General features: G+C 62.3%; 57 protein-coding genes and 2 tRNA genes (1 of these 59 only partly in view). 18 read left to right on the top strand and 41 right to left on the bottom strand.

Translation table 11 applies throughout. The features are described from left to right. Positions 1–449, bottom strand: partial view of a DUF2214 family protein gene (locus VES88_07665; protein HYN81361.1) — the 5' portion only. The gene continues 85 nt to the left of window position 1, outside the view; only the first 449 of its 534 coding nucleotides appear in the window; it begins with the start codon at positions 447–449; its stop codon lies off the left edge, out of view. A gap of 65 nt (positions 450–514) precedes the next feature. Here VES88_07665 and VES88_07660 point away from each other — a divergent pair, with 65 nt between their 5' ends. Next, a complete protein-coding gene (locus VES88_07660) occupies positions 515–1723 on the top strand; it encodes a P1 family peptidase (protein HYN81360.1) in 1209 nt (402 codons plus the stop codon). A gap of 497 nt (positions 1724–2220) precedes the next feature. Here VES88_07660 and VES88_07655 read toward each other — a convergent pair whose 3' ends face one another. From VES88_07655 to VES88_07640, 4 genes are all read right to left on the bottom strand, one after another. After that, a complete protein-coding gene (locus VES88_07655; protein HYN81359.1) occupies positions 2221–2856 on the bottom strand; it encodes a haloacid dehalogenase-like hydrolase in 636 nt (211 codons plus the stop codon). A gap of 29 nt (positions 2857–2885) precedes the next feature. Next, positions 2886–4304 carry an FAD-binding oxidoreductase gene (locus VES88_07650; GenBank protein ID HYN81358.1) on the bottom strand — a complete coding sequence of 473 codons (1419 nt, stop codon included), beginning with the start codon at positions 4302–4304 and terminating at the stop codon, positions 2886–2888. Then, positions 4301–5950 carry a phosphoglycerate dehydrogenase gene (gene serA, locus VES88_07645; protein HYN81357.1) on the bottom strand — a complete coding sequence of 550 codons (1650 nt, stop codon included), beginning with the start codon at positions 5948–5950 and terminating at the stop codon, positions 4301–4303. The genes VES88_07650 and serA overlap by 4 nt, the downstream gene beginning before the upstream one ends. 150 nt (positions 5951–6100) lie before the next feature. Further along, positions 6101–6304: a hypothetical protein gene (locus VES88_07640; GenBank protein ID HYN81356.1), complete on the bottom strand. Its 204-nt coding sequence runs from the start codon at positions 6302–6304 to the stop codon at positions 6101–6103. 97 nt (positions 6305–6401) lie between these two features. Between VES88_07640 and VES88_07635 the strand changes: the two genes are divergently transcribed. Continuing rightward, on the top strand, positions 6402–6788 hold the full coding sequence (locus VES88_07635) for a hypothetical protein (protein HYN81355.1): 387 nt from the start codon (positions 6402–6404) through the stop codon (positions 6786–6788). Positions 6789–6837: 49 nt separating this feature from the next. Here the strand turns inward: VES88_07635 and VES88_07630 are convergent, their stop codons facing one another. After that, entirely contained in the window at positions 6838–7419 is a 582-nt protein-coding gene (locus tag VES88_07630) for a PadR family transcriptional regulator (GenBank protein HYN81354.1), read from the bottom strand. 382 nt (positions 7420–7801) lie between these two features. Here VES88_07630 and VES88_07625 point away from each other — a divergent pair, with 382 nt between their 5' ends. After that, positions 7802–9244, top strand: coding sequence for an AAA family ATPase (locus tag VES88_07625; protein HYN81353.1), 1443 nt, complete (start codon positions 7802–7804; stop codon positions 9242–9244). 115 nt (positions 9245–9359) lie between these two features. Then, positions 9360–10052 (top strand): hypothetical protein, encoded by a 693-nt coding sequence (locus VES88_07620; protein ID HYN81352.1) that lies wholly within the window; start codon positions 9360–9362, stop codon positions 10050–10052. Positions 10053–10118: 66 nt separating this feature from the next. Here the strand turns inward: VES88_07620 and VES88_07615 are convergent, their stop codons facing one another. The 3 genes from VES88_07615 to VES88_07605 all read right to left on the bottom strand — a co-directional run bounded on the left by VES88_07615 (position 10119) and on the right by VES88_07605 (position 11145). Continuing rightward, positions 10119–10625, bottom strand: coding sequence for an SRPBCC family protein (locus VES88_07615; protein HYN81351.1), 507 nt, complete (start codon positions 10623–10625; stop codon positions 10119–10121). Then, positions 10622–10945 (bottom strand): ArsR family transcriptional regulator, encoded by a 324-nt coding sequence (locus VES88_07610; GenBank protein HYN81350.1) that lies wholly within the window; start codon positions 10943–10945, stop codon positions 10622–10624. The genes VES88_07615 and VES88_07610 overlap by 4 nt, the downstream gene beginning before the upstream one ends. A gap of 127 nt (positions 10946–11072) precedes the next feature. Continuing rightward, positions 11073–11145 (bottom strand) — tRNA-Gln (locus VES88_07605). Between the two features lie 112 nt (positions 11146–11257). Between VES88_07605 and VES88_07600 the strand changes: the two genes are divergently transcribed. Further along, positions 11258–12547, top strand: a complete 1290-nt coding sequence (locus tag VES88_07600; protein HYN81349.1) for a hypothetical protein — start codon at positions 11258–11260, stop codon at positions 12545–12547. A 482-nt stretch (positions 12548–13029) separates the two neighbouring features. Here the strand turns inward: VES88_07600 and VES88_07595 are convergent. Beyond that, positions 13030–13102, bottom strand: a tRNA-Ala gene (locus VES88_07595). Positions 13103–13352: 250 nt separating this feature from the next. After that, the gene (locus VES88_07590) at positions 13353–13679 is read right to left on the bottom strand and encodes a hypothetical protein (GenBank protein ID HYN81348.1); all 327 of its coding nucleotides are present in this window, start codon (positions 13677–13679) and stop codon (positions 13353–13355) included. Positions 13680–13779: 100 nt separating this feature from the next. Between VES88_07590 and rnz the strand changes: the two genes are divergently transcribed. Beyond that, positions 13780–14721, top strand: a complete 942-nt coding sequence (gene rnz, locus VES88_07585) for a ribonuclease Z (GenBank protein ID HYN81347.1) — start codon at positions 13780–13782, stop codon at positions 14719–14721. Between the two features lie 46 nt (positions 14722–14767). After that, positions 14768–15532, top strand: coding sequence for a sugar phosphate nucleotidyltransferase (locus VES88_07580; protein HYN81346.1), 765 nt, complete (start codon positions 14768–14770; stop codon positions 15530–15532). 116 nt (positions 15533–15648) lie between these two features. On the opposite strand, the gene VES88_07575 is transcribed toward VES88_07580, so the two are convergent. From VES88_07575 to VES88_07560, 4 genes are all read right to left on the bottom strand, one after another. Further along, entirely contained in the window at positions 15649–15939 is a 291-nt protein-coding gene (locus VES88_07575; GenBank protein ID HYN81345.1) for a hypothetical protein, read from the bottom strand. After that, positions 15940–16344 (bottom strand): DUF2203 domain-containing protein, encoded by a 405-nt coding sequence (locus tag VES88_07570; GenBank protein HYN81344.1) that lies wholly within the window; start codon positions 16342–16344, stop codon positions 15940–15942. A 154-nt stretch (positions 16345–16498) separates the two neighbouring features. Further along, the gene (locus VES88_07565; GenBank protein ID HYN81343.1) at positions 16499–17011 is read right to left on the bottom strand and encodes an acyl-CoA thioesterase; all 513 of its coding nucleotides are present in this window, start codon (positions 17009–17011) and stop codon (positions 16499–16501) included. Next, positions 17008–17949: a hypothetical protein gene (locus VES88_07560; GenBank protein HYN81342.1), complete on the bottom strand. Its 942-nt coding sequence runs from the start codon at positions 17947–17949 to the stop codon at positions 17008–17010. The genes VES88_07565 and VES88_07560 overlap by 4 nt, the downstream gene beginning before the upstream one ends. 37 nt (positions 17950–17986) lie before the next feature. Here VES88_07560 and VES88_07555 point away from each other — a divergent pair, with 37 nt between their 5' ends. Beyond that, entirely contained in the window at positions 17987–19321 is a 1335-nt protein-coding gene (locus VES88_07555; protein HYN81341.1) for a putative glycoside hydrolase, read from the top strand. Here VES88_07555 and VES88_07550 read toward each other — a convergent pair. Continuing rightward, positions 19318–19713 carry a hypothetical protein gene (locus VES88_07550; GenBank protein HYN81340.1) on the bottom strand — a complete coding sequence of 132 codons (396 nt, stop codon included), beginning with the start codon at positions 19711–19713 and terminating at the stop codon, positions 19318–19320. The two genes, VES88_07555 and VES88_07550, sit on opposite strands and share 4 nt — an antisense overlap. Positions 19714–19836: 123 nt before the next feature. Between VES88_07550 and VES88_07545 the strand changes: the two genes are divergently transcribed. Both VES88_07545 and mgtE read left to right on the top strand, forming a co-directional pair. Then, positions 19837–20067 (top strand): heavy metal-associated domain-containing protein, encoded by a 231-nt coding sequence (locus VES88_07545; protein HYN81339.1) that lies wholly within the window; start codon positions 19837–19839, stop codon positions 20065–20067. Continuing rightward, positions 20067–21509, top strand: a complete 1443-nt coding sequence (mgtE, locus tag VES88_07540; GenBank protein HYN81338.1) for a magnesium transporter — start codon at positions 20067–20069, stop codon at positions 21507–21509. The genes VES88_07545 and mgtE overlap by 1 nt, the downstream gene beginning before the upstream one ends. Before the next feature lie 19 nt (positions 21510–21528). On the opposite strand, the gene VES88_07535 is transcribed toward mgtE, so the two are convergent. The 4 genes from VES88_07535 to VES88_07520 form a co-directional block, all read right to left on the bottom strand. After that, positions 21529–22035 (bottom strand): hypothetical protein, encoded by a 507-nt coding sequence (locus VES88_07535; protein ID HYN81337.1) that lies wholly within the window; start codon positions 22033–22035, stop codon positions 21529–21531. 76 nt (positions 22036–22111) lie between these two features. Beyond that, on the bottom strand, positions 22112–24046 hold the full coding sequence (locus VES88_07530) for an acyl-CoA dehydrogenase family protein (GenBank protein ID HYN81336.1): 1935 nt from the start codon (positions 24044–24046) through the stop codon (positions 22112–22114). Further along, positions 24043–24738 (bottom strand): SURF1 family protein, encoded by a 696-nt coding sequence (locus VES88_07525; protein HYN81335.1) that lies wholly within the window; start codon positions 24736–24738, stop codon positions 24043–24045. The genes VES88_07530 and VES88_07525 overlap by 4 nt, the downstream gene beginning before the upstream one ends. Positions 24739–24753: 15 nt before the next feature. After that, positions 24754–25599 (bottom strand): DUF72 domain-containing protein, encoded by an 846-nt coding sequence (locus VES88_07520; protein ID HYN81334.1) that lies wholly within the window; start codon positions 25597–25599, stop codon positions 24754–24756. Positions 25600–25679: 80 nt separating this feature from the next. On the opposite strand from VES88_07520, the gene VES88_07515 reads away from it, so the two are divergent. Further along, a complete protein-coding gene (locus tag VES88_07515) occupies positions 25680–26351 on the top strand; it encodes a hypothetical protein (GenBank protein HYN81333.1) in 672 nt (223 codons plus the stop codon). A 94-nt stretch (positions 26352–26445) separates the two neighbouring features. On the opposite strand, the gene VES88_07510 is transcribed toward VES88_07515, so the two are convergent. Genes VES88_07510 through VES88_07495 form a run of 4 tightly spaced genes read right to left on the bottom strand, consistent with a single transcriptional unit; the run spans position 26446 to position 30697 of the window. Continuing rightward, the gene (locus tag VES88_07510) at positions 26446–27981 is read right to left on the bottom strand and encodes a hypothetical protein (protein ID HYN81332.1); all 1536 of its coding nucleotides are present in this window, start codon (positions 27979–27981) and stop codon (positions 26446–26448) included. Positions 27982–27984: 3 nt separating this feature from the next. Continuing rightward, positions 27985–28710 carry an ABC transporter ATP-binding protein gene (locus VES88_07505; GenBank protein HYN81331.1) on the bottom strand — a complete coding sequence of 242 codons (726 nt, stop codon included), beginning with the start codon at positions 28708–28710 and terminating at the stop codon, positions 27985–27987. Continuing rightward, positions 28707–29891: an FtsX-like permease family protein gene (locus VES88_07500; GenBank protein HYN81330.1), complete on the bottom strand. Its 1185-nt coding sequence runs from the start codon at positions 29889–29891 to the stop codon at positions 28707–28709. The genes VES88_07505 and VES88_07500 overlap by 4 nt, the downstream gene beginning before the upstream one ends. Continuing rightward, positions 29891–30697: an ABC transporter permease gene (locus VES88_07495; protein ID HYN81329.1), complete on the bottom strand. Its 807-nt coding sequence runs from the start codon at positions 30695–30697 to the stop codon at positions 29891–29893. The genes VES88_07500 and VES88_07495 overlap by 1 nt, the downstream gene beginning before the upstream one ends. 68 nt (positions 30698–30765) lie before the next feature. Between VES88_07495 and VES88_07490 the strand changes: the two genes are divergently transcribed. Beyond that, on the top strand, positions 30766–31071 hold the full coding sequence (locus tag VES88_07490; protein ID HYN81328.1) for a hypothetical protein: 306 nt from the start codon (positions 30766–30768) through the stop codon (positions 31069–31071). 33 nt (positions 31072–31104) lie between these two features. Here VES88_07490 and VES88_07485 read toward each other — a convergent pair whose 3' ends face one another. The 8 genes from VES88_07485 to VES88_07450 all read right to left on the bottom strand — a co-directional run bounded on the left by VES88_07485 (position 31105) and on the right by VES88_07450 (position 38407). After that, positions 31105–33744: an LpqB family beta-propeller domain-containing protein gene (locus VES88_07485; protein HYN81327.1), complete on the bottom strand. Its 2640-nt coding sequence runs from the start codon at positions 33742–33744 to the stop codon at positions 31105–31107. Positions 33745–33810: 66 nt separating this feature from the next. Then, positions 33811–34197 (bottom strand): PIN domain-containing protein, encoded by a 387-nt coding sequence (locus VES88_07480; GenBank protein HYN81326.1) that lies wholly within the window; start codon positions 34195–34197, stop codon positions 33811–33813. Beyond that, positions 34194–34463, bottom strand: a complete 270-nt coding sequence (locus VES88_07475; GenBank protein HYN81325.1) for a type II toxin-antitoxin system prevent-host-death family antitoxin — start codon at positions 34461–34463, stop codon at positions 34194–34196. Before VES88_07475 ends, VES88_07480 begins: the two co-directional genes overlap by 4 nt. Positions 34464–34505: 42 nt before the next feature. Further along, positions 34506–35234: a metal-dependent transcriptional regulator gene (locus tag VES88_07470; protein HYN81324.1), complete on the bottom strand. Its 729-nt coding sequence runs from the start codon at positions 35232–35234 to the stop codon at positions 34506–34508. A gap of 109 nt (positions 35235–35343) precedes the next feature. After that, on the bottom strand, positions 35344–35949 hold the full coding sequence (locus tag VES88_07465) for a CoA pyrophosphatase (GenBank protein ID HYN81323.1): 606 nt from the start codon (positions 35947–35949) through the stop codon (positions 35344–35346). Further along, complete coding sequence (locus VES88_07460) at positions 35946–36803, bottom strand: alpha/beta hydrolase (GenBank protein HYN81322.1); 858 nt, start codon at positions 36801–36803, stop codon at positions 35946–35948. Before VES88_07460 ends, VES88_07465 begins: the two co-directional genes overlap by 4 nt. After that, positions 36800–37162 (bottom strand): rhodanese-like domain-containing protein, encoded by a 363-nt coding sequence (locus VES88_07455; protein HYN81321.1) that lies wholly within the window; start codon positions 37160–37162, stop codon positions 36800–36802. Before VES88_07455 ends, VES88_07460 begins: the two co-directional genes overlap by 4 nt. A gap of 303 nt (positions 37163–37465) precedes the next feature. After that, entirely contained in the window at positions 37466–38407 is a 942-nt protein-coding gene (locus tag VES88_07450; GenBank protein HYN81320.1) for an LD-carboxypeptidase, read from the bottom strand. 78 nt (positions 38408–38485) lie between these two features. Here VES88_07450 and VES88_07445 point away from each other — a divergent pair, with 78 nt between their 5' ends. From VES88_07445 to VES88_07430, 4 genes are all read left to right on the top strand, one after another. After that, positions 38486–38704: a hypothetical protein gene (locus VES88_07445; GenBank protein HYN81319.1), complete on the top strand. Its 219-nt coding sequence runs from the start codon at positions 38486–38488 to the stop codon at positions 38702–38704. A 192-nt stretch (positions 38705–38896) separates the two neighbouring features. After that, positions 38897–42121 (top strand): N-6 DNA methylase, encoded by a 3225-nt coding sequence (locus tag VES88_07440; protein ID HYN81318.1) that lies wholly within the window; start codon positions 38897–38899, stop codon positions 42119–42121. Between the two features lie 20 nt (positions 42122–42141). Beyond that, a complete protein-coding gene (locus VES88_07435) occupies positions 42142–44436 on the top strand; it encodes a DEAD/DEAH box helicase (GenBank protein ID HYN81317.1) in 2295 nt (764 codons plus the stop codon). A gap of 95 nt (positions 44437–44531) precedes the next feature. Further along, positions 44532–46151, top strand: a complete 1620-nt coding sequence (locus tag VES88_07430) for a M28 family peptidase (GenBank protein HYN81316.1) — start codon at positions 44532–44534, stop codon at positions 46149–46151. Between the two features lie 51 nt (positions 46152–46202). Here VES88_07430 and VES88_07425 read toward each other — a convergent pair whose 3' ends face one another. The 9 genes from VES88_07425 to VES88_07385 all read right to left on the bottom strand — a co-directional run bounded on the left by VES88_07425 (position 46203) and on the right by VES88_07385 (position 54622). Then, positions 46203–48851 carry a protein kinase gene (locus VES88_07425; protein HYN81315.1) on the bottom strand — a complete coding sequence of 883 codons (2649 nt, stop codon included), beginning with the start codon at positions 48849–48851 and terminating at the stop codon, positions 46203–46205. 168 nt (positions 48852–49019) lie between these two features. After that, positions 49020–49550: an SgcJ/EcaC family oxidoreductase gene (locus VES88_07420; protein HYN81314.1), complete on the bottom strand. Its 531-nt coding sequence runs from the start codon at positions 49548–49550 to the stop codon at positions 49020–49022. Positions 49551–49646: 96 nt separating this feature from the next. Then, positions 49647–50573, bottom strand: coding sequence for a glycosyltransferase (locus VES88_07415; protein HYN81313.1), 927 nt, complete (start codon positions 50571–50573; stop codon positions 49647–49649). Beyond that, positions 50570–51526 (bottom strand): glycosyltransferase, encoded by a 957-nt coding sequence (locus VES88_07410; GenBank protein ID HYN81312.1) that lies wholly within the window; start codon positions 51524–51526, stop codon positions 50570–50572. Before VES88_07410 ends, VES88_07415 begins: the two co-directional genes overlap by 4 nt. Positions 51527–51561: 35 nt before the next feature. Continuing rightward, complete coding sequence (locus VES88_07405; GenBank protein HYN81311.1) at positions 51562–51948, bottom strand: type II toxin-antitoxin system VapC family toxin; 387 nt, start codon at positions 51946–51948, stop codon at positions 51562–51564. Further along, entirely contained in the window at positions 51945–52184 is a 240-nt protein-coding gene (locus tag VES88_07400) for a type II toxin-antitoxin system prevent-host-death family antitoxin (protein ID HYN81310.1), read from the bottom strand. Before VES88_07400 ends, VES88_07405 begins: the two co-directional genes overlap by 4 nt. A 349-nt stretch (positions 52185–52533) precedes the next feature. Beyond that, complete coding sequence (locus VES88_07395) at positions 52534–53199, bottom strand: GSU2403 family nucleotidyltransferase fold protein (GenBank protein HYN81309.1); 666 nt, start codon at positions 53197–53199, stop codon at positions 52534–52536. Then, positions 53183–53977 carry a hypothetical protein gene (locus VES88_07390; protein HYN81308.1) on the bottom strand — a complete coding sequence of 265 codons (795 nt, stop codon included), beginning with the start codon at positions 53975–53977 and terminating at the stop codon, positions 53183–53185. Before VES88_07390 ends, VES88_07395 begins: the two co-directional genes overlap by 17 nt. A 345-nt stretch (positions 53978–54322) precedes the next feature. Continuing rightward, positions 54323–54622: a HigA family addiction module antitoxin gene (locus VES88_07385; protein ID HYN81307.1), complete on the bottom strand. Its 300-nt coding sequence runs from the start codon at positions 54620–54622 to the stop codon at positions 54323–54325. Positions 54623–54785: 163 nt separating this feature from the next. Here VES88_07385 and VES88_07380 point away from each other — a divergent pair, with 163 nt between their 5' ends. Together VES88_07380 and VES88_07375 are read left to right on the top strand one after the other, a co-directional pair. Continuing rightward, on the top strand, positions 54786–55133 hold the full coding sequence (locus tag VES88_07380; protein ID HYN81306.1) for a hypothetical protein: 348 nt from the start codon (positions 54786–54788) through the stop codon (positions 55131–55133). 540 nt (positions 55134–55673) lie between these two features. Further along, positions 55674–55847: a hypothetical protein gene (locus VES88_07375; protein HYN81305.1), complete on the top strand. Its 174-nt coding sequence runs from the start codon at positions 55674–55676 to the stop codon at positions 55845–55847. Positions 55848–57123: the final 1276 nt, after the last annotated feature.

Genomic DNA, 57123 nt, shown 5'->3' with positions numbered 1-57123 from the left:
GCGATGCGGCCGAGGGTGCTGCTCCGCGCAGATAGCTCGCCTGCTGCTCCGCGCGCCATCGCCGCTCTCAGTCGAATGAGAGTCATCATCGGCCATATCTCGAGTGCGAGAATTATCGCGAGCAGCCCCATCTTCGCGTAGAAAAGGTGATTGTGCAGGTAGTACTGCATCGACTTTTCGCTGGAGGCCAGAACCCGCCATAAACCGGTTCCGATCCAGAGCGCCGCGGCGATTCCCCATAGCGTGTCGGCACGGAACGCGCGAGCGAGCGAGCCCGCGGTCGGAGGTTCCCTCAGCGACTTGCCCCGGGTCAACACCGCGCCCAGACCGAGTCCGAGCGCCAGCAAGTGCAGTCCCGCAAGAGCGATCCTCAACATGCGGGCATAGTACGGTGCCCCGGTGCCACCGTCCAGAGTCGGAGCCTCGGCTCGGGCCTTTCGCTCAATCATGAGCGTGCTCACTTTCGTCACTACGCGAAACGACGCGATGTAGTCGCTACAACAAATGCGCCCGCATGAATGAGAAACTCCCGGTATTTGCTGTCATCGCTTTAATGACGCTTTCCAATCTGGGCCCCGCGCCGGCGTCCGCGCAGCAGTCGCGTCCTCGCGCGCGCGACATTGGCCTTGTCGTCGGCATTCTCGATCCGGGACCACAGAACGCGATCACCGATGTCACGGGCGTCCGTGTCGGCCAGGTTACGGTGGTCGAAGGTGATTCGGTCCGCACCGGAGTGACAGCGATCATTCCGCATCCGGGCAATCTGTTCCGCGAGCGCGTTCCTGCGGCGCTATATGTCGGCAACGGGTTCGGGAAACTCCTGGGCATCACTCAGCTTCGCGAGCTTGGCGAGCTCGAGACGCCGATTCTTCTCACCTGCACTCTCTGCGTCTGGAAAGCCGCCGATGCCATGGTGGACTGGATGCTGCACCAGCCCGGAATGCAGGGAGTCGGATCGATCAACCCCGTTGTGGGCGAGACCAATGACGGAGCGCTGAACTCTATTCGTTCGCGCCCAATCACAGCGGACCACGTCGTCCGCGCGCTCCAATCGGCGACGAGCGGACCGGTGGCTGAAGGATCCGTCGGCGCAGGCACGGGCACGGTTGCATTTGGATGGAAAGGCGGAATAGGAACCAGCAGCCGCCAGCTGCCGGCCACACTTGGCGGGCACACGGTTGGAGTTCTGGTTCAAAGCAACTTCGGCGGCGTCCTCACCATGAACGGCGCTCCGGTCGGCCGCGAGCTGGGGCGCTACTCGCTTCAGCGTGAGCTGGAGCGTACCGCCGAGGTCAACGACGACAAGGCGGACGGCAGTATCATGATCGTCGTCGCAACGGACGCGCCGCTCGACGCGAGGAATCTCGAGCGACTTGCGGCGAGAGCGATCGTAGGCCTGGGGCGGACGGGCTCGAGTTTCTCGAATGGCTCAGGCGACTACGTGATTGCGTTCTCGACCTCGTCCGATGTACGAATGAGGGCCGACAGCGTGGCTCACGCCGGCCGAACGCTGTCGAACAACGCCACGTCGCCCCTGTTCCAGGCGGTTGCCGAAGCAACTGAAGAAGCGATTTACAATTCACTTCTCCGCGCGACAACCGTAACCGGAAGCGCCCGCACGGTCGAAGCGCTGCCGATCGACCGGACGCTCGAGATTCTGAAAAAATACCGGGTGCTCGACTGGAACCGCTCCCTTCCGCCAGGCTCATTGCAAAAGCGCTAATCCGCTCCTTTCAGATCTGTGCGCTCGCCACAGAATCACAGAAACACAGAATATTCTTTTAAAAGGGATGCCCCCAAGACGTTCCACTGCCTTCACTTCAACGATCACTAGCTTCTCGACTAGCAAATCCAGACGATAGGCTGCTCCTAGAGGCTTGCCCTTGTACAGCAGCGGTACGAACACCTGCCTCGATACGGCGAGCTCTCGGTCTCGTAGCTCCTGGGCGAGGCATTCTTCATACGTCGATTCAAGCAGGCCAGGCCCGATCGACGTATGCACGTCAATCGCTGCACCGATAATCCGCTCAGTGAGTTCCCGGTGCAGCCCTCCGATGTAGACGCGTCTCACGCCGAAAGGAACCCGACCAAACCAACTTTCCACCATCGCAAAGCGTCAGCAGTAACCCGAAGCCCGCCGCGGTTAACAAAAGAAATGTTCTGTGTTTCTGTGTTTCTGTGGCAAGCGCACAGATGCGTTGATGTGCGTTTCCAGCCGACTCAGCCGAACACGATGCCGGGTAGCTCGTCGAACCTGCTGATGACGTAATCCGCACCTCGCACTACAGCGTCACGCGTGGCGACGCCCGTATATGCAGCAAAGGCGTCCACCGCCGGCGGATCTGCGGTGCGCGCCTCGAGGTCAGTGATGCCATCCCCCACGCCGAGGATTGGCCGCGCGAGGCCGAGCGCTCGCACCATCTCGACTTTGCCCCCGTTGCGCGTGAGCGGGGACTGTGCGTCGAATCCCAGGTAGTCACCCGGCTCGGTGAAGTAGAGGGAGACAGCATGTACGACGCTCGGAAGCAGCCCTACTGCCTCGGCAACCGGCACGATGGCGTCGCGGATTCCGGCGGTGACAAGGACTACATGTATACCGGCATTAGTTAGCTTTGCTAACGATTCTGCAACCCGCGGTTCGATACGCTCCATATAGGCGTCTGCCAGTTGGCGGACTTCCTCGCGTGACGGCCTTACAGCCTCGAGCCGCTCTGCGTATACATCGCCGAGCGGAATCTCTCCGCGCATCGCGCGCTCTGTGACTTCCGCGACGCGATCGCGCACCGCGGAACTGCGACGCGATGCCAGCCAGTCGATCCCCTCGATCGCGCACAACGTCGAATCCACGTCGAGCACGACGGATTTGAAGCGCGGGCCGGGTTCGGTCAGAAGATGTTCCCAGGCGCGAGGATTCCGAGAGGGTCCAGCTCCTGCTTCACCGCGCGCATCACGCGAAACGCAAGCGGCGACATCTGGAGCGGAAGCCAGTGCGTCTTGAGCTTGCCGATGCCGTGCTCGGCGGACACCGTGCCGCCCATCTTCACGACCATGCGGAGCGTCTGCTCGACAACCCGCTCGATGGCTTCGAGCTCTTCAGAGTCGCGCGCGACCCAATTCTGGTGAGGATGCCCGTTCCCCGCGTGACCGTACGTGACCGCCTGACTTACTCCGGCCTGTCGTGCCATCTCCCGCGAGGCCGAGAGCGCCTCGTTCAACCGGCGATACGGAACAGCCCAGTCAGTCGAAACCTTTCTTCCACCTGAGGCGCGCTGTCCGGCCCCTCGCTCGTTCATCGTCGCCGGCACTGCGTGCCGAATGCGGCGCGCAACCGCGAGCGCCTGCTCGCCGTCGAATACGCGGACGTCGTCGACTCTCGCCTGCCGCGATTCCGCCAGAGCAAGCCAACCATCGAGAGCAGCATCGTAGTCCGCACCGCTGCTCACTCCAGCGGCCGCCTCGGCGAGCTCCTGCTCGACATACACCATTGTTCCCGCGGCTGGAACGAGAGACGCCGAATGACCGCTCGAGCCACGCGAGGTCTCGGCACCCCGGGCGATGCCCACGGCGAGCTGGTCGAAATACTCGAGACACCTCGGCGCGACGGCTCGTGATTCTCTTGCTGCAACTACAAACGCGAGCGCCTCTGCTTCGTTCGCAAACGGGATCTCGAGACCGATCACACGCTCGGGCAGCGGCAGCAGCTCCAGCTCCGCTTCCACGACGACACCCAGCGTTCCTTCACTTCCCACGAACCAGTCGACCGGATCGTGAGCGAATGCGTACCCCGCCGTGTTCTTCTCGAGGCCCACGCGGCTGTAGCGCACCACCTCGCCCGAAGCGAGCACAACGGTCACCGCGCGAACGTGCTCGCGAGTTGCGCCGTACTTGAGCGTCCGCGCGCCCGACGCGTTGCAGGCGATTGCTCCACCGACAGTGCTCTCCTCCTCGCTGGTGGGGTCTGGCGCGAACAGCAGTCCCTCCGCTGCTACGGCCCGCTTGACCTCGCCGAGGATGGCGCCGGCGCTGGTGCGAACGGTTCGCGCATCGCGGTCGACATCTATCAGTGGGGTCAGGCCGCGGAGCGACAACAGAATTCCCCGTTCAGTGATGGAGGCGCCGGTGGTGCTGGTCTGCATTCCGGCGGGCGTCACAGGCGTGCGGGCGCTCGCAGCGCGCTTTACTACCTCCGTCACTTCTTCGACTGACTCCGGCCTGGCGACTCCGTCGGGCAGGTACCGCAGGCCCGACGCGTCCGCGGCGAACATTGCGCGTACGTCGGGGTCGGTCTCGACGAGCGCGCTCACTCTTTCCTGAAGCTGACGACCGTCACCGAGCGCACGTCGGGTAGCTCGAGCAGCCGCCGCTTAACCTCCTCGCCAACACCGCCGTCAACCGATACCGCCGCCAGCGCTTCCCCACCCTGCGCCAATCGCGCCTGATGATACTCGGCGATGTTGACACCCGCTTCGCCAAGCAGCGTCCCGACTCGTCCAATCACTCCGGGCACGTCGCGGTTGGTGAGAATCACAAGAGTGTCGCGCGGATAGACGTCCACCCGAAACGCCCCTATCCTGGTGATTCGAAAAGCACCGTCGCCGTTCTCGTCGCCGCCGTGACCGTAGGCGATGCCGCCGACCGTGATGTCGTTCATTCCTCCCGTGAGCCGCACTTCCACGGCGCGGCTCGCGATAGCGGTCTCCGGCTGGCTGCCATCGAGTGCCTCCGTGAATGAAAGCTCGATGCCGCGGCCTTCCGCGAGAGTGCGCGCGTTTATCAGGTTGAGCCGCTCCTGCTCGAGCACCGCTTCGAGAACCCCGAGCGCCGCTGATGCGACGAGAGTCTCACGTGCCGGCGCCAGAGCGTGGCTGCCGCGAACGTCGATGCGTCCGACGACGCTCGTTCCCTGCGCCGCCAGAATCGCGCGACCAATGGCGGCCGCTCGTCTCGTGAGCATACGCGCCGGCCGCAGCTCCTCCCACTTTCCGTGCTCACCCTCGGGCACGTTGATGGATCGCGAGTACTCGCCCGAAAGCAACGCGTCGCGAACCGCGGCGCATGCGTCCACCGCGACGTTACGCTGGGCCTCCGCGGTTGACGCCCCGATGTGTGGTGTGAGAAACACGTCAGGCAGCTTCGTCAGCGGATGATCGGCGCGCAGTGGCTCCTTTTCGAATGCGTCTACGGCAGCTCCTGCGAGCTTGCGCGCGGCCACGGCTTGGGCCAGAGCATCCTCGTCTACAATTCCACCGCGTGCCATGTTGACGACGATCGCCGAGGGCGCCAGTCGCGCGAGCTCGCGTTTTCCGATCATGCCGCGGGTCTCCTCCGTGAGCGGGGTGTGAACCGTGACGATATCGGAAGCGTCCAGCAGCTCATCCAGCGAGGCCGCGCGATGCACGCGCAGCGATTGAAACCGCGACTCCGTGATGTAGGGATCGTACGCAACGAGCGGCATGTCGAACGCGTGTGCGCGCGCCGCTATTTCCCCACCGATACGGCCAAGCCCGACAATGCCAAGCGTGCGACCGTTCAGCTCCGCTCCAAGCAGCGACGACCGCTCCCAGCGGCCGGCGTGCATCGATTCGTGTGCGCGCGGGAGATGCCGCAGCAGACTGAGCACCACACCAAAGAACAGCTCAGCCACCGCGATGGTGTTTCCGGCAGGCGCGTTGATGATCGCGATGCCCAGCTCGGTTGCGGTGTCGAGGGCAATGTTGTCGACGCCGACTCCCGCGCGTCCGATCACCTTGAGACGCGTTGCCGCTCGAAGAAGCTCGGCGGAGACTTTGGTTGCGCTGCGTCCGACGAGCGCATCGTAGGCGGGGATGCGCACCATGAGCTCCTGCGGGGGAAGCGTAGGAACCTCGTCCACGTCGAAGTCCGGCTCGCCGGCGAGAAGCGCTACACCTTCGGGGTCGATCTCATCCGTTACCAGGATTCTATAGCGCATTGAATGAATCTAGACTCACCAGGCGATGCCGTAATCCTCGCCGTGATTGCTGGATGCGCCCCACATCGTCGCGTACTTTCTGTCGAACATTATCGCGTTGATCGTGAATGTGGCCCCCGCCTGCTTCACTCGCCAGCCGCGATCTCGACGTCACTTCCCGGCGGAAAAAATCTGCAGCGCCGCGATCTGGCTCCAATGGACCATCAGCTCGTTTCCGGGAACGATGACGACGGTGTTGACTTCATCGGTCCGGGCAATGAGCACCTGCTTGAACTCCTCGGTGGCGGGCCCCGCAAGCGTCAGCTGGTGCCCTCCAATCAAATACAGCTTCCCACCAGTTATCTGCTTTGCCATCCGGGCTCCGTGTCGAGTTAGAGGTTTTGCCGCCGGCCAGGAACTATTTCGCCGCGCGACCTGAAACAAAGTAGCCCCCATTCTCCGTTGGGAGATTATGCCCTTCGATCCCCGGTTTATTCTCGCGCTGGCGATCCTCGTTGCCGTTTCCGGGATGGTCGTGCGAGGGTTGCTGAATACATGGCTCGGACGTCGCGAAGAGAGCGGGTCGGCCGGTGGAAGACTGGCCAGGCTGGAAGAGCGAATCACCAGAATAGAAGATGCGACCAGCGGTCTCGTAGGTGAATTCGCGGCGGTACGCGAGAGAGAGCGGTTCATGACTCAGCTCGTTGAATCACGCGCCCGCAAAGAAGCACGCGCTCTCGCCGAGAGCGTCCCCGCTGCTCCCGCCGTCGTCCCAGTGACCGGAAGCGAGCCATCTCCCTTCGTCGTTCAGACAGTCTCTGCCGTCCGACGCACTGCGCAGCCCGGGAATACCGGTTGAGCGCCCGCGCCTCCCTATCCGGGTGAGCGCGGAACTTTCAATCCGGTATTCACAGGGTGTCGATCTCGCCCGCAGCGCGATCGAGAATTTCCTTGATCTTCCTGATCTGCTCGGCTGACCTGGCCGAGCTTTTCGACGCGTAGACTGCGCGTCCGACATTCTTCATTGCGCGGTGAACATCCATCATCTGCTCGCCGAAGATGTTCTGCGCGAAGTCGGCGATGCGCGAGAAAATATCGTCGATGAGCGGCTGGTTTTCCGCTAGATGGGCGCGCCCCTCCTCGGTGATCTCGTAAATCTTTTTCCCGCCTTCCTCGGGTCGCGCACGCGCATAGCCCAGGTCCTCGAGCAGCGTCAGGGTCGGGTAGACGGTCCCCGGACTCGGCGAGTACATCCCGCCGAAGCGGTCCTCGATCTCCTTGATGATCTCGTAGCCGTGGCGCGGCTTCTCGTCGAGAAGCCGAAGAATCACGAACTTGAGGTGGCCCTGATCGAACATCCGGGCACCGCCGAAGGGTCCGCCCCTCGATTTGCCACGGCCCGCCCAGAAAGCCCCGGGGTCGAATCCAAAGTTCTCGGGTCTTACCGAAAACGCCCAGCCATAACCCGTCCCGCAGTGTCCGTGTCGCATTGACTCATCCCCGTCTGTTCTGGTTAACCAGCGACGTGAGCGTCTGATCGCTCTCCGATACTACTGGCGATATATCTTTGCGGCGGGAAGTTATATCTGGCGATATATCTTCGCAAGGCGCAGGTTAGCTGCCTCCAAAAAAACGTACAGGACCGCAAAGTGCAGCAGCAGAGCCCCCATAGGCGAACGGGTAGTGGACCGAAGTTGGGCATGCACCTGGCCGGAGTCGGTTGCGCAGCGGTTGCTCGACCGTCGAGCAAGGTCGACTTATGTCTAGTAAGGGAAAGGGTTGAGTGTCTCTGTGCCCCCCCCTGTAAAAGGGCGGGCGCTTTTACCTCTGTCCCACCTATGTTAAGATGCGTGAAACGGAGGAGTGCCTAGCGTGCCTCTTGGCGAAACGCTTGTAGCGGCCAAGCTGATAACCGAAGAAGATGTTGTCATGGCGCTCGCCCGCCAGCGTAAGCTGGGGGGAACGCTGGGCGACAATCTGGTCGGGCTCGGACGCATCGAGCGCGAGCAGCTTGAAGCATTTCTGGAGACCGGTCCTCCGAAGATCGCCACCGCTGCCGATACTGGCCTCGACGACACGTTCCTTCAGGGATTGGCCCTCCGGGTGATGTATGCCCATGGGCTGAAGACGCCTACGGAAGTCGCGAACGTAATTCGCCTGCCCGTGCCGATCGTGCGCGACATCCTCGAACGCTTGCGCTCGCGCGGCTTGCTCGAGCCTTTGGGAGCTGAATCCTCAGGCAGACAGCTCGACCTGCGGTACGCCATTTCGGCGGTCGGCCGCGAGTGGGTGCAGGAAGGACTCAAGCAGTCGGCGTACACCGGACCGGCGCCGGTGCCGCTTGCCGCCTGGCAGGCGCAGGTCGAGCGCCAGCACATCACCAACGACCGTGTGGATCAGGAGGCAATCGCCGAAAGCCTGTCTGGGCTGGTGATTTCGCCGGATCTCATCGCGCGCCTGGGGCCGGCCGTCAATGCGGGTCGTGGCATGCTGCTCTACGGCCCGCCTGGTGATGGCAAGACGTCCATCGCGACAGCCATCGCCAAGAGTTTCAGGCAATCGCTGTGGGTGCCATATGCGATCGAGGTCGAGCGCGAAGTGATCAAGATCTTCGATCCCGAGCTGCATCATGAAAAGGGCGTCAACGGGTTACCTGCGGAGGAGGCCCGGTCGCCTTTCGTCAAAACGAAGGCTTCGTCGGACGACCGGAGGTGGGTGCGGTGCTCCCGCCCGATCGTCGTGACCGGCGGCGAGCTGACGATGGACATGCTCGATCTGAAGTACGATCCAGTCGGCCTCTACTACGAAGCGCCGCTGCACACGAAGATGACCGGCGGTGTATTCGTGGTGGACGATTTCGGGCGGCAGATCGCGCGGCCCGAGCAGGTTCTCAACCGCTGGGTGCTCCCTCTGGAGAGCCGCATCGACTTCCTGACGCTGCACACCGGAAAGAAGTTTGCGGTGGCGTTCGATGGCCTCGTGATCTTCTCGACGAACCTTACGCCGACCAAGATTCTGGATGCGGCGATGATGCGGCGGATCCCCTACAACTTCCACATCGCGCCACCGACAGCCGACGAGTACGTCGAGATTTTCCGTCGCGTCTGCAAGGCCAATGAGATTCCGTTCGAGATCGACGTCGTGCGGACTGTGATGGCGCGTCTCTACAAAGGCGAGAAGCTGAAAATGGCGCGCTTCCACCCGCGATTCATCGTGGAGCACGTGCTGGCGCGATGCAGCTACGAGGGGCGCGACCCGAGACTGGACGAAGAGCTCGCGCTGGACGCGGCGCAGCATCTCTACACGAAGGAATAGCTCCCCTCGGCGGAACAGGTCCCCCGGCCCGAGGCGTCTGCGCCGCGGCCCTCCGGTTCCGTCATGCTGGCACCTTCCGTGCGCTCAGAAGCTTTGAACTGCACCGGAGGAATGCATGAGTCCCACCCTGATTTGGATCATCCTGCTGGTCGCCCTTGCGGCTGTCGTACTGATGATCGTCGCGCAGCGTCGTACGAGGGCGCTTCACGAGAAGTTCGGCCCCGAGTACGACCGGACTGTGAAATCGATGAAGGACCGCGGAAAAGCAGAGGCGGATCTCAACAAGCGCATCGAGCGCGTGGAAGAGCTTAGAATTCAGCCACTCAGTGCCGCTGATCGCAGTCGCTTTGAGCAGAGCTGGCAGACCGATCAGGCTCGCTTCGTTGACGACCCGCGCGCCGCTGTGAGAGAAGCTGACCATCTGGTCACCGAGCTGATGCAGGCGCGCGGCTATCCAATGGCCGACTTCGGGCAGCGCGCGTCGGACGTATCAGTGAATCATCCGCAGGTGGTAAGCGACTATCGCGCGGCTCACGATATCGCGGAGCGTGACGCGAAAGGCCAGGCAAACACGGAGGAGCTTCGAAAGGCGATGGTCCATTATCGCGCTCTGTTCCGTGAGCTTCTCATTACGGATGCTCCCACTGGAGAGTCTGAGCGGCCGATAACGAGTCGAGACAGGGTGCTGGCGGACAGCCCGGAACCCCCGGACGATTCGGAGAGAATCATTCCCGATCAGCCTCAGCGCTCGATCGTGGGGGACAGGATCATTCCTGATCGGGAAGACGCAAGGCCCGACGCACGCTGAAGGCTCTAGGACAGACCCATCCAGTTTGCGCTCGCAAACTGGATGGGTCGCAGGACGCCCGTCCACTCACCCGACCGTGTGCCTCGAGGCAAGCACCTCATTGAGCTTGTCGTAGCTCTCCCCAACTCCCGTAGCCATCGGCGACTTCAGGACACCGTCGCGAGCTTCCTTCGAGTCGTAAAGCACGGTAGTCGTGAGCGTGGTCTTCCCGTTTTCTTCGACGAGGACCATCGTGTCCACCGCTTCGCCTTCGTACCACTTGTCATCGAATACTTCTGTGCAGACGATCCGCTCCGGCCGGACGATCTCGCGATAGACGCCGCTCATTCCCATCTCGGTTCCGTTGTCCTTGCGCCACACATAGCGGTATTCGCCGCCGACCCTGAGATCGATCTCGCAGACGGCGAGCGTCCACCTGTTGCGTACTCCGAGCCATCGCTTCAGCAGGTCCGGTTTGGTCCAGGCGTCGAAAACCATGCTGCGCGGAGCATCGAACACGCGCGTCATGGCGATCTCCCTGTCCGAGGGAGTGGTGACTTCCAGCGTTTGAGTGTTCTTCACGGCGTGCGTCATCGGTGATCTCCTTTCTTGTTAGTGCGTTTGCGTTGTTTTTTTCCGGCGGTCTTGAGCTCTTCGAGCAGGACGTCCAGCCGCTGGAAGTTGCCTTCCCAGTGCCGGCGGTAGCGTTCCAGCCACCTGGTGGCTTCGGCGAGCGGCTTTGCCTCGAGCCGACGTGGCCGGCGTTGCGCGTCCCGGCCGCGTGAGACGAGGCCGGCGCGCTCGAGCACCTTGAGGTGTTTCGAGATTGCCGGCTGGCTCATCCTGAACGGGGCGGCGAGCTCGACCGGACCGCGCTTCCGAGTCGGATTGACCTGGTATCCCTTCGCTGCCACTCGCTAGCAGGGCGGCGGCCGATCCCAGCTTCGCGCGACACACATCGCTTGGCGGGGCGTCGGTGCCCACGCCAGCGACCGAACCTAGGGAATCCAAAAACGACAGCCTGTTGGCTGTCGTTTTGAGTTGCCCCTCCTAGGCTCGAACTAGGACTCTCCTGATCCAGAGTCAGGCGTGTTGCCAGTTACACCAAGGGGCAAAAACTGCCTCGCACGGAGGCCGAGGCAGTGATGTCAAACTAGCCGATTATACCCCTTACTTCAATCATCGGGGTTTCGCCGCGCTGCTCCATCGTTGAACTTTCCACCCCCGTGATTCGCCAGACACTCAGACCCGCTCTCGCCGCGGCGCTGGCCATCGCACCGCTCGGCGCGTGCCGCGACGTCGCGCCCGCTTTCGGCACGAACGCAGCCGTCGGTCGCGCCAACGCCGACGGCCTATTTGGCGGAATCGCACAGCGCTTCACCAACGTCCAGCGCAGCCCGAAGTTCGTCGTCGCGCGCGACAAGCTTGGCAGGAATGCGCTTACGCCATCGGTGATCTACAACGACACCTCGGTGTGGACGGCGTGGGGGGCAGACAGCACCAGGGTGGTGACCATCGACGGCGAGTTCTCCAGCAATCGCTACCTGTTCACCGCCCGACCGTGGCCGGCGACACCAGTGAACGAGCCCGGCGATTCACGCCATTACATACGGCTGCGCCGGCTCAACGAGAATGTATTCGAGTGGGTCACCAGCGTCGACATCGCCGCGGGAAGCATCAAGTCGGACGAATTTGCGAATGTCATCTCGGGGCTGATGGGTTCGGCGGAGAACAGGACGCGCGGCGATCTGCGTGCCGACTATCGCTCGAGCTTTCCGCGCACAACGTCGGCGCTCGGACGCCTTTTCTCGCTGGACACGCTGCGCACGGCACGTGATACCGAGGGCGCGACGACAGTCCTGCTCGGAATCCGGCTCAATCCGAATGGAATCCGCGCGACGATGCCCGACTTCGCAAAGTATCTCGACAAATACGCTGCACCCGCGATGTACCGTGCAGTGGTCACCGACAAGCGCGGCGGCCGATGGGTGGAGTTTGTGGGCGCCGACAACTACATCACGCTTCGCGTCAGGAGCCTGAACGGACACTTCGCGCCGCTGAACGGCCCTGTTCGCCCGATTCCGCACGACCTTCAGCTGACGTCGGACTTCACGACGAAGATCCTCTTCTTCACGGTTGGCTTCCGCGCGCTGATCGGCGACGTCACCGTGGTAAACTCTGACCGCGAACGGGGATGGTTCATGCGCTTCACGCGCGAGCCAGACTGGAGACTCCCATCTGCGGTGAGCGTGATGATTCACACGCCACTGCGGAAACCGTTCGAGGGGAACGGCGCAACCTTCCGCTTGGTTCTGCGCGACAACCCGGGCGCCCAGTCGCTGACCTCGAGACGTTCGTCAACTTTAGTGCAGGAAAGCGCGATCCTTCGTTTTCTGGGACGACTTGGCTCGACAGCGATGGGCGATTTCGTCGGAAAGTCTGAGGTCCAGGAGAACCGGTTCAGCGCCGAGGTCTTCAACGCCCTTCGCCTGGACATCCGCGCGCTCCTCCCATAGCCGCCCGATTTCCGGCGCGCGAAGGCGACGATTCCGTGGCGCCGATCGAAAAGCAATGCAGCGATGCATCAATCAGTGAGCGTCGGCGTTTTTGATGGTTGAGCGCGACCGCTGGTACGGCGTGTGTGATCGGTATCGCCGAGGCGGACCCCCGCGAGGCAGCGAGGAGACCCGCGCGCTTTCGGAGCGAGCTTTCTGGAAGAAAGCGCAGCGGAGAGCGGGGCTCCGGAGACTGCCTCGACGAGGGTCCGCAGCGGTGATACCGATCACGCATGCTGCGCACGGAGCCGGGACGAACCAGGAAAAACACGAATGCCGCCAGATCCGAAGACCTCGCGGCATTGCTTTGCGGCTCATGCGCCGCGTTAACGTGCCACGCGCGCCGTCATTGGAACTCTACGTCCTACCGAACGGCGGCGGGCAGCTACTCTCCCGACCTTCTTATACCCCAACCCGCCACAACTGGCGAATCTCTTACCAAATGGAGCTGAGGGGGATCGAACCCCTGACCTCTGCAGTGCGATTGCAGCGCTCTCCCAGCTGAGCTACAGCCCCGCGCCAAGATGCGCGACCGGCATGACTCGCCCAGGGAAAGGGCCGCTGCACCCGTCGCACACGGGCTTCCAACGTCAAAGCCCTGCCGAAAGTCGCAGGGCTCCGATACAGATGAACTTACCGCGAAACGCCGCGAAGTCAAGAGAAATCGCGCGATCGTCGCCTCTCAACGACGGCGTAACTTCTTGTCTGGACTCACGATAGACGCCCGCTGCCTACCGGCGGTACACGTAGAAGTTGCCGTTCTGGGTTATCGCCACGTCCTTCCATTGCGCTCGAAGGCGTCCTCGTAAAGCACCGTCGGAAGGAAAAAGCCGTTCAATGTCTCCAGCTGGTATTCGCCTGCGCCATCGTAGTCCAGCCCCACCAGCTCGGCGCACGCCACGAATCCAAACACGAGCGACACCGATGCAATCGCTAATAGACGTTTGCGCATTTTGTCCACCATCTCCCTCGCGTTCATACCTGCTCGGCCCCGTTGGCCGTTCTGCTTTGCTACACCGCGACGGCTGAATGTTCGCCCAGCTCCAGCGGCAACCCGACCGTCAGAGGTCACCTGCGAGCTCATGATCGACATCGCTCACCCCGCGATGGTGGCCCTCAATCGCATGTCGCACATTTCGCTCCCACGCGCCGTCCGGAGCCTGCGCGTAAACCGAAGCCGGTATATTGGGCGAATGTCGCTGACCGTCCGCTTTCTCGGTACGTCGGCGTCGCGCCCGACCGTCGAGCGCAACGTCACATCCATCGCGGTAACACGCGAAGGAGAAACGCTTCTGTTCGACTGTGGCGAAGGAACACAGCGCCAGATGATGCGTTATGGGATCAGCTTTGCTCTTCGCGACATTTTCTTCACGCACATGCACGCGGATCACATGCTCGGCGTGATTGGATTGTTTCGGACGCTGTCTCTTCAGGGGCGCGAGGATCCGATGACTCTGTGGGGACCACCCGGATCCGAGGCTCTCCTGACCCGGGCAATTGCACTCGGCACCGAGAAGGAAAAGTTTCCGATCGAATACCGCGAGATCACCGCCGAGACTCCGGTCAAGCGAAAGGACTACAGCGTGTTGCCCTATCCGGTCGAGCACGCCGGGAAGATCGCTCTGGGATATGCGATCGTCGAAGACACGCGGCTCGGGCGATTCAATCCCGGCCTGGCGCGGGAGCTGGGAATCCCCGAGGGCCCGATGTGGGGATTGCTCCACCGGGGGCAGTCGGTGACGCTGCCGGATGGAAGAGTGATTGATGCGTCGGATCTCGTCGGACCTTCTCGGCCGGGACGCCGCGTGGTATTCGGAGGCGACGGGCGGCCGTGCGCGGGAACGGTCGAAGCAGCGCGCGATGCGGATCTGCTCATTCACGAAGCGACGTTCGCAGACGAAGAAGCACAGCGCGCTCTGGAAACTGGACATTCCACGGCGAGAGAAGCCGCTCAAGTCGCAAGCGCGGCGGGCGTGAAGCAGCTTGTGCTTACGCATCTCTCGGCGCGTTACTCACAGAGCGCATCGGATCTCCTGCGCGAGGCGAGAGAGGTCTTCCCCGACACCATCGTTGCGCGCGACGGGATGGAGATAGACGTCTTGTTTCGCGAATCGCGCGAGGGGTCCCCGGATTAATACGACTACCAAAGTCGTCATTCTTGCCCGCGGGTTGGGGACCCGCATGCGAAAAGCGGATGAGGAAGCACGTCTCGAAGGGGGGCAGGCTGCTGCTGCATCGCTTGGGATCAAGGCGATGATTCCGATTGGCCGGCCGTTTCTGGACTACGTGCTCACTGAAGTTGCTGACGCGGGATTCACCGACGCGTGCCTCGTCATCGGGCCGGAGCATCAGGGCGTGCGCGATCATTACGAGCGCGAGATGATTCCAACGCGCATCCGGGTTCGCTTCGCCGTGCAGGAGCGCGCGCTCGGGACAGCCAACGCGGTGCTCTCTGCCGAAGAATTTGCGGCCGGTGACAGCTTCGTGGTCCTCAACTCGGACAACTACTATCCATCGGTTGCGCTCGAGGAGCTGCATCGATTGCGCGAGCCGGCGATCGCCGCGTTCGACCGTGAGACATTGGTCCGGAGCGGCAACGTGTCGGCCGAGCGAACGTCGAGATTTGGCGCGCTCGACATAGACGAAGGCGGGTACCTGCGGCGCATTCTCGTCGCGCCCAATGAAGAGATGCTCAAAGCGGGAACACCCATCTACTCGAGCATGAACTGCTTTCTATTCACGTCGGAGATCTTCGCCGCGTGCCGCGGTGTCCCGCTCTCAGCGCGAGGCGAATACGAGCTGCCTCAGGCGGTCCACTGGGCGATTGCACACCACTCCATGCAATTCAGAGTGGTAAAGATCTCGGAACCAGTCCTGGATCTCTCAACGAGGGCGGACATCGCGGGAGTGGCGGAGCACTTGAGAGGGGTTGCAGTTAACCTGTAAAAGGTCTTCTCGGTGTTCTCTGCCCAAGTCTGCTGAACGAAACGATCGAGAACGCGCGGCCTGCGTTCACTGAACCGACGGACCCTCGCGCGAATCCGACGGACCTCGCGAAAACGCTATTGAACCGCCGGACCGTCGCGGGAAGCAGAGATGGGCATCGACCGCCTGAACAACAGTGCCAGGACCGGCGGCGTGAGCGCCTTCATCACCGATTCCTTGCTCAGCGACGCAGTGACGCTGCGAGCCTCGGGTCCGTGCCACTGGTGCCATGCATAGCGATCGAGCCGCGCGGTTTTTCCACCGGGGTGATGGAACACAACCATCGCGTTGCTCGAGCCGGGCACCTTGACCTGAAATCCCCATCTCGTTCCGTCGGGCCCAACGAATTCCCTGATGTCGTCTGCCATTCAGTTTACCTGGAGCTCCGGCAATGGTTGTCGCCCAATGAATCCGGCACTTTCCTCGTGCCAGTACTGTACACTCTCTTCGCCCAGCTGCCAGCATAGAAGCACCGGCCGGCCGTCGATTTCTCCCGGAAAATCCACCAGCCCGGTGCCGAACCCCTTGAACAGTACGCCGAGCTTCTGCAGCTCAGCCATGTACCCGTCGATTTCTTCCGCGAGCTTAGTCGCCTTCGCCTGGAGCTCCTCGGCCGCCTGATCGGGCTGCTCCGGACTGCTGCGGAGCGCGGCAACCTCGAACTCGCGCACCGTGTCCTGCCACCGCCAGTAGTCGCGCACCGCGTCACTCACGATGCGCTTGACGAGCGGGAGCATCCGATTCGCTTCGTCGACAGAGAACGATCGTGGCATGCGCGAACTCTGGTCAGGCTACGTGCCCGGCGTCAAGATGGGCGGGGTGCGCGAGGACTCGACCGGCCCAACTACTTCAGGCCGCGCCTTCCAGATCATCTAATCCAGCGTGCATGGGAGGAGAACACCGAGAAAACCGTAGACGGCTTTGAGCTTACTGGGCTGACGGACCCTCGCGAGATCCTTCTTCGTCTCTCCTCTCCTCGAGCCGTCTGCGCCTTCGCTCCTTCGCCGCTTCGTGGCGCCGAATCTCATCGGGAGTCTCGGTTACCAGCCGCGGAACTTCCGCCGGCCGTCCCGCCGCGTCGACTGCCACGTACGTCAGGTAGCAGGAGTTGGTGTGCCGCCTGACCCCGGTGAGCAGATGCTCGGCTTCCACCCGGACGCCAACTTCCATCGATGTCCTGCCGACGAAGTTCAGGCTGCACTTCATGATCACCAGGTCGCCAAGGTAGATCGGCTCGCGGAAATCCACGCGGTCGACGGAAACCGTCATGCAGGTCATTCGAGCGTGGCGGATTGCGGAGACCGCGGCCGCGGTATCCATCATCGCGAGGATGACTCCGCCGAAGACGTTGTTCAGGTTGTTCGAGTGCTGAGGCATCATGAGCTGCGATGTCTCGTGCTGCGTTTCCTTGACCGTCCGCGACGTGGCGGCGGCGGTCACTGCAGCTGCTTCGCCGGGCGTCGAAGTGATGCGGCGCGCTGCCCCTGCTGCCCCTGCTGCCCCTGCTGCCCCCGCTGCCCGCGCTGCCCGCGCTGCAGGCCACGCGATGCGAGCTGCGTCAGATCTTCATCGGAAAGTGCTCCGTCGAAAGCGTCCCCGATGGCCGACCGTACGCGCGCGTCCACACGCTTCTCATCGAGCCAGAATATCCGCGGGACAGGAGACTTCACGTATCCCAGCGGCCACTGGTTGTTGCGAGAATCCCGCAGCATCACCTGCGTCTGATTCCGCGCCGTGTCGAGACGCGCGATAACATCGTAGCCCGCGTGACGCCATCGGAGGCCGCCCTTTTCGTGCACTCCTCCGTCGGATATCGCGGCGGTGTCGGTCGCCAGCGCGGCAATCGGCACCGACTTGGCGATCCGGACGTCGATCACCCCGCGCGCCGTGTCCGCGCGATGGCTGTGCAGATTCTCGAGATTCGAGCGATGCGTATAGAGAACGAATGGCCCGACGACTCCGAGAATGTCCGATTCACCGGTAGCGAACAGCGACACATCCTCGCTCTCTTCGTCCGGGTCGAGCAGTCTGGCCGAAGGATTAGCTGCGAGGTACGCCCGCTCCCAGGCGCTTATTCTTTCGTCCTGCCAGAGAAGCGTCAATTCGTTGGTGACGAGATCGCGACGGTAGATCGGCTCGCCCGAGAAAAGAGCGTACTCGTACGAGCGCGTGCTCTCTCCCACGTACACCTCGTAAAACCGCCCTCCGGCGCGCGTCAGTATGAGCGGAGAAACCCGCGCGTGGATTCCGGCCGGCCCGCTCTTGACCCAATACGTCGAGCTCCCGTCAGCCACCAGAAACTCGGCGGCGGGAGGCTTGGGCTCGGGCAACGAACAGCCCGCAAGGGGTACAATGAGCAGCCAACGAAGGATTCGCATCAGTGGCAAATATAGTGCATCATCCCTGATTGACCCTTTGAAATTTTCCGACCTTCACAACGACATCCAGATGGCCTCAGCTCTCAGACGTCCGCTGCTCGGTATCCTGTCTCTTCTGGCTCTCCCGGCATGTGGCGGAAGCCGCGACGCCGCCGCAACGCAGGCCGCCACCGACTCGATCGCTTCCTCGGTGGTCGGCGCCGGCTCGGCAATCGCGGCACCGGGCTCCACTCAGCCCGGCGCGGCGACCGGGTCCACACAGGCAGCCGGCGGTGCCACACCTGCACTGCCCCCGGGGCCGGGGTCGGCCGAGGTTCGGAAGCTTCGCAGCGATCCCTCGGCGCCAATCCGCGGCCTCTACATCAATCGGTTCGCGGCACAGAGCACCAAGAAGATGGGGCGTCTCATCGGCATTGCCGATTCGACCGAGATCAACGCGTTCGTGATCGACATCAAGGACGAGTTCGGTCTGAATTTCCACTCGAGCGATCCGCTTCTACAGAAGAATCAGGGCGCAACAGCCAAGGTGGCGAACCTGAAGGCGCTGGTCGACACCTTGAACGCGCACGGAATTCTCCCGGTCGCGCGCATCGTGGTGTTCAAGGATTCGGTGGCCGCTCGCGCCAATCCCGAGCACACGATTCGCAGGAACGACGGCTCAGCCTGGCGCGATCACAAGGGGCTCGCGTGGGTGAATCCTTATGCGAACGAAATCTGGGAGTACAACTTCCGGGTCGCCGAGGAGGCCGCGAAGATGGGCTTCGGCGAGATTCAGTACGATTACATTCGATTCCCCGAGCCCTACAAGAGTCTTCCCGCGCAGGTATTCCCCGAATCAAACGGGCGAACGAAGTCACAGGCGCTCGCCGAGTTTCTGAACGCGGCGAAGAAGCGACTGGACAAGTACGGGGTGCGAACCACGGCCGATATTTTCGGCCTGGTGACGACTGTCAACGGCGCGCTGGAGGTCGGTCAGGCCTGGGAACCGCTCACGAAATCCGTGGACGTGCTGCTGCCGATGGTTTACCCGTCGCATTACCCGCGGGGCTCCTTCGGCATCCCGCGCCCAAACGCCGATCCGTACAGGGTGATTCACATCGCGATCTCACGCGCTCGCGAGCGTAACGCCGCCGTGGGAATCACTGGTCAGCGCGTCCGCCCATGGCTGCAGGCATTTACCCTCGGCCAGCCGCGCTACGGGGCTGCGGAGATCGAGCAGCAGAAGCGCGCTGTCTACGACTCGGGATATGAGGGCTGGGTGTTGTGGCATCCGGGGTCGCAGTACGATCTGTTCGTGCCCGCGCTGGAGAAGACGCTCGTGAGCCGGGCAAAGAATCCGCCTGTGCCGGCAGCGCGACCGAGCGACGATTAGCGCTTTTTCTGCTCGGGCGCCGAGGGCTGCGTTCTGATTATCTCGGCGGACGGACCGGGACGCTTGCGACTGATCGTCACCCGCTTACCATCGGGAGTCTCGATCACGATGCGATCCTTCGTCTGCGTCGCCGACGAGAGTACGCCTGATCTGACGGCTTCCCTGACTGATGCCTTCACCGCGCTCGTCGCGGCTTGAACACCGAAATAGGCTGCGATCGCGAATAGCGCCCAGCCAATCATCACCTTGCGCGAGAAGAGCCGCTCGCGCCGCGGAGTCGGTTGGGGCACAGCATCGATGTCTGCTCGGTTCCAGTCACCCGCCGCAACCTGTCGCGTTGCAGCTTCCGGAGGCTCGCCGAAGCGAGGCTCGCCTGGTGAGGTGTCTTTCATCTCAATCCCCCTTCATCCTCTTATAACGATACGAGATTGCACTTGGCCAGGTGACAAGCATTATCCGATCGATGTCTCTGATGCGCTACATCCATGAAATCCGTTTTACATATATTGAGGCCGATGATCACCACCGCTAGCATTGCCGGCATGACCTGCGCCCACTGCGTTCGGGCGGTATTCACCGCGCTGGGTGGGGTGCAGGGAGTCTCGCGCGCCGACGTCTCGATTGGCCGCGCCGTTGTCGACCATGACGGGACCGCCAGCCACGAGTCCATCGCCGAAGCAATCTCAATTGCGGGCTACGAAGTCGTGAGCTTCAGCGACGACCGCCGCGCTCTGCCGGTGGTGTGATGAAAGACACCCGGCACACTCCCCTGCACACGCCATCGGGCGGACATGAGATGCGGGGGGTGGCCGCGCTGCTCGCACCGGACATCCTGAGCCTGCTCGACGAAGCTCCCGGCAGCCTTGCCGCGGAGACCGAGGAGATGCACCCGGCGGACCTCGCTGACGTAGCCGAGGCCCTGCCCCGCGGTCGTGTCGCCGAGCTGTTGAGCGCTTTGCCAGCCGCGCGGGCGGCCGACGTACTCGAATATCTAGACGAGGATCTCCGCAGCGAAATCCTCGAGGCGATGACGACCCGCCAGGCGGCCGAGCTCGTCACTCAGATGACGCCGGACGACCGCGCCGACGTCCTCGAGGAGATGGAAGAGGACCGCGCCGACGAGATTCTCTCAGAGATCCCGGAGCAGGCGCGCCAGGAGACCGAGCGGCTTCTCGCCTACGAGCCCGACAGCGCAGGTGGGCTGATGACGACCGAGTTCGTATCGGTCTCGGAAGATACTCGTGTCGAGGAAGCACTCGCGGCGGTGCGCCGCATTGCCCGGGCGGGACGGCGCGAAGCGATGCACGCGATTTACGCGACCGACGCGAGCGGCAAGCTCAAAGGGGTGATGTCACTCCACGAGCTGCTGGCTGCTCCCGAAGGCGCGCTCGTGCGCGACGTGGCGTGGGAGGAAGTAGTGACGGTGCCGCCGACGGCGGACCGTGAGGAGGCGGCCCGCCTCACTTCAGAATACGACCTCGTCGTTCTGCCGGTGGTGGACGCCGACCACCGAATACTTGGTGTAGTCACTGTGGACGACGTAATCGACGCGCTCGTGGAGGAGCACACCGAGGATGTGCAGCGCTTCGGCGGAATGACTGCGCTCGACGAGCCCTACACTCAGATCGGTTTCTTCTCGATGATCGGAAAGCGCGCCGGATGGCTTTCAGTGCTGCTGCTCGGGGAGATGATGACTGCGTCGGTGCTGCGGGGATTCGAGGCGGAGCTGGCCAGCGCGCTCGTGCTGACCCTTTTCATTCCACTGATCATCAGCTCCGGCGGCAACTCGGGATCGCAAGCCACGTCGCTGATCATCCGCGCAATGGCCCTCGGCGAAGTTCGGCTTCGCGACTGGTGGCGTGTCGCCGCGCGCGAGCTACCGACAGGGCTCGTTCTCGGCACGATCCTCGGACTCCTTGGCGTTATCCGCATCGTGGTCTGGGAGCTCATCTGGCCCGGGACTTATGGACAGCACTATCTGCTCGTCGCCGCGGTGGTGGGTGTGGCCCTGCTCGGAGTGGTCACATTCGGCTCTCTTGCAGGTTCGATGCTTCCGTTCATTCTGCGCCGGGCGGGCTTCGATCCCGCCAGCGCGTCGGCGCCGTTCGTAGCGACTCTCGTAGACGTCACTGGCCTCGTGATCTACTTCTACGCAGCTGTTTTTATTCTGCGTGGAACTTTGCTGTAGCGGCTGGTTCCGGCCGGCGCTACTGACCGAGCCCGGCGTCGCTCATGATCTTGTCGATCTCAACGCGGCGCGACCGCACGAATTCCACGTTGTCGGCGTTCTGACCCTCCGGAATGCGCGCGTTCGGGTTTGCGTCGAGCGCAGCAGAGGTCGTCGCGGCCTGGAGATATGCGCCCATGGTCATCACGAAATCTCTTGGCGTAGTCCCGGCGCGCTTCAGCAAGTCGGTGACGAAGTCATTCCTCTCGACTGTCGCGATTGATTCGGATATCGGCTCCTTGCCGATGTTGACGTCAATCACGACCGACGGATTCCGCTTCGACTCGTCGTCGAGCGCCTTCGCGGCGGCCGCGTACCGGCGCATCTTGTCCATGTCGAGGGTGTAGGTCCGGAGGTCGCTCGTCGTGGCGTCTCTGACGATTGTCGTCGTCGTGTCGGCGGCGGCCGCCCGCTTGTCGTCCGTGCCGCACGCGGTGGCAAGCACACCGATGAGACCGATACACGCGCGAATGCAGAGAACTTTCATGAGGGCCTCCGGCCCGGGCATCTATGACGGAAGGTTCGAAGAGATTCGGACCTTCTGTCATAGATGCCCGGGAAGTTCAGGGAATACCCGCCAGCACTCCGCGCTCGGATGGGCGCAGTGAATCTTCCTGCGCGATTGGCGCGAGGGGCAGTCCCATCTCGGTTCCGTAGGCGGCAATGCCCTGCTCGAGCCACGCGTGCTCTCCCTTGAGAACGCTCATCGCAAGCTTGTAGAGATTGGCGTCGTTCGGGCCGTAGAGATTCCTGAAGTGCTCCTGCACCCTGAGCCGCGCCTCTCTGCAGAACGTATCCGCAAGCGCGACCGCTCCCGTCTGACCTTTCTTTGCGAGCATCTCGGCGCGGACGCACGCTGCTGACATTGCGAACAGCTCGGCACCGATGTCCACGGCGCGGAACAGCACCGCCTGCTTCCGCTCGAGCTTTGGCCCGTACCTCACCATTGCATGAAAGATCGATCGGCCGAGGTGGCGAGTGTTGCGCTCGATGAACCGCACGTGCGTGGCAAGCTTGCCGAACTCGCCGTACCGCTTGAGCTGTCCGGTGCCGACCCACCGCGACGGGTACCACGTGAGATAGAAGGGCGTCGACTTCGCCATCGCGCTCAGCCGCTCCTTCATCGACGACTCCGGCTTCACGATGTCGAACGCCAGCTTGAAGTGATGGTCCACCGCTTCGCGTGCGATGAACAATCTCATGATCTCGGACGATCCCTCGAAAATGAGATTGATGCGGAAATCGCGCATCGCGCGCTCCACCGGAATCGCCTCCTCGCCGCGCCGGGCGAGAGATTCGGCCATCTCGTAGCCGCGACCTCCGCGAATCTGCAGGGTGTCGTCGATGATTCTCCAGCCGTGCTCAGTGTTATAGAGCTTGGCGATCGCCGCCTCTAACCGGATGTCGTAGTTCCCACGCTCGTACAGGGCGGTCGCGAGCTCGGCTACTGCTTCCATCGCAAACGTATTCGCGGCCATCTTCGCGATCATCTGTGCGACGGCTTCGTGCTTGCCAATCGGCTGGCCCCATTGCACTCGCTCCATCGACCATTTTCGCGCGACCCGCAGCATCGCCTTCGCGCCGCCGGTTGCTCCCGCGGGAAGCGTGAGCCGCCCGGTGTTGAGCGTAATCAGCGCGAGCTTCAAACCCTTGCCTTCACCCCACAGAATGTTCTCGCGCGGAACCTTCACGTTGTCGAAGCGGATGACGCCGTTCTCGATCGCCTTCAGTCCCATGAACCTCAGGCGATGCTTCACCTCCACGCCAGGCATGGCCGAGTCGACGATGAACGCCGTGATCTGCTTTACTTTTTCCCCCTTCACCTCCTGATCTGGTGTACGAGCCATGACGACGAACAGCTCGGCGCGCGTTCCGTTAGTGCACCAGAGCTTTTCGCCGTTGATTACGAAATGCTCGCCATCGCCGGTTGGTGTCGCGGTGGTGCGCATGTTCGCCGGATCCGAGCCGGCGTCCACCTCGGTGAGAGCAAAAGCCGAGATTGCGCCTTTCGCCAGGCGCGGGAAGAATCGTCGCTTCTGATCGTCGGTACCGAAGAGCTTGAGCGGCTGAGGGACGCCGATGGACTGGCTCGCGGACAGAAGGGCGACGAGCGAGCCGTCCTTTGACGTAACCAGCTCCATCGCGCGGATGTAAGTCATCTGCGACAAGCCGAGGCCGCCGTATTCTTTCGGAATCTTGATTCCGAACGCGCCCATGTCGCGGAGCTCCTGCACCAGCGATTCCGGAATCTCTCCGGTGCGATCGATCTCCTCCGAGTTCACTCTTGCCATGAAGTCGGCGAGCTTGTCGAGAAACGGTTTTGCGCGAGCCGCTTCTGCCTCATCCTCCGGCGGGTGCGGATGGATCAGATCCAGACGAAACCGGCCGAGGTAGAGCTCGCGAGCGAAGCTCGGGTGCACCCACTCCGTCTCGCGCGCCGATTCGGCGACGTCGCGCGCTTCTTTTTCGGTGGCGAGCGCTTCGGCGTGCTCGGTCATTTCCGTCTCAGAAAGAGGATTGTTCCAATAATAGAGATGGCCGCAAAGGAAAACCACTGAATTGCGTAGGACTTGTGCGGGCCTTCGTCCATGGGCGGGACGTTCAGACGAGGGGGCGTGTCCTTCGTCGTATCGGCCGGTGGCGATGTCAGCACGACGTAGAACGGCTTGAGGGGATAGCGAAAGCGCTTCTCCAGCTCCTGCCGATCGAGCCAGCGGTATGCATTGCTGTGACTCGGCGACGCGTTAGCTCCCTGTCGGGCGGGCGGATACGTTTCCACGAACCCGCTTCCGTTGAGCTCTGGCGCCTCCCGCCACCTCGTGAGATCCACGGTCATTCCGTTCGGCGAGTAGACCCATCCCCGTACGACGAGCACGGCGGTGTCGGTCGATGGAAGCCGCACGGGCGTGACTATGTTGACTCCCGGCGACCCGTCGCGCGACCTCAGAGTAAGGACCGTTTCATTGGCGTAATCGTAGGCACCCTGCACGGAAACGCGACGATAATGCGCGTTGGCTGTATCGGTGGGCAACTGTGAAATCGGCACCGGCGGGGCCACTGCCCGGCTCGCCAGGCCGGCGTTCACGCGTTGCCGCTCATGCAGGCGGTCGAGCTGCCACAGCCCAAGGCGAACGAACACAGCCGTGACAACGACTGCAACCAGTACGACCAGACTGGAGCCGACTTTCATCCCTCAATGTACGGACTAGAACAGCGACAACTGCTCGCCCAGCTTCTCCGGATCGACCGGGGTTTGCCCCACCCTCCGCTGGAGGTCGCGCGCGGTGGATGGGCTATGGCCGGTAAAAGTGTTGGCGATGTAGCAGTAGACAGCTTTCACCTGACCGGCGATCTCCAGCATCGCATTGGTCCATGCTTCGATTTCGCGCGAGCGATCCACCTGCACCCGTGAATAGTCGACCAGATCGCGGTGCGGCCCCATCCAGCGGACATAGATGAAGTCCGCAGTGGGCCGGCGCGTGAGCGCCAGCATCGTCCTGCGGGGAATCCACCGGCCCTCGACGAGTGCGAGCGCAATGTTCCGGTCGCGCAGGAGTGCCAGGATTCCCTCGGTGATCCAGCCGCGATGGCGAAACTCGACCGCGAACCGGATGTCATCGGGCAGGCGGCCGATGAAGTCGACGAGCGCCGGGAGCTCGTTGGGCTCGAAGTCCGGTCCAAGCTGAACGAGAACGGGCCCGAGCTTCGCGCCCAGCTCGCGGATCCGCTCGTAGAATTGCCCGGAAACTCCCGTGGCATTGCGGAGCCGCTGCTCGTGCGTCACCTCCTGCGGCATCTTGAGCGAGAACACGAATCCCGGCGGCGTGCGATGCGCCCATGAGTCGAGCGTCGTAGCGGCAGGCACCCCATAGAAGGTTGAATCCACTTCGACCGAATCGAAGGCGCGCGAGTACACCGATAGAAAGTCGGCCGGCCTCGTGTTCGCCGGGTAGAATGGGCCGATCCATGCCTCGTAGTTCCAGCCCTGCGTCCCGACGTAAATGTGATCGTTCACGGTCGTGAATCGGCTCGTCGCGTCGTGCAATGTCAAGAGAACAATCTGGTCTCGAAATTGCCCTTTATCGGGTCGATGCAGTGCAGATCTGCGAATTTGATTCCCAAGGAGGAGTTATGGACCGCAAGGACAATCTCGAGCCGCTGAAAAGCGGCGTGTTACCAGACGACCGCCCGGGCATTGGCGACGATGTTGGTGAGGCTGTTGGTGGAGTCTCAGGAGGGGTAGCCGGCGCCGCGATAGGTTCAGCGGCCGGTCCGATCGGAACGATCATTGGTGGAATCGCTGGCGCAGTTGGCGGATGGTGGGCCGGACGCGCAGTGGCGGATGCCGCCCATCACTTCACGACCGACGACGACACCTACTTCCGTGATAGCTTCGAGAAACGGTCCGACCGGATCGCCGACAGGAGATACGACGACGTCCGTCCGGCGTATCAGCTGGGGCACATCGCCAGCCTGAACCCTGACTACAGCGGAAGAACGTTCGACGAGGTCGAGCCCGACCTGCAGAAGGGATGGGGCAACGATCTTCGCTCGCGTCACGGGGACTGGACGACTGTGCGGCCATACGCTGAAGAGGCGTACGGCCGGAATCTTTCGTCGGTGACCACGCGGGAGCGGATGAACCGACTCGAGAATTCGACCGAGAATCTCTCCGACAGCCTCAGCGACACGGCCCGACGAGGGACGAATCGCGTCATCGATGCGGTCGATAACGTAAAGGACCGGATCGACAACAATCCCGCTTCGGTACCGGGACGAGATCCCACCGATAAGCGACTCTAGAAAGAACGGATAAAACCGATTGAACGGATCAGAAACAGGAACCTATTCTTCAGATCATTTCCTGTTTCTGATCCGTTTATCCGTTCAATGGGTTTCACCGGTAAGTCTCAAAAAACCCGCTGCCGGTTCCGGCGATGGGCGAACCGCCAACGCGGCCGGAAATGCGCGCCGTCCCCTTCATCTGGATGAAGTAGGGATTCCTCGGGTCGCCGACACCCGTCAGAACTGCCGGCCTCTCGCTTTCCTTCCGGCCGACGAAAGGCGTGGCGATGCCCGACTGAACACGAGTGTCCGTACCGATTGCGTCCTCGATCGAGAGCTCGACGCGAAGGGTGTCATCTCCGCGCACGTCGGCAAAGGCGGCTCTCGAGGGAACGCGAACTCTGCGTCCATTGATCACGATCTCGCGATTGTCCTCGTAAGCGACATTCTTCGGACGGAACACGGATCGGAAGCCAAGCGAGTCCACGAGGTAGACCAGAAGTGGCGTCGCGCTGCCCTGGCGCTCGGGCCCGATTACCCGGCCATACAATATTGTATAGGCGCCGGCGCGCGACGCCCCCCAGTCCCAGCTGACTCCCCGCCACACTCCCCAGTTGTGGTCGTGGTACGACTGTGCGTTCTCGAAACGCTCGCATTCACCACTGACGCAGATCTGACCAGTCGCCGAGGCGCGCAGCCCCGGAACCGTATAGCCCGAGACGAAATCACCCGATGTATAAGTCGCGCCGGGAAAATACGCCCCACGGCTCGGCGTCACGACGAGCGACACGTTGATGGTGCCGCCCGCCCCTCCATTTTCCTCCGCCGCTGTCGCGCGAACTATGTAATTGCCATTGCCGTCCACTGAGACCATCGACGTGCCCAGCCGAAGGTCTGCCTCGCTGGTCGAGAATCGCACACGTTCTCGCGGGATGTACGAAACGAACTTCCTGGATGCCCGACCTTCGTCGCGCAAAGTGATCGTCACGCTTCCACCCCAGTCGCCGGCCCTGACGTCTCCGGCGACAATAAGGGAAATGAATGCCCACCGCTTCCGGTCAGCCGAGAGGACGTTGAAGTAGTGCCATTCCGCCCAGCTGTCGGGGTTTGCGATGCTGTCGGGAGGGAAATGAAAGCGATCTATCTCGTGGCGCAGCTCGGCGAGCGTGGGAGAAATCCACTTTCGGTCGCCTTCGTCGTCGGTCCAGCTACCGGCGGTCAAGTCGGGGGCTGCATTTACTTTCGCGTTGGCCGAGGGTATCTCGCCAGCGGCGCGCACGGTGTATTCCTGACCTGGCCCCACGACCATATAGAGCACGCGACCGTCGATCTGGGGTGCGACGCCTGACACGAGCGAAGTCAGCCGGGGCGACGCCAGCAGCTGCCGGTAGATGAACCGACTGTGGTCTATAGAGAAGAAGAGCCCGCCCACACCTCCGGTTTTCATCACCTCGACGTCGATTCCCTGCGGCAGGACTGTGATGGAGCCGCCTCCGATGAGCTTCTCGTCGCGGGCCTGTGAGAGCAGCGCCTCGCCAATCGAGAGCAGAACGATCATCACTGACACGCCAACGCCATATCCAAAAAACAGAAGGACCGACCGCCACGGCCGATAAACGATGTTTCGGAACGCGAGAAGCGAAATCATCTCTCAGCCGTCGACGATCAGTCCGTCGCGCATGTGGATCTTGCGCTTCGCGGCACTTGCGAGCTCTTCATCGTGCGTCACAACGATGAGTGTGGTGCCGTCGCGGTTCAGCCGGCCGAAAAGCGCGATTATTTCCGCGCCTGTCCGCGCATCCAGCTCTCCTGTCGGCTCGTCGGCAAGAAGGATTGCGGGACGATTGGAGAGTGCGCGCGCGATTGCCACTCGCTGCTGCTCGCCGCCCGACAGCTCGGACGGCCGGTGTCGCTCGCGGTGAGCCAGACCCACATAGGTAAGCAGCTCCCTCGCCCGCGCCTGGCGATCCGCTTTCGAAATCCCTGCCTCGGCCATTGGCAACTCCACGTTCTCACGAGCCGAAAGCGTGGGCATAAGATAGAAACGCTGGAAGACGAACCCGATGTTGCGGAGGCGAAACGAGGTTGCGTCGCGATCCGTCATTCGCGCGACGTCGGTGCCGTTGATCACAACCGATCCCTGTGTGGACCGGTCGATTGCGCCGAGCAGATTCAGGAGGGTCGACTTTCCGCAGCCCGATGGACCGACGATGGCCACATAGTCGCCCGCCGGCACATCGAATGTCACGCCGCACAGCGCGTGGACCACTTCCTTGCCGAAGGCGTAGTTCCGCGTCAGGCCCCGCGCTTCGACGACTGTGGGCCGCTCACCCGAACTGCTCATCGCCGCCTGCCTCGGGCTTTCGATGCTCGTCACGCGATCGCCTCCTCACGCAGAGTCGTCGCGATGGGCAATGAAGAGGCGCGAAACGACGGGTAGACGCCGGCTGCAATTCCCGAGAGAGCGAGCAGCCCGAGCGCCGTCCACGCTGACTTCGGCTGAAAGAGGAAGAAGTCGATTGCCTCCGGCAGCCCCGGGAACGATGTCAGAATTCCATTCAGGTACCGGCCGGTGACGAGTCCCAGCAACAAGCCGGCGAAAGCTCCGACGAGACTGATCGCCACGCCTTCGAGGACGATCTGCTGAACAATGTGAGCACGCGACACCCCGAGGGCGCGCATGACAGCAATCTCGCCGATGCGCTCGTTGACCGAGACCGTCACGAGTGTAGTGACAAGGAGAAACCCGACGAACAGGCTCACGCTGCCGAGTATCACGGCCAGCTGGCGGAAGTAGCGGAGGCGCTCGTCCACCTGGTCGAGAGCCAGCTCGGTCGAGATCACGTTGACGGTGAAAACCTTGCCCTTGATCCACCGGTATGCCGAGTCGACGTCGACCCCCTCGCGCACGCGGATCATGAACAGCGATGCGTCGTCCGCCTTATCGGGGCTCATCTGTTGAAGCGTCGCCAGACGCATGGCCGCCGCACGCTGGCGCGCCGCACCGAAAAGGAAACGAACCTGCCCGGTGAGAACGAGCTTCCGTGAGCCCGAATACTCTCTTGTCTGCGGATCGTACCCGCTCGCGACTGTAAGCGTGTCACCGAAGCGCGCGCCCGTTGCCTGAATGAAATCGGCGTTGCCGGCGATCTCGTTCGGTGCAAGCGGATCTCTTCCAGAAAGCAGCTCGTAGTCGCCCTGAACGCGCGGGTCCAGTCCAAGTGCCGAGCTCGTGATGACTCGATCGCCGCGCGGAATGTGAATCGTTCCGCCGAGCACTGCACTGATCGTTGTGAAGTCGGGATTCTGCCGCAGAACCCGGATGATTCCGCTGGTGTTCTCGATTGTCGCATCGGTGTCGAAGGGCAGCGTTCCCTTGGGAGCGAGCCGGATCTGAAATCCACGTGACAAGAGGAGCTTGCGAAACGATTCGCGCATGCCGGTGGACATCATCACCATGTCGAGCAACATCGCCGCGGCAACTGCCACGCCGAGCATCGCGAGCAATGTTCGCGTGCCGTGACGCCTGAGCGACGTCCATGCAAGTGTGAACGGCATCAGCGCCCGAAGAGAACGAGGGGCGGCGTGCGCACCAGACGGAGCGACGCGAGAATCCCGGCCGCAATGCCAAGCACCAGAGAGAGCGTCACCGCCAGCGTCACGATGTCCGGTGTAATGATCGAGAATGACAACGGCGTCCGGTAAACACCGCGGTAATACCAGTTGACGAACTGCGAGCCCACCCAGCCGACACCGACCCCGAGCGCGCTCCCGACGAGCGCGAGGAGGGCGGCCTCGATCACCACGGCTCGCATCACGGTCCGGCGCGAGATGCCCATCAGCCGAAGCGCAGCGACATCCCTCCGCCGCTCCTCGACCTTCAGGAGCATGATGCAGAGCAGAAAGATCGCGCTGGCGACGATGGTGATGACGCCAATCGCCTTGTGAAAACGGCTTACGACCTGGAAAGTCTTCGACGTCGCGACAGCGATGTCCTTCGAACGGTGAGCCTGGAATCCAAACGCCGCGGAATTGATTGCATCGATCGCCTTTTGCGTCGCCGCCTCGCCACGCGCCGCGACCGCGAACCTGTCGACTCTGTCGCCGTAACCCGCGAGCGACTGGAGGTGATCGAGATGCAGCCGAATGCGAAACTCGCTCCGTGCCACCTCGGCAGGATCGTTCCCGCGCTTTACAATCGCGGCGATTACAACCGTGTCGCCCGTCGAAGATTCCGGCGTTGCCGAGAGGATGACCCTGTCGCCTACGGAAAGCTTCGCATCCGCCGCCAGGCGTTCATCGATTGCGATTGTGCGCTGCGGCGCCTGGAGGAGAAAGGCGACCGCCAGAAACTGTATTATCACGCGTTAAAGCTAGTCGCCCGTTTCCCCGACTTGCTGAATCCTCCGGGTAATGCCAGCGTAGTTACACCATGGATCCTGAAGTAATCCAGATTCTCGAGATCGTCGCGCCCACCGCGATTTCGATCGTGTTCATCATCTCCGGCGCAGCGGTCCTCTACAACTGGATCGACAAACGGGCGCAGCGAATGGGCTCGGGCGACCCGGCAGCGCAGGCGAGGGTCGAGGAGCGGCTGAACCATCTCGCCACTGCGGTGGACGCCATTGCTCTCGAGGTGGAGCGAATTTCCGAAGGTCAGCGCTTTACCACGAAGCTCCTTGCCGACAGCTCCGCAAATGCGGAGGCACACTCGGTCGTCGGCCGCGACGCGACTTAGCCTTCAGCTCCTCGAACCAGTTCAACGGCCCGCTCACCGCCCGACCTTGGCCTTCAGCTCCTCGAGCCAGTTGAGGACGACGACCATCTGTGACGGATTTCCCGGCTGAGTGCTGATGAAGTAGAAGGATTTTCCATCAGGCGCGACTGAGTACGCGCGGCTGCGTGTGTCGGATGTATAGTCCCGGGCAGAGAACAACGTCCGCTCCGATGTCACCCGGAAATCAGAGCCTCCCCCGACTTCAACGGACACGAGGTTGCCTGTCGCATTGCGATAGAAGAGCTCCCCGCCGCCAGGTGACCACACTGGCTCCGTTCCACCAACCCGGGAAATCTGCCAGCGTCCGCGCGATGCGTCGGGAAATGGACGCACATAAACCTGCGACCGGCCGGATTCGTCGGAGCCGTACGCGAGCCATCGTCCGTCGGGCGATAGCGCGGGCGAATATTCCTCCGCATCTCCCGCAACGAGCGCGCGGCTCGCGGTTTCGCCCGCCTTGACGAATATGTCGCGCCCTCCGCCCGATCCCACTCGAAGGAGGAACGACTGGCCGTCGCGCGATGATACGCCCTCGTCCACACCCCGCGGTTCGGCGGCGACAAGCTCGGAAGGCGCGCTCCCGTCAGCAGCCATCCGGTATAGGGCGGAACGACCGTTCCGGTCTGACACGAATAACACCGACCGGCCGTCCGGAGACCAGGTTGGGCGATAGCTGTAGGTTCCCTCACCAGAGAGTCGGGTCAAAGTCCCGGCGTCGAGAACCTTGACCCACAGCTCGGCGCGTGAGCCCATCGAGACTGTCACGGCCAGCTGTGAGCCGTCGGGGGAAACTGCGAGATGGCTGAAGCGGCCCGTCCACGCGGGATCAACGGGCTTCGCGGTACCGTCCCGGCCGACCCTCACGACCTGGTTTACCGGCTCGTACGCTTCGTAAAGAAGGGTACCCTCACGTGACAACGCTATCGGCGCCTTGCCCGGGCCGCTGAAATGAATACCGGTCACGATTTGAGTCGCCTCGCCATCCACCTCCAGCGTCTTCGGGTCGAAGCCAGCGCCGGTGAGTGATCCGTCGGTCTGCAAAACCACCAGGTGCCCCGACGATGCGTAGAGCGCTCGCACTCCCCGCGTCAACACACGGACTGCACCCGATTTCACGTCCACCGCGCCAATATCCGGAGCACCCTTGCGTCTCCAGACGCCCACAAGAACTGTCTTTCCGCCCGGCAGCGCCTCCGGCCAGTAGAAAAAGAGCTCGTCTCTCGTGGTGTCCGGCCGGGCAACCAGCTCGGCTTTTCCACCTTCCGGCCGGACGCGCATCAGGGAAAGACTGCCGGCAGACGATCTGCTGAAGTACAGCCAGCCGTCGTCGCTCCACGTCCCGCCATTTCCATAGGTGGAGTCCGCGAGAAGAGTGGTTGCCGGACCGCCCGCAATCGGGACGGTTTTGAGCGCTCCGGGAAACCCGGTGAAGAAAGCCATTGTCTTCCCGTCGGGTGAAAAGAACGGCGCCCATCCATTATCCGTTCCGGGAATTGCCACCGCGTGAAGCCGGCTCCGGTCCCGCAGCATCAGCTGGCCTTCGTCGTTCGAGTACACCATGTATTTCCCGTCCGGGGAAATTGCTGGAGCATCGGTTGACTGGCTGATGGCGTTCTGGTCGAGGTGCACGCTGAATCGATTGACAGCTCGGACAGGCTCTGGCGAAAGCAGTTGCCATCCGGTGACCATGGCGAGAACGAGCGACAGCGCCAGCGCACCGATCGCGATCTCCCGCCAGCGCAGAGTCGTCCTTCTCGCCGCAGACCGCGCACTCGTCGCAGCTACCGTGGGGGCTGAGAAAGTCGCGTCACCAAGTGCACGGGCAAACTCCGCGGCCGTCGCGAAACGGTCGGCCGGCATCTTCTCCAGCGACTTGAGCACCGCCGCCTCGACATGCGGCGGAATCGATTTCCGCTGCGTCGCCAGCGGACGCGGCTCGGTTGTTATGACCTTCGCCACGATCGCTTGCGCGCTCGGGCCGGTGAACGGCGGCTCTCCGGTGAGAGCTTCGTATGTCACCGCACCCAACGAATAGATGTCGCTTCGTGCGTCTATCTCACGCTCGCCGGTCGCCTGCTCCGGGCTCATGTACTGCGGAGTGCCGAGTGAAAGACCCGTCTGAGTGAGTCGGCCACCCCCGGCGTGGCTGACGGCGAGCGCGATGCCGAAGTCTGCGACCACGGCCTGTCCGTCGTGGATGAGAATGTTTTCCGGTTTTATGTCGCGGTGCACTACGCCGTGGCGGTGTGCGTAGTCGAGCGCGCTGGCAACTTCGCGCGTAAAGCGCACGGCTTCGTCGATCGGAAGCTGTCGCTCGCGATTCAAGCGCCCGCGCAGCGATTCGCCGTCGACGAAGGGCATCACGTAAAACAGCTGACCTTCCGCCTGTCCCGAATCGAACAACGGCAGGATGTGCGGATGCTGGAGCGCCGCCGTTACATGTATCTCCGACAGGAACCGCTCGGCGCCGAGCACTGCGGAGAGCTCCGGGTGTACGACCTTGACCGCGACTTTCCGGCCGTGCTTGATGTCGTCGGCGAGGTATACCGTCGCCATCCCACCCTGACCGAGCTCGCGCTCGATTCGATAGCGGTCCGACAGCGCGGCTGTGAGTCGTTCCGCTGGACTGGTCATGCTTCAGAATGTGGGAGTGTTCCCGGGAACACGCCAGCGAAATCGCCGATGGCTCGTGCTCAGCGACTACGCGGCGAAGCCGAGCGCTCGCGCGATGGTTCTTTGTCGACTATCGAGGGTCAGGAACGAGATCGACGATGGCTCCTGAGCGGCGGAATACAGCGCGGTCGCCAGGTGCCAGCAGTCGGCACCCCGGACATATCCATGCTCCAGCACCCGGGCAATTTCGTCCACGAGCGGTCGCTCCGGCAGAATCCATGAAACTCGCGTCAAGCTGGCGCGATTTACGACTCTCCCCTCGCGCGCAAATGCAGCTTGAAATTCCGCTTCGAGAAGGTTCGATGATATCAAGTTTTCAAATGAATTGATACGGCGGGAGAGAACCGCAGAACCGCTTTGATTGAACGCAATCGAGACGAGAAATGAAGTATCGACGTACGCGGTACTGATCAATCGCGATCTTCCAGAAATCGCTTCAGAGCACCGGGAACATGCTCTCCCGGTGTAATCTTCGCGTGAGGATTTTCCGCGGGAATGAGGACGCCTCGTTCCTCGAGTTCCCTGAGTCGCGCTTCGATTCCTTTGGTTTTTCCGATCGGCCGGATTTCAACCACGGGCTCGCCGTGAAGTGTAACGATGACAGGCTGGCCTTCGCGCACCTTGCGAACGATCGCCGAGAACTTTGCCTTGGCTTCGTAGAGAGAATAGGTATTTCGCATATCCGATTTTACGATGACTAGTCAGACTAGTCAACCCCGAACCTAATGCGACGGAGCGTCGATCTCCGCCAAGGGTTCTACCAGCACCTTGGCCGCGAGGGCCGGCCCGATAGAGTGAAGAACCGAACCGATTCGCAGCGTGATCGGTCCATCGAACGGCGCCTTCGACACGATCAGGAGCTCAGCTCCAGGTGTAATTGCCAGCTCGCCGAGATAGCGCAGCATCTCCGCATCTTCGTCGCTCACTCGCACCACTCGCACTCCGAGTCCGGCGGCGAGCTCGGAAAGCGGAAAATACTCCGTTTCATCCACCACTCCGTCGCGCGAGGGAATCGGCGCGCCATGCGGGTCAACTTCGGGCTCACCGATTGCCGCAGCCATCCTGTCCACCAGCTCGTCGGATGCCGCATGCTCGAGCCGCTCCGCCTCGGCGTGAACGCGGTCCCACGGATATTTCAGTGCGCTCGACAGGTATGACTCGATGACACGGTGCCGCCTCAATGTCCGGAGCGCGGCACGACGTCCTTTGTCGGTCAGCTTAACACCGCGATAAGGCTCGTAGGAGAGAAGTCCCTGATCGGCGAGCCGGCGCACCATTCCGCTCACCGACGCGGGAGCCAGTTCCAGCCGCTGGGCGATGTCATTTGTCGCCACCGCACCGGTGCCGCCGCCAAGCGCGTAGATGGCCTTCAAATAATCCTCTACCGGCCCGGTGAGAGCATCCCCACCTGAGGCAACGTTCTCGAGTTCGGTGCGCTTCGTACTCCTCACAAGCGGCTGCTCCTTTGGCGGCCGTGCTCTGCCGGAACTGGTGGCAGCGAGATTTTAGGAGAACCTAATTTTTTTGGCAAGGGCTAACTTAGGTGCTTGCATCAATGAGCTATCCAATCGCAGCAAGAAAGCGCGACACGATTCTCTCGGTCATACCCCATACGACAAACCCTCCGTGATGGAATGCCCGCCGGGTGAATTCCACGCCGCCGGCGGTCACCACAGTGTCGCGCCATCCTCGGTCGTTCCTGAGGGTGGTCAGAGGAACCCAGAAGCTTGCCGCAACCTCATCGCTCAACACCGGATCGGAGTGCTCACCAATGAGGATGACGTAGGGCCTCACTACCACGTCAGGCAGTCGGACGGTGCGCGGCCTCAAGTCGTCCAGCTGGCCGATGACTTCGGAGTCCCGCCGAATGTCGATCGCTGTTTCTTCGAATGTCTCCCGTGCGGCTGTGTCAAAAAGAGACGTGTCGCCGGGTTCTTCTCTTCCTCCGGGGAACGCAACCTGGCCGCTCCAGGGATCGGTCTCGTAATCCGCCCGCTGAATGAAAAAAATTTCCGGCTCGTCGAGCGGAGCGCCAAGGCGTAGAATGAGAGCTACTGCAGCGCGGCGAACGCCCGGCTCGTCCGCCTCGGTTGGCTGGTAACTCCCGATTCGCTCTTTGAGCCGTGCTATATCCGGGTGCTGGCGAAGTCGGTCGAGCGAGCTCACACCGTCGAGCTACCGAGATGCTCGGCGAAGAACTTCACGGTGCCACTCGTAACGAGTGCGAGCGTGGACGGTGCATTGGTCACCGGGTGACTTGCGCCAAATCCGTGATTCCCTCCCTCCACTGTCCAGAGAGTCGATCGGCCGGGCGACATCTCGTGCAAAAGCTCCCCTTCCTTGACGGGAACGGTCTCGTCGGCCTCGCCGTGCACGATGAGCCAGGGGACGGCAATTCGGCGCGCGGCGGAAGAGATATCCAGCTTTGTTTTGCCAAGTGATTCGACCTCGTCGAGGATCGCAGTACCAAGCCGCATGTTCTGGCCAGTGCGCGAGTTATGGATGTCGTTGTAACCACGCTGGCGCCATGCTGCAACATCGCTGTCCGACCATCTGAAAGTGCTCGATATCGAAGCCCACGTGACCAGCGCCTTGACGTTCCGGTCGTGTGAGGTGTGCAGGATTGCGACGCCCCCACCCCTCGAATGGCCGAACAATCCAAACCCGTTTTCGATCCATCCCCGGCGGTGGGCCTCGGCCACGACCTGATCGAGGTCCGTGAGCTCCTGCGTGAATGTGTTGGTCGTGAACTCGTCGAGCTGACTGAAGTTCTCGCGGTCGGGGCCAACGCCGCTTCCGGAGAAGTCGAACGTGATCGCCCGCATTCCCGACTCGGCAATTTCCCCCGCGAGATATGGGAAGAATGCCCAGTGCGCGAAGCCCTTGAACCCGTGGCAGATCACGACAGTATGAGGGGTGCTCGGCGCGGATTCGGGATGATATGCTTCGCCGCGGACGACCAGCGGCTTTCCCCCACCGGGCCGCTCACGGGTGAGCTCGAACGGTTCCGTCTCGATCAACCCTCGACCTCCCCTCCGGCGTCCACCCACCCGATGAATCCCTGGGACATCGAGGCGACATCGCTGTAACCCATTTGTTGCAGCGTGTCGGCGGCGAGCGCGGAGCGATTCCCGCGTGCGCAGTAGATGATGATCTTTTTTTCGCGCGGGATGGTCGACTCGATTCGGCTCTCGAGATTCCCGCGCGCGATGAACAGTGCACCGGGAATGCGTCCGAGGTTCCACTCATTCGGCTCGCGGACGTCGAGGTAGACAATCGACGGGTCGCTCGCGCGCATCTGCATCGCTTCGGCTGGAGTGACTTCCCTGACGCGCTGCTTCGCTTCCTCGATCAGGTCGGTGCCGGATTTGTGGGCCATTTGGTCGTCGCCTCCTGCATTCGCGGTCGTTATTTGGTGAATCATCCACTGGCCGCGGCTTCAACGCAATGTTCCGCGGCCCTGCATTTGTGCGCCTGCCACAGAATCACAGAAACACAGAAAAGGGATTTTAGGGGAACAGCTCGCCCGACCACGCCCTCGACCGCCAAGCTGAGTTCAACTCAATGACAGATAGAGCTCTACCTCGATGCTTGTCGAGTGTCCATTATCTTCTGCGTTTCTGTGATTCTGTGGCAAGCGCACAGATGTACCGGCCACATCGAAATCAAGCCACACCGAGACTCAGCTCGCGGGAAGAACCCGGAGGCTCGGGACGTCGGTGTCGAGCTCGCCTATCGCACCGAGTGGAATCGTCCACTGGTCGGAGATGTGCCCGAAGGGCGCGCCGGCGAGGCACGGAATTCCGGCGCGCGTTGCTGCCTCGGCGAGGACGTCATCGAGCGCGCGATTGTCCCTGGAATTTTCATTTTTCGGCGGGCGGAAGTTGCCGGCTACGAGCGCGACGCACTGCTGGAGCGCACCAGCGAGAATGAGATGCCTCAACATGCGGTCGATCCTGTAGACCGCTTCGCCTACATCCTCCACGATCAGAATTGCGCCCTCGAAGTTCGGTGCGAACGGCGTTCCGAGAAGGGCGGTGATGAGCGCGAGATTACCGCCGATTATCCGGCCATTCGCGCGGCCGGGCCGCAACACGCGCGCGTCATCGACGATGCCACATGGGTCCCGCTGGTCAACGAGCGCGAGCCGGAGCGACTCGCGCGAGAAATCCGTCAGCCTCGCGCGCGCCGTGGGACCGTGAAACGTTACCAGCCCGCTCTTCCTGTGAATTGCGGAGTGGAGTGCCGTAAGATCGGAGAATCCGATCACCGGTTTTCTTCGGCGGCGCAGCGCTAGGTAGTCGAGGTCAGCGAGCAGTCGCATCGATCCGTAGCCACCGCGGATGCACCAGACCGCGTCGATGTCATCGCTGGCAAAAGCTGCGTTTATGTCCTTGAGGCGATCGGCATCACTTCCGGCGAGATAGCCAAGCTGGGAAGACACGTGGTCGCCCAGCACAGGGACCCAGCCGAACGAACGGACATTTTCCAGCGCCCGGTTGATGTCCTCGGCGCGGCTGATGACGCCGGAAGGGGCGATGAGGGCGACGCGCGCGCCGTCGCGAAGTGGCTGAACCGCACCGAAGATCGAGGGCTGCATGAGCGCCGCAAAGTATTGGCGCACGGCTCGTTGCGCCAATCACAATGTTTCGTGGCACGTGCGTTGCGACCTCTGACAGTGCTTTACATAGCGGAGGCTAGCGTGGCACGCGGCAAAAAGGGGAAGGGCGTTCGTAATCCCGTGGCAGAGGGCGAGGGGAAGTCACAGAAGGAAGGCCCGCCAACTTCGCGGAATCGCGAGGAGAGCATGACCGAATCGGGTGATGATGCGTTCCAGAATCCCCGTTCGAGTGGAACAACTCCGCTCGGGGGCGAGAGCCGGGACGCCGATCCTGACCCGGAGCAGCTGAAGCAGACGTAGCTCGCAAAGGAGTTCACGCGCCGCGGCGGGGCGATCCCTGTTCTGCGGTTAGGGTAAAAACTGCGCGCATAGCTGCATTCGTCAGCCTATCCTCGGCGCGCGTCCTCGCCTGCCGCTCACACGGCAAACCGGCGCTTGCACACGCTCTGAAACGATGCGCGCCACCACACAGGCATTCCGTAGCCTGCGCGAGTGCGCACGCTTCGCTCTGCCGCGGTTCTTCTCTCGAATACGATATCCGTCGAGTGCGCAGGTCCGCTCTTCGCGGAGCTCGGCTTCAGCGACGAGATCGTCCGCGTGGACGATGATACCTGCCAGCGACTCGGTATCAACGGCGAAGTAGAGTCGCCGCACATGTCGCTCGGACCGGGGTCGATGAGGGCTCTCGTCGGAGAATCGAGCGCGGAGCGGCCGGTTCGAGAAACTCTCACCAGAGTTGCGGCGCGCCTGTCCTCGCGCACGCCACACATTCTCTGGCTGGTCATTGTCATTCACCGCGGCGCGAGGCAGATCGCGATTGGCTCATGGTACACGGGCCGAAGCACGCCGCGCGTAGTCGCCCTGATCGCGTCGCAGGAGCACGTTGTAGACAGTGATTCGGAAACGCTTTGCGCGCTTTCGGCAGCGGCGAGCGACTCCGACCTCGCAACTCATTCACGCTGGCTCGAGATCCTCGGGCGCGAGACGGTCAGCCGGAGTTTTTTTCGAGCGATGCAATCCTCGGTGGGCCAGCTTGCTGCTTCCCTTTCGCCCGCCCCTCCGGAGAAGGATAGAAACGAGCTGGCCCTCCTCTATCTCTCGCGCCTGCTCTTTCTCACGTTCATCGAGACCAAGGGATGGCTCAACGGCGATCATGCATTTCTGGCGAACCGGTTCGCAGACTGCATGGTCGGTGGCGGAAGATTTCACGCCACAGTTCTGGCGCCTCTTTTTTTTGGAACGTTGAATACCAGGCCGGCCAACCGTGCGCGCCGCTCGCGCGCGTTCGGCAGAGTTCCGTTTCTGAATGGTGGGCTCTTCACTCGTTCCGTTCTCGAGCGCGCCTCTGCCCACTGCATCTTCACCGACGAAGCGCTGGGTGACGTCTTCGGTCAGCTTCTCACCCGCTACAGATTCACGGCGCGAGAGGACAGTGCGGTGTGGTCGGAGGCCGCGGTCGATCCTGAAATGCTCGGCAAAGCGTTCGAGTCGCTGATGGCTGCGCCAGATCGCAAAACGAGCGGGGCGTTCTACACGCCTCAAACGCTCGTCGAACAGCTTGCCACATCTGCACTTGCCAGTAGACTCCTGGCGAAGGAGGTGCCGGAGACGGCAGTCGTTGCGGCGCTCTCCGGAGAAATTCCCTCACCGGGCGTTCGCGAGCGGCTGCTCGCGGCGACGGGACGGCTGCGCATACTCGATCCGGCCTGTGGCTCGGGTGCGTTTCTCGTCCACCTGATGGAGCGCCTCGCTGCCCTTCGCATTCACCTCGGCGAATCTCGGCCCGTTCATGAGATCCGGCGAGAGATTCTCACACGGTCGATTTTCGGAGTCGACGTAAACTCTACCGCAGTGTGGTTGTGCGAGCTTCGTCTCTGGCTGTCTATGGCGATCGAGGATCCTGAGCGCGATCCAATGAGAGTTGCCGCGCTCCCGAACCTGGATCGGAACATTCGGGTCGGCGATTCGCTCGCGGGCGGATCGTTCGCCAGTGGCTCCGGCACTCCGCGGCCCGCGCGAATTGCAGCTCTCCGCGCGCGGTATGCGCGAACGGTCGGGCGCCGCAAGAAAGTTTTCGCGCGGATGCTGGACCGTATCGAGCGCGACTGTGCGCTGCGGTGCGTCGACCTCGAGATCGTCAGGCTGACGCACGGCCGCCGTGAGCTCCTGGGCGCGCTCCGCACGCGCGACCTCTTTGGAGAGCGGCGGCCGGCCGCACCGCCGGCCAGAGCGCAGCTTGCGGAAATGCGTTCTTCCGTCCGGGCCGCGCAAGCCAGACGCAGGACTTTGCTGCGAGGTGGCGCATTGCCATTCGCGTACGCGACTCAGTTCGCTGATATCAGCGCTGCCGGCGGCTTCGACATCGTCATCGGCAACCCGCCCTGGGTGCGACCGCACAATGTCGACCGTAGCGCCAAAGGCCTGTTCAACCGGGAGTTCAGGGTCTTCCGGGAGTCGGCGTGGCAGGCGGGCGCAGAGAACGCAGCGGCGGCGCCCGGATTTGCCGCGCAGGTGGATCTCTCCGCGCTGTTCATCGAAAGGTCCCTCACTCTGGTGCGCGAGGGGGGAACCGTTGCGCTCATCGTCCCCGCAAAGCTGTGGCGATCGCTGGCCGGTGGGGGCGTGAGATCGTACGTGCTCGGGGAAGGTGAGATCGTTGAGCTGCACGACCTGACTGAATCGAGACAGGTCTTCGACGCCGCGGTTTATCCCTCGGTCATCGTTGTTCGCCGGTGTCGCGCGTGCGAGCACTCCTCGACTTCAGCGCGCGCGGTGGTACATCGCCGCGAATCCGCCATTCACTGGCCCCTCGACACGAAGACCCTTCCCTTCGATGGAACACCTGGTAGTCCGTGGCTGATAATGCCTCCCGAGGTGCGCGCGTCGTTCGAGCGTGTTCATCGCGCCGGTGTACCGCTCGCCGAGTCGCGGCTGGGACGTCCGCTACTCGGCGTGAAGACGGGCTGCAATGAGGCGTTCATTGTCAGACTCGCGCCGGAGCGGAATCCGTCAGGGCAAAACGGCAACCACCATCTGGCCGCGATTGAATCAGGCGATCTCAGTGGACGCGTGGAATCCTCGCTGCTCCGACCGCTGCACCGAGGCGAAACCATTCGCCCGTGGCGGCTTGATGCTCCTCCGGAGCGTATCATCTGGACACACGATGTGCGGGGAGCGGTGCCGCGCCTCGAGCCACACGCTCACCGCTGGCTCAGTGCCTGGAGGCGCGAGCTGGAGGCACGGAGTGATTTTGTCGCGCGTGGGCAGGTGCGCTGGTGGACGATCTTCCGCACCGAGGGCGCTTCATTTACCTCACCGCGCGTTGTGTGGTCCGATTTCGGCCGCTCGCCTCGAGCGGCGGTGTTGGAGGCGGGCGACTCGACAGTGCTGCTCAACACCTGCTACGTCGTGCCCTGTGATGAGCTGGCAGATGCCCAGGCACTTGCGGTGCTGCTGAACTCGCCGGTTGCAGCCGCCTGGCTGAATTCGCTCGCGGAGCCCGCTCGCGGCGGGTATCACCGCTACCTGGGCTGGACAGTCGGGCTGCTTCCTTTACCCTCGGACTGGACTCGGGCGCGAAGACTTCTCGCTCCGATCGCCGATCGAGCCATGCGAGGCACCCCGCCTGGCAGGCACACTCTCATTACGGCGGCGCTCGACGCCTATCGCCTGACGGAGGGGGACGTCGAGCCCCTGTTGCTGTGGGACTATCGGTAAGGATCGTCCGCGCTGGCGCGGTGAAGGAGTTGATAGCGAGGCACATCCTCGCTGAAGACAGCGACCGCCCGACGCCATTCGGCGAGCGCGAGGCTCGTGAGGCGCGGGAGACGCACGAGATGCGCGAGCCGCGGCAGACGCGACTTGGCTCAGTCACACTGCATCCGCATCAGCTCTCGGCGATTCGGCGCATCGAGTCGGCGATTGAGGAATTTGGTGGCGCCCTGCTGTGTGACGAAGTCGGTATGGGAAAGACGTTCGTCGCGCTTGCGATGGCAAAGTCGTTTGCGAGCTGCGTTGTCGTCGCGCCTGCGGTTCTTCGCGATATGTGGTCGCAACAGTCGCAAGTCGCGGGAGTGCAGCTGCGATTTGTCTCATTCGAGCAGCTCAGCCGCGGCCGTCGTCCAGGAGGCCACTTCGATCTCGTGGTGATCGACGAGGCACACCATGCGCGCAATCGCGCGACCCGACGGTACGCTGAGCTCTCACGCATGGTGATGCGATCGCAGGTGCTGCTGCTCTCCGCCACTCCAATTCACAACAGCTTTCGCGACCTCTCGGCGCTTCTCGCGCTCTTTCTTGGATCACGGTCCGAAGCGCTCTCGCGGGCGGAAATCGCCAGGTGCGTGATTCGCCGGGAAGTCGAGGCCGCAGGACTTGCATCCCGGATTCCTGCGACGGGTGCGCTACGCTGGCTCGAGATCACCGACGACCACCGAATTCCAGGGGAGCTCATGGCACTCCCGCCGCCGCTCCCGGTTCGCGACGGTGGACTCGGCGGCGTCCTCATCCAGCGGTCACTGCTACGGCAATGGTGCTCGAGCGATGCAGCGCTCGAATCTGCATTGCGCCGGCGGCTCGGAAGGTCGCTCGCATTGATTGAAGCGCTCGAGAGCGGGCACTACCCATCAGAGGGCGAGCTCTCAGCCTGGACAATAGCAGAGGACTCGGTTCAGCTCGCATTCCCTTCCTTCGTTGCGACGCCGGTGGGTGAGACCTCCGGGATGCTCGAAGCTATCCGGCGGCATCAGGCAGGTTTGCGCGCGTTGTTGCGCTCGCTGAAACGTCTCGCGTCCCGTGACGCAGAAAGAGCGCGGCTGTTAACCGGGGTCCGTCGCGCCCATCCGGGCGTTCCAATCGTCGCCTTCTCACAGTACGCCGAGACCGTCAATGCTTTGCTTCGGGAGCTCCGGGGCGAACGCGGAGTTGCCGCTCTGACCGCAAAGGGCGCCCGTGTTGCAGGCGGGTCGCTCACTCGCCGTGAGACGCTCTCGCGTTTTGCTCCGAGAGCTTCCGGAGCACGCGCGCCTCGCGAGGCCGAGCGTATCGATCTCCTCCTCACTACAGATCTGCTGAGCGAGGGCGTGAATCTTCAGGACGCCGGCGTTGTCGTTCACCTCGATCTTCCGTGGACGGGAGCGCGTCTCGAGCAAAGGATGGGACGTGTGGCGCGCCTCGGCTCTGAACGTCGTCAGGTGTTCGCGTATGGAATTCGGCCGTCTCACGCGGGCGAAGCGTTGATCCGGATCGAGTCGACGATCACGAGGAAGCTGGCGGAAATGCGGCACGCGATTGGCGCAGTCCGGCCCGTGCTGCCCGGGGATTCTCATGAAACCCCTGACAGCATTCCCGCACCCAGCAGCGCGGCAGAGCGAATTCGGGCCATCCTTAATGGCTGGATGGATGAACGGCCGTCGCAGGAATCGATGCCAGCAGTGGAATGCAATTCGATCCGCGTGGGGGCCGTCGCCTCGGAACGCAACGCCTTTCTGGCGCTGTGCACGGTTCAGGGGAAGTTCGTGCTGCTCACATCCGGCGCGCGCGGCATGAGCGACGACCCCGCGGAGCTCCTCGAGACGATGTTCGACGCTGAAGGCGCGGCGGCGGATCCGGCGCGCGAGATGATCGAGTCTTCGTTGCGGTCGGTCGAGCAATACTTCCGCGCAAATCGAACGATCGGCGCGGCGTCCGGGATGACGGCTGTCGCACTGGCGAGGCGAGCCGCTTTACGGCGGGTCTCCGCGACGATCGAGCGCGCGAGACCTCACATGCGGACGCGACTCGTCCAGCTGGGAGCCGCAGCACGGCGCGCGATACTCGGACGCATGAACTCAGCGGCCGAGTCGGAGCTTGCTCAGATGGTGTCGCTGGAAATACCGGACGAGGAGTGGCTATTGGCGGCAGCGGGATTCGACGATTCCACGCGGGTCGGTGCGAGCCCAGCGGAAAGCGGCGAATCGGACGATCATCCACGAATAGTCGCGCTGCTCCTCCTGCAGCGCCGTCCTTCAGTCATTGCCAGCGATAAGGACTGATCGTCAAGCGCGATCTTCTTGCCACGTTGTATGCGGCCGTGCTTCTTAAGGTCGCCCGCAGTACCACTGACTCCCGCCTTCGCGAAAAAATTCCAATGCACCGTTGCCCCACCCCGCGCCCTCTGCGTCCCACGATAATCGCTGCATCTCTGATTGGCTTTGCCGCCTGCGCAACCGGGACTGCTCCCGCGCGGTCCACCGGCTCGCCCATCGTTTCGGCCAGCTCGTCCGAACGGATCGACGCCGCCATGAACGCGCGGATTCGCGCCGAGGGCATGCAGCGGTCGCGGGTGTTGGAGACCGCGATCATGATCTCCGACGTTCACGGACCCCGCCTCGCCGGCTCATCCGGATACATGACCGCCGCGAATTGGGTACGCGGGCAGCTCGCCGAGTGGGGAATCAGCAATGCCCGTCTCGAGCCATGGGGAAAGCGCGGCAAGGGATGGGAGCTCGAGCGGTTCTCCGTGGAGATGCTCGCGCCTTATTACCTCCGCATCACAGCGATTCCAAAGGCGTGGAGCCCCGGAACGATGGGGACCGTCAGCGGCACACCCGTTCTCGTCACGATCCGCGGCGACTCGGATTTCGTTCGATACCGGGGCAAGCTTCGCGGGCGGATTGTCATGAATGGACCGATCGCACTTCCGCGCAACCGGTTCGACGCACTGGCGCGGCGGTGGACCGACGCCGAGCTCGACTCCCTCTCGCGCATCACCGACCCGGGCGAGCCGCGAACGTACTGGGAGGACGCGGCAGGATTTATCGAGGGGCTCGCACGTCGCAAACGGATCGACGATTTCTTCCGCGATGAGGGCGCGGCGGCGCTGCTCGAGCCAAGCAGAAATCCCAACGCGATTCTTTCTTCCAGCCACATCTCATACGTAACCGACCGCACGGGCGCCGTACCCGCATTCGTCGTCGCGCGGGAGCAATATGACGCGGTGCTTCGCCTCGTCGAGCGCCAGCGGCCGGTACGGCTCGAGCTTTCCCTCACCTCGCGCTTCACTCAAACGGATTCGCTCGGCTACAACATCGTCGCCGACATTCCGGGAACTGATCCCCAGCTCGCGAAGGAGGTCGTGATGGTGGGCGGCCACTTCGATTCATGGCAGGCCGCCGTCGGCGCAACCGACAACGCGGCCGGCTCTGCCGTCGCGATGGAAGCGATGCGCATCCTGAAGACTCTCGGCGTGAATCCCCGGCGGACGATACGAATGGCGCTATGGGACGGCGAAGAGCAGGAGGACTACTTCGGATCAATGGGCTACGTGAAGCGCCACTACGGAGATCCGGAGTCGATGCGCCTCCTTCCCGATCACGCGAATTTCTCGGCGTACTTCAACGTTGACCACGGCACGGGGCGAATCCGGGGCTTCTTCCTCCAGGCCAACGCCGCTGCTCGCCCGATTCTCGCCGCGATCCTCGAGCCGTTCCGCGATCTCGGAGCATCGACGCTGAGCATACGCAACGACGGCAGCACCGATCATATGCCGTTTGCGTCCGTCGGGTTGCCGGCGTTCAACACCATTCAGGACGAGATCGATTATGCGACGAGAACGCACCATACATCTCTCGACTTTGCCAACTATTTAATAGAGGACGACTTGAAGCAGGCGGCCGTCGTGATGGCTTCCCTGCTCTACCATACGGCGATGCGCGACGAGCGAATGCCGAGGACGCCGCTGCCGCAGGCGAAGAGCGCAGCTCGATGATATGTACGAGTATGGCTATTCAAGCCATACAGCGTAAACCGTTGGCCTCGATCAGCCGCTCATCAGTCGCTGAAAGCGAGGGTAGCCGCGAAGTGGCGCGTACAGGGGTGAAAGTCGCAGCTCGTTCCTGCTGACATTCGAGGGCGACGCTAGGAGCTGCTCGAGGTGGATTGTGGCGGCGTCCAGATCTCCGAGCCTCATCTCTATGAAAGCGCGCCGCTCCAGGTGATCGAGTGCGCCATAGGCATCCAGGGAAATGGGATGCAGCGCCATCGCCTTGTCGATCTCCGCAAGCGCATTGCCCTTGTTGCCGAGAACTGCCTGTGCCACCGCCATCAATGAATGATGCAGTGCCTCATCGGGCTGGTCGCGGATTCTTTCGGCGAGGAGCCTCGCCGCAGAGTCGGCATACGCGCGCGCCCGGGTCTCGTTTGCAAGGAGGTGATAAAGCCTCGATTTGTCCATGAAAAAATCGGCTCGCTCGCCCTGCTCGGGCGACCACGAGACACTTGTCATTGCGTCACGCATGACTGGATCTAGTATCGCAGGCCACGTCATCCTGAATGCCGATCCAGCAGCGGCGGCCCGGTCGGGGCTTGCGTCGAACTTGCGCCTCAACAGTCGGACCGAAGCGGGAACATCCCGGTCGCGGGCGATGGCGATCCTGGCTTTGCCGTATAGCGCGTCTTCGCTATTTGGGTCGACGATCAACGCCCGGTCAAGAAGCTTCTCGGCGTCGTTGTACTCGCGGAGGAAGATGTGAGTATTCGCATAATCGGCAATAAAAGAACCTACTCGGGGCTCGAGCTCGATCGCGCGCGCCATGTTCGCTTTGGCTTCCGTCCACTTCCCCTGCCGTCGCTGTATCGCTGCCTTGTAGAACAGGATCTCAAAATCGCTTGGACGCGCGCGCTCCGCGACCGCGAGCTCCTGGAGCGCCTTCGCGTACTGCAGGAAGCCGTGGTAGTGGTAAACTCCAAGCGCAAAATGCGCATCAGCCAGCGAGGGATTCAGCGCAAGAGCGCGATCGACGGCTGCTTTCGCCTTGCGCAGCCGCTCCGAGCTGCGATCGCCGCTGAACCAGTACAGCTCCGTGTGTCCGAGTGAAAGTCGGGCGTGGGCTTGCGCAAATTTCGGGTCGAGAGCCACCGCTCTCTCGAGAGCCGTGACCGCAGAGCGGATTAAACGCTGGTCATTGGTTTGCCTCAACAGATCGTTACCGCGCAAATACAGACTGTACGCTTCAACATTCTCCGTTGGCTTCGCGACGAGCGTCGCCTTCTCCGGCGCGAGCAGGGCAATGTTGAGGGCATTCGCTACCTCTGTCGCCACCTTCGACTGCACCTCGAACATCCCCGAAAGAACAGTCTGGTAGGCGTCGCCCCACACTTGTGTCGCGTCGGAAGTACGCAGCAACGCCGGGCTCACACGGACTATATCCTTTCCGTCGGCGCGATCCCATCGAACGGTTCCGGTAAGGACGTACTGCACGCCCAGCTCCTTCGCGATCTGTTGTGGTGTCTTGTTCGTCGCCGCATACCCACGCGCACTCTGACGCCCGATGACTCTCAGTCCTCGGACGGAGGACAAGCGGTTTGTTATCTCCTCGGTCATTCCATCGGTGAACTCCTGGCCCTCAGCGCGCCCGCGGTTCTCGAAGGGCAGGACGGCAATTGCGGGCACCGTTTCAGCTGCGTCAGTCGTGGCCTCGCCGCGCCGCATCACCACCGCGCCCAGAACAAGGAGCAGGACTACTGCGAGTCCGCCGCCGGCGAGGGCAGCGCGCGGGATTCTCGAGCTTCGCTCCTGCATGCGCGGAAATGAAGTCGTCGGTGCAAGGCCCCCGCTCGGTGTCGAGAGCGCGTCAAGCTCGTGCACGACTTCCGCGGCGGTCTGTGGGCGGTCCGCCGGCCGCTTTTCGAGGCACCACATCACGAGATTCGCGAGCTGCGCCGGAATGGCAGCGCGGCGTTTGGTAACCGGGTCGGGCGCCTCGGTGACGTGCGCCGCCAGCGTTCCCTGTGGCGACCGTCCCGAAAATGGCGTAGACCCGGTGAGAATCTCGTACGCTATCACGCCAAAGGCGTAAATGTCGGCGCGGTAGTCGGTGTTCGGGTCGGCGGTGGCCTGTTCCGGAGCCATGTACGCAGGCGTGCCAAGAGCGACGCCAAGGGAAGTGAGAGAGCTTCCCGGGGCCGATCCGCTCGATGCAGTCAACGCTTTGGCAACGCCGAAGTCGGTCACCATCGCCGACCCGCCAGAGATGAGAACGTTCTCGGGCTTGATGTCACGGTGGACGACCTGATTCTCGTGAGCGTACGCGAGTGCGGAAGCCACTTCGCGAAGGATGCGGACTGCCTCCGATACGGGCAGCTCTCCGCCTTTCGCGAGGCGCGCCCTCAGCGACTCGCCTTTCACGAAGGGCATCGTGAAGTACGGCAGGCTGTTAGTCTCGCCGGCCGATAGAAGCGGCACTATGTGCGGATGCTGCAGGCGGGCAGCGAGCTGTATCTCTCTCCTGAAGCGGTCGATGCTGACCGCCGCCGCCATTTCCGGCGGGAGCACTTTGATAACGACTTTGCGGCCGAGCGACGCCTCTTCGGCGACGAAGACGCGCGACATCCCGCCGCCGCCGAGCTCATGCTCGAGTCGATAGCTGTCGCCGAGCGTGGTTTGCAACTGTTCGCGCAGCTCTTCCATCCGCTCGCCGCACCCCTGGGAAAGTGTGCGCTAATCTAGGTGTGAATCACGGCCTGAGCCACGAAGCAATGGAGTGCGTGTGGGCTACCACCGTTCAGTAGGTCGTTATGCTCCCGAGAATGCCCGTCGATGTGCATCCGCCGTTGGGGTCACAGTAAGGTCGGTGTCTCATTTGCCGGCGGCAGCAGCAGGTGGCGGGGCATCCGAAAAGAACGTGTTCTGCGAGGAAATCGTCCTCCATGCGGTCCCGCGTTTCGTCATGACCATTTTGAGGTGCGCCTTCACGGGACCGTTGGCGCCTGGGCCGCTCGGCGGAGTAGGCCCGGCAAGCTTGAGCGTCAGGTCGAAATCCGCTACGAGAACCGTCGGGCTCAGGCGCCGGGCCTTCCGCACCTTACCGTCGACGACGCTCCGCTTGAAAGGTGCGTTCCACAGATCAACGTGCATCTGGACGATGCCATTTCGATCGTTCCACACGTTTCCCGATGGATCGACGAGATCAGCGTCAGGCCAATAGAGGGCGCGATACTGCGAATAGCCAAGTGAATCACCGGCAGCGGCGCGGTTCCACGAGGCGATAAACTTCGATAGCGCGGTTGATGCCACCTTCTCGACCTCAGAGTCCGGCGATTGCGCCGTGGCCTCCGCGGTAGCAAGCGTGCCGAGAAGCAAAACCGCGGCGATGACGGTTTTCATCATTCGATTCCTCCCTTCGCAGCTGGCTAAGTTACGCGGCTCACGAATACCGGCTAGGCCGCGACAGGAAACGGCCCCGGACGAACGCCAGTCCTGACCTTATTCCGCCTGCACTGGCTTCGCGCTCTGTACCGGCCCCGTCACCTGCACGGCGCGCCGGTAGTAACCACGCAACTCGCCCAACAGCCAGGCGGTATGCCCTGCTATCTGCAACGGCAGAGTTGCCAGGAACGTCGCGCCCCGTCCAGCGACGCGCGCCTCGCGGAAAGCGCGGGCCAGCACGAGCAATAGCGCGGCGGGAAAAGCCGCGATGTGCCCAGCGGCTCTCAGCCGGGTCCACCGCTCGAATTCCAATCGGGTTGAAGCGAAGTCCTCACCGCGAATCAGCCGTTCGCGCACGAGCGATATCGTCGACCCGCAGTAACGGTGAACTACCACTGCACGAGGCTCGAACCATGGCTTCCATCCAAGAGTCGCTGCGCGCCAGCTGAAAAGCGCATCGCCGGCGAAGCGCTCGCCATCGAATGGTCCGGCCGCGTTCCATACATCACGCGAGCATGATGCGTTGGCGGTACCCGCGACCCACGTCTGACCCGGGGGCAATCGCCTGAGCCTGAACGAATACTTGCAAAGATGGACGCCACGCTCGAACCAACCGGTGATCTCATTCATCTCGATTGCGCCGCAGGTCAGTGCATGTCCTGCCTCGTGTGCGGCAAGCAGTCGCTCCAGCCAATCCGGCCAGGGGCGACAATCGGGATCCGTGAAAACGAGGAGCTCTCCGCGTGCTTGCTTCGCGCCGAGATTCCGGGCGGCGTGCGGAAGAAGCCGATGCTCCGCCTGCTCGAAGATCGCCCCACGAAAACCGTCTTCTACCAGTCGCCGCGTCGTCTCGTCGGTCGAGCTGTTCACGACGATGACCTCGAAGTCACGGAACGTCTGCTCGCGAAGTCCCGCGAGACAATCCGCGATCGTGTCGCTGGAGTGGTACGCGGGAATGACGATGGAGATACGCGGGCGGTTCACCGGTCACCGACCCGCTCTGTTTCGAGCTCCCAGCGGAGGGTCTCTCGCTCCGCGGTGCCCGCGCCGAATAGATACCCGAGCGATTCGCCGAGAGCATCGAAGAGATACTCTACCGCAATGACGGGCAAGCCCAGAGCGACAGTCACCCACAACTCGCTTCGCCCCCGAAGCCCGATGAGCAGCCTGCCCAGACGAATCGCCGGCGAGCCCAGCGGAGCACCGATGCCATGGATCAGTCTGCGCGTCCGCGTCCAGGACTGAGTCTCCGCGCGCTTGGCAGCGAGAAGACGGCAGTAGTGATGGCCGGTGATGCCTTCCTTCGTGACACTCGTGAAATTCTGATGCGCCGCGACCGCCCGGGATTCGACGAACATCGCGATGCCGCGCTTGTTGAGAACTTCCTGAAAGTTGAAGTCAATGGCGAGCAGGTCATCCAACGCTGACCCGAAGCTCAACAGCAGGTCGCGCCGGTAGGAGACATTGTTTCCACTGAGCAGCCCTGCCCGGCCGCGCCTGGCTGGATGAACGAATGATCCGTAACGGGCCATCAGCGACGAGCGGCTGATGTATGACTCGGGATTCGCGTTGGTGAACGCGTACCCAATTCCAGCCCAGGGGCTGCTGTACGCTTCAATGAGAACCTCGGCCCAGTCGCGTGCCGGAAAGCAATGGTCTTCGATGAACGCGACAATCTCGCCGCTCGCGAGACGTGCACCCTCGGCGCGCGCCACTCCCCAGCGCACGATATCCGGGCGCGATGCGTAGGCGTGATTGACGAGCTCGGGAATTCGCAGCCGGTCGGTTTCCGGCGGGGCGAGGTCGACGACCACAATCTCGAGAACTTGCACAGCGGTTTGCACTGCGAGCGCATCTACGACACGCTGGGCGCGCGCTCGCTGCGAACCGGCGACGAGAACGGCCGAGATCCGCGCGCCGCCAACGCCTGCCTTCATCACGTGAGACTCGAGGGATTCAGCTGCGAGCTCCGCTATACCTTGCGGACAGGCCCGCGGTATCGGGCTAGTTGCGCATCGCTGGTGAGAAGTGTGATGCCTTCGGTCAGGGCCTGCGCCAATAGCATTCGGTCGAAGGGATCTTTGTGCAGCGGAGGCAAGCCGTCAATGTTCACCGCGTGCTGGCTGGTAACAGGCAGCTCGGTATAGCCGTTGTCGAGCAGGCCCCGGCGCAGCAATCGAGGCTCGACGCGGAAGTCATCGCGCCCGAGGGAGTTTTTGATGGTGATCTCCCACAGGCTGGCTGCGCTGAAGAGGATTTCGTTCTTCGGGTTCTTGATTTGCTTGCGGGCCGACGCCGAGAGGCGGTCCGGCTGGCCGGCTGCCCAGAGCAGGAGCTGGGTATCGAGCAGGAGCTTCAATCCTCGGCGCCGAAAAGGGCGGCAATGTCGCTCTCACCCATCGTATTGAAGTCTTTGGGCACGGCTATCTCGCCCGCGAGGAAGCCCAACCGTTGCGGCGCTTCGGGTGCGTCAAGTGCAGCGACCTTCACCAGAGGCTTGCCCGCTTTGGCGATAACAAACGCTTCGCCCTTCACGGCCTGATCGACCAGTTTCGAAAGCTGGGTCTTGGCTTCGTGGATGTTCACGGTGACCATGGTCCTCACGACTAAGTTGACTGGACTAAGTCTATCAGTGCGGGGCTGGTCACGTCAAGCGGTAACCGAATCGCTCCCGTCAGTAACTCGTACATCAGACCCTGTTTGAGAGACCGGCTTTTGACGAGCTAGGCTGCCGCAACGAACGATGGGCGAGCCCGTCCGTCACTGCGTGGGTTAGAGACTGCGAAGCCCGTCGACCAGTTCCTCCGCGAGGACGACAACAGACGCAGCGAGTGTCTCGGCCGTCTCGAGAGGGCCTGCGGCACGCACTGCCATTCGAGTCCCGGCTGCGTTTGGTGATCCGAAGAGTCGAGGGAATTCCTGAATCGCACGCTGAGTGGGTAGACTAGACAGATCTTTCGCGAGCAGCCTGCCGAAGCGTATGAGCAGCTCGTCTGTCGGTACTGTCTTCAATAAGCGATAGAACATCAAGCGCGTCCTTATCGGTCCGGCGATCGGGTACGCTCACTCGGTCGAGAATCTTGTGAACCTTCGCGACCAATAGTGCCGAAGGCCCAGCGACTGCCAGCTCGAAACGACGATCGTCTCTGGGATCGAGAGCCGCGATCGTTCGCACGTCATGATCGACAAGTGAAGCCTCCAGACCTGACACCTTTCGCGCAGCTGTCTTCGCGTGCGGCGGGATTCTCGCACCACGACGACCTGGACCACTCAGGGAGTCGGGGACCAGCAAATCGACCGAAACAATCCTGGGAATGCCCTCGACGTTCACCGAGGCTTCCCATATGCCAACCTGGCCTCTTGCCGCCCGGAAATCTGCGCGAACGAGCGCCACCTCGAGCAGGGGTTGTGGCGCGAGGTGCCGTGGGTCGATTGCGAGGTCGGCGTCAGTGGTAAACGGTGCTACAGCGAGATCAGCCTCTCCGGCGTGAATGTAGACCGCCTGCGCACCTACCAGGACAAGAGCATCCAAGTGTGCGCTCAGTGCACCTATGGCATCGAGCAACACTCCACGTGCTGCAACGTATAGCGGATCAGGCGCGCCAGGCACTTTCGTTATTCTCCATCCACGATAGCAGAGCGCCAGCCTCCGAGGGTTCTCGTCCGGTGCCTGTGAAAAGGTCAACCGCGCACTGAGATGCGGCGACGCAGATGAGACCACCCTCTTTGCGCGTGCGCTGCCAGACAACGGAGTCGAACGGTTCCAGCAGCAACACGTTCGCGCCTGCTTCGACCTCCCGAAGCCCGAAGGCCGCTGCGGCTTCCGCCGCCCCTTCGACATAGCACGAGAGGGTGCGCACGCTCGCCGTCGATGCAGCGCGCGGAACCGCTCGCGATCCAGTCACCGCCCACTTCCCTTTGTACGTGATCAGTCTCTTCAACAGACTGTCAACGCTTCGCGGCTCTAGAAGGGCGAATGATCGATTCGTTCCCGTTACCGAATAGTCCTGCGCCCATCGTCGCAGCAGGTCCTTCCATCTGACTATCGAAACAGTTCCCTTCTTATCACGCGAGACGACATCCTCTCCCTGGAGGAGAGTCAGAATTCGACTGACATAGCCCGGGTCGGTCTCCGCGCGCCGCGCCAGTTCTCTGACTCCGACCGGTGGCTTCCAGTCGCAGAGAGCGCGAACGATGCGCCCAGCCGAGCTCCCTTTAAGTGATTTTGAGCCGACACGCGGCGGTGCCGGATCTCGATCAGCGCCGCGTGACTCGATAAATAGTGCAGGTCGGTCGAGAACTATCCGCACGTTTCCCGTCAGGTCGAGGTAGGAAACGCCGCCAGTGCGAAGCCGCTCCCGTGCCATGGGGCTCAGGTAGCTCGTCATTAACAGGCTACCGGTTGCCCTGTTTTCGCGAGCCGCCTGATTAAGCCGCGGGGCCAAGTCGGCCGCCTGCGCGGCACTAATGCGTTGTTTGACCTCTACGACCAACGTGGCTTTGCTGCCGTCTGAGCCACGCACTTGTAGAAGGGCGTCCGGCCTGTAGCCCTTGCCACGGGGTTCAATAACGTCGGGCGCAACAGACCAGCGAGCGGGCAAACGGTTGCCGAGCGCTTCAATACCGCGTCTGAACAGGCTGTTGCCAAAAACTGGTCTGTTGCGCATATCGTGCAACATAGCTGATTTGCGCAACAAGGCAAGGGTTTGTGCCCAGCCCTTTGTTCACGTCAGCTAGATCTGGCCGAAAAGCTTCCGTACGCGCAGGCGCTTCCGGGATTGTTCCGCGCGCCAGAGATCGTGCTGCATCTGCTGGTGGAGCCAACTCTCCGCAGTGGTATCGAACGCGATCGACAGGCGAATCGCCATCTTCGGACTGATGCCCCCACGGCCGTTGAGAATGGCCGACAAGGTATTGCGGCTCACGCCGAGAGATGCCGCAGCGTCGGTCACGCTCAGGTTCAACGGCACCAGGCAAAGTTCACGAAGAATCTCTCCCGGGTACGGCGGGCGGTGCATGCGAATGGTCTTCATCAGTGATAATCCTCACAGCGTAGCCGCCTGACTATCGTGCTTGCCAGCCGCACGTAGACAGATGCTCAGGGTATCGGCGAAGACTCCCGTTCGACCGTGGCGAATTCGGATCGATAGAAGTCGAGCGTTTTCGCAAGTTCAGCAGTAGATCTGCGGGCACTTCATGCTCCGCCAACAGCCCCGCGGCGACGGCGCGCGGTACCGTTTGCGCTGGATGAATGCGGTTGTAGAGCACGTAAAGGTCCCGAGCAACCCCATTGTGAAATTCGTGGATGGCCGCGCTGACCTCGTGCGCGGCAAGTTGCTTCTCCTTCCATTTGTCGAAGGCGGCCGACAGGCGATCCAGTTCGCGCGCGAGCTCGCGCTCATAGGCGACGCCGGCGAGGCGCCGCAGCAGCTTTCCTTCACTCCGGCTGATGGAATCCACGATCATTGGTCAGCCTCGAGCGTCTGGCGCCGAGCGGAGCAGAACGCGCCTGGCAAGGTCGCGCCAGACGGTGAGATCCCATGAACGGTTCGCCGCCCGGCTTGTAGACGGCGCGACGAAGAGCCCGTGCGGCCGATCCGCTCCGATTGAACGCCGAACTCGACTCGCCTTGAGCGCAGGAACTCCTCTGCTGCTCGCTTGCTGTTGAAACAAAGATATCGTGGCTGACTGATCATGATCTCCGCCCGCAATTGCAGCGCGTCCCTTCGACCAAAACGGATCTGCGTGTCGCTTCCCGCCTGGTCCGGGTTCACAACGCGCTTGAGCTCACGCACCATTGATGGTTGATGGTCCACTAGGGCCGCCACTAGTTGTAGCGGTCGAAGTGTCCTGAGGCGCAACAAGAGTGCGCCGGACGAGGTCCCGAGTCGCGAATAGCACCATGGCTGCCTGGTCGCGGGATGGCACCGGTATCCGTTCCTTCGCGTGTACTGCAGTGATTCGGCTCGCGTTTACTATGTTAGCAATACTTGGTAACGAAGGATCCAGATACTCGCTCGGTAGCCGTTCGCGGATTGACCTGATTAGAGGCCCGACCATCGCATTCGGGTCCGGTGTGATGGAGTGGCGAAGCAGCACTTCTTTAAGGCACACCTCCAGTATCTTCCCGCAGAGTGCGATCACTGCGATGAAGCACTCGTCATCGAAACAGATCCGAATCTCGTCAAGCGTCTTGAGGAAGTCATCGCGATAGACCTCATTGAGATTGACGGTGGCGCATTCAATCTGGAGACTTGACACTGCCTCCGACACCTCGGTTCTCGCACCGCCGATGAGGGCCCCAACCTCCCGCTTCAACTCGCCGTCCGACTCCGCTAGTTCACGACCTCGCTTGGTAAGCCGATACCCGATCCACATCCCACCTTTTGATCCGAACATCGGCTGTGGATCGCAGACGAGGTCCAAAAGCGACAGCTGTTCTATGTAGGTAGTGGTTACGGCGGCGCCGGCTCGACTTAGTTCTTCACTCTTGCTTGGATCTACGGTTTCGGACCGGCCACTTCGAACACCGTGGCGAAGGATCGCGCGGATGAACTCAAACTTTAGAGGGATTGGCATCGTCGCACCGCTGGAATGGAACGCCGAGTCGCTATTTGGATAGTGTCTAACGGCTTCACAGAAGCTACAAGCGAATCATAAAGTAGCGAGCGGAGCGAGCGACATTAATCTTGTCAAATTCAGCGAGTGTTAGACGACGCTCGGACACAGACCGGGTACATCGGTAAACGACTACTCCGGGAACATGGGTAACACTCCTTCTAAACTGCATGGCTAAGCCTTGTTCTGCGAGGGTAGCGATGCCCTTGGAGACTGTCACCTGTGGAAGAGCGAATACAGTCCATTGGCGATGCACTCAGCGATCGCTTCACGATGTCGGAGCTGTGTGCTCGGTATAGCATCAGTCGTCGGTGCGGCTACAAGTGGCTGCCGCGTTATGAAGAGAAAAGGACGACGGGGACCCGCGATCTCCGGTGACCGGAATCGACGATCTCTCGCTGATCCCGTGGAAGCGTTAATGAAACAGGGAGGCCCTCAGAGGGTGACAGAATTTAGAGAAACAGGGCGACATCTTTTTGAGAACACATGTGCCACGGTCTTCTCTCAACTCAGACAGTTACAGGCCGGTATTCGAAAGAGCCTTCCGTGACCACGGGCTACTGCCCGCAATCCGCACCGACAACGGCGTGCCCTTCGCAAGGCCATTCACGGATTATCGTATCTCAACGTGTGGTGGATGCGTCTTGGCATTCAACATCAACGCATCTTGCCTTGACGACCCGACCAGAACGGTGCGAATGAGCGAATGCATCGCACACTGAGACGTCAAGCCGTTCGCCCAGTGAAGAAAACCTGCGCTGCACAGCAAAGAGTGTTCGATTCATTCCGTCAGGAATACAACGACGTCCGTCCTCACGAGAGGCTGAATCAGGAGACGCCGGCATCACACTACACCGAATCGCCGCGCCTTTATCCATCGCGGATGCCGACCCTCGAGTATCCAGGTCACTTCGTC

The organism is Gemmatimonadaceae bacterium (genome assembly GCA_035633115.1).
Taxonomy (GTDB): Bacteria; Gemmatimonadota; Gemmatimonadetes; order Gemmatimonadales; family Gemmatimonadaceae; genus UBA4720.
The sequence above is the reverse complement of the archived record's forward strand: the minus strand, read 5'-3'. Positions and strand labels throughout refer to the sequence as shown.

Bases quoted from the DNA above. Each gene is read 5' to 3' on its own strand.
- VES88_07560 (HYN81342.1), bottom strand. From the start codon at position 17,949: ATGCGAATCCTTCGTTGGCTGCTCATTGTACCCCTTGCGGGCTGTTCG.
- VES88_07525 (HYN81335.1), bottom strand. From the start codon at position 24,738: ATGAAAGTCGGCTCCAGTCTGGTCGTACTGGTTGCAGTCGTTGTCACG.
- VES88_07455 (HYN81321.1), bottom strand. From the start codon at position 37,162: ATGGCCCACAAATCCGGCACCGACCTGATCGAGGAAGCGAAGCAGCGC.
- VES88_07660 (HYN81360.1), top strand. From the start codon at position 515: ATGAATGAGAAACTCCCGGTATTTGCTGTCATCGCTTTAATGACGCTT.
- VES88_07400 (HYN81310.1), bottom strand. From the start codon at position 52,184: ATGGTCACCGTGAACATCCACGAAGCCAAGACCCAGCTTTCGAAACTG.
- VES88_07535 (HYN81337.1), bottom strand. From the start codon at position 22,035: ATGAAAGTTCTCTGCATTCGCGCGTGTATCGGTCTCATCGGTGTGCTT.
- VES88_07530 (HYN81336.1), bottom strand. From the start codon at position 24,046: ATGACCGAGCACGCCGAAGCGCTCGCCACCGAAAAAGAAGCGCGCGAC.
- VES88_07485 (HYN81327.1), bottom strand. From the start codon at position 33,744: ATGACCAGTCCAGCGGAACGACTCACAGCCGCGCTGTCGGACCGCTAT.
- VES88_07475 (HYN81325.1), bottom strand. From the start codon at position 34,463: ATGCGAAATACCTATTCTCTCTACGAAGCCAAGGCAAAGTTCTCGGCG.
- VES88_07380 (HYN81306.1), top strand. From the start codon at position 54,786: ATGCTCCGCCAACAGCCCCGCGGCGACGGCGCGCGGTACCGTTTGCGC.
- VES88_07385 (HYN81307.1), bottom strand. From the start codon at position 54,622: ATGAAGACCATTCGCATGCACCGCCCGCCGTACCCGGGAGAGATTCTT.
- mgtE (HYN81338.1), top strand. From the start codon at position 20,067: ATGAAAGACACCCGGCACACTCCCCTGCACACGCCATCGGGCGGACAT.
- VES88_07635 (HYN81355.1), top strand. From the start codon at position 6,402: ATGCCCTTCGATCCCCGGTTTATTCTCGCGCTGGCGATCCTCGTTGCC.
- VES88_07590 (HYN81348.1), bottom strand. From the start codon at position 13,679: ATGTCGATCATGAGCTCGCAGGTGACCTCTGACGGTCGGGTTGCCGCT.
- VES88_07620 (HYN81352.1), top strand. From the start codon at position 9,360: ATGAGTCCCACCCTGATTTGGATCATCCTGCTGGTCGCCCTTGCGGCT.
- VES88_07550 (HYN81340.1), bottom strand. From the start codon at position 19,713: ATGAAAGACACCTCACCAGGCGAGCCTCGCTTCGGCGAGCCTCCGGAA.
- VES88_07500 (HYN81330.1), bottom strand. From the start codon at position 29,891: ATGCCGTTCACACTTGCATGGACGTCGCTCAGGCGTCACGGCACGCGA.
- VES88_07420 (HYN81314.1), bottom strand. From the start codon at position 49,550: ATGATGAAAACCGTCATCGCCGCGGTTTTGCTTCTCGGCACGCTTGCT.
- VES88_07570 (HYN81344.1), bottom strand. From the start codon at position 16,344: ATGCCACGATCGTTCTCTGTCGACGAAGCGAATCGGATGCTCCCGCTC.
- VES88_07545 (HYN81339.1), top strand. From the start codon at position 19,837: ATGATCACCACCGCTAGCATTGCCGGCATGACCTGCGCCCACTGCGTT.
- VES88_07490 (HYN81328.1), top strand. From the start codon at position 30,766: ATGGATCCTGAAGTAATCCAGATTCTCGAGATCGTCGCGCCCACCGCG.
- VES88_07410 (HYN81312.1), bottom strand. From the start codon at position 51,526: ATGAAGGCAGGCGTTGGCGGCGCGCGGATCTCGGCCGTTCTCGTCGCC.
- serA (HYN81357.1), bottom strand. From the start codon at position 5,950: ATGCGCTATAGAATCCTGGTAACGGATGAGATCGACCCCGAAGGTGTA.
- VES88_07510 (HYN81332.1), bottom strand. From the start codon at position 27,981: ATGATTTCGCTTCTCGCGTTCCGAAACATCGTTTATCGGCCGTGGCGG.
- VES88_07630 (HYN81354.1), bottom strand. From the start codon at position 7,419: ATGCGACACGGACACTGCGGGACGGGTTATGGCTGGGCGTTTTCGGTA.
- VES88_07580 (HYN81346.1), top strand. From the start codon at position 14,768: ATGCGAAAAGCGGATGAGGAAGCACGTCTCGAAGGGGGGCAGGCTGCT.
- VES88_07430 (HYN81316.1), top strand. From the start codon at position 44,532: ATGCACCGTTGCCCCACCCCGCGCCCTCTGCGTCCCACGATAATCGCT.
- VES88_07390 (HYN81308.1), bottom strand. From the start codon at position 53,977: ATGACGAGCTACCTGAGCCCCATGGCACGGGAGCGGCTTCGCACTGGC.
- VES88_07575 (HYN81345.1), bottom strand. From the start codon at position 15,939: ATGGCAGACGACATCAGGGAATTCGTTGGGCCCGACGGAACGAGATGG.
- VES88_07640 (HYN81356.1), bottom strand. From the start codon at position 6,304: ATGGCAAAGCAGATAACTGGTGGGAAGCTGTATTTGATTGGAGGGCAC.
- VES88_07515 (HYN81333.1), top strand. From the start codon at position 25,680: ATGGACCGCAAGGACAATCTCGAGCCGCTGAAAAGCGGCGTGTTACCA.
- VES88_07615 (HYN81351.1), bottom strand. From the start codon at position 10,625: ATGACGCACGCCGTGAAGAACACTCAAACGCTGGAAGTCACCACTCCC.
- rnz (HYN81347.1), top strand. From the start codon at position 13,780: ATGTCGCTGACCGTCCGCTTTCTCGGTACGTCGGCGTCGCGCCCGACC.
- VES88_07425 (HYN81315.1), bottom strand. From the start codon at position 48,851: ATGGAAGAGCTGCGCGAACAGTTGCAAACCACGCTCGGCGACAGCTAT.